The sequence below is a fragment of the Yoonia sp. TsM2_T14_4 genome, assembly GCF_049602355.1.
GTDB lineage: Bacteria > Pseudomonadota > Alphaproteobacteria > Rhodobacterales > Rhodobacteraceae > Yoonia > Yoonia vestfoldensis_A.
The window spans coordinates 2,640,609-2,696,657 of record NZ_CP187137.1 but is presented as its reverse complement, the minus strand read 5'-3'; the positions used below and the strand labels follow the sequence as shown (position 1 = coordinate 2,696,657).

At 61.4% G+C, this 56,049-nt stretch carries 53 protein-coding genes, 1 tRNA gene, 3 pseudogenes and 1 riboswitch (2 of these 58 running past the window's edge); of the genes and pseudogenes, 32 read left to right on the top strand and 25 right to left on the bottom strand.

Annotated features, from left to right (window positions below):
- The 7 genes from puhB to ACPF9B_RS13395 form a co-directional block, all read left to right on the top strand.
- Positions 1 to 319 carry the end of a photosynthetic complex putative assembly protein PuhB gene (gene puhB, locus ACPF9B_RS13425; RefSeq protein ID WP_007206354.1) on the top strand. Its footprint begins 323 nt before the window's first position, so 319 of the gene's 642 nt are visible here — the last part of the coding sequence; its start codon lies beyond the left edge, outside the window; the stop codon is at positions 317 to 319.
- Positions 320 to 324: 5 nt separating this feature from the next.
- A complete protein-coding gene (puhC, locus tag ACPF9B_RS13420) occupies positions 325 to 783 on the top strand; it encodes a photosynthetic complex assembly protein PuhC (RefSeq protein ID WP_007206355.1) in 459 nt (152 codons plus the stop codon).
- A 51-nt stretch (positions 784 to 834) separates the two neighbouring features.
- A complete protein-coding gene (locus ACPF9B_RS13415) occupies positions 835 to 1,131 on the top strand; it encodes a hypothetical protein (RefSeq protein WP_040482964.1) in 297 nt (98 codons plus the stop codon).
- Positions 1,128 to 2,246: a magnesium-protoporphyrin IX monomethyl ester (oxidative) cyclase gene (gene acsF, locus ACPF9B_RS13410; protein WP_007206357.1), complete on the top strand. Its 1,119-nt coding sequence runs from the start codon at positions 1,128 to 1,130 to the stop codon at positions 2,244 to 2,246. The genes ACPF9B_RS13415 and acsF overlap by 4 nt, the downstream gene beginning before the upstream one ends.
- An 82-nt stretch (positions 2,247 to 2,328) precedes the next feature.
- A complete protein-coding gene (gene puhE, locus ACPF9B_RS13405) occupies positions 2,329 to 3,114 on the top strand; it encodes a putative photosynthetic complex assembly protein PuhE (RefSeq protein ID WP_424177989.1) in 786 nt (261 codons plus the stop codon).
- Between the two features lie 5 nt (positions 3,115 to 3,119).
- Complete coding sequence (gene hemA / locus ACPF9B_RS13400) at positions 3,120 to 4,337, top strand: 5-aminolevulinate synthase (RefSeq protein WP_007206359.1); 1,218 nt, start codon at positions 3,120 to 3,122, stop codon at positions 4,335 to 4,337.
- A 111-nt stretch (positions 4,338 to 4,448) separates the two neighbouring features.
- Positions 4,449 to 4,892: a c-type cytochrome gene (locus ACPF9B_RS13395; RefSeq protein WP_424177987.1), complete on the top strand. Its 444-nt coding sequence runs from the start codon at positions 4,449 to 4,451 to the stop codon at positions 4,890 to 4,892.
- Positions 4,893 to 4,964: 72 nt separating this feature from the next.
- Here ACPF9B_RS13395 and bchO read toward each other — a convergent pair whose 3' ends face one another.
- The 4 genes from bchO to crtA are packed head-to-tail and all read right to left on the bottom strand — an operon-like array spanning position 4,965 to position 9,142.
- Positions 4,965 to 5,801, bottom strand: coding sequence for an alpha/beta fold hydrolase BchO (gene bchO, locus ACPF9B_RS13390; RefSeq protein WP_424177985.1), 837 nt, complete (start codon positions 5,799 to 5,801; stop codon positions 4,965 to 4,967).
- The gene (locus ACPF9B_RS13385) at positions 5,801 to 7,411 is read right to left on the bottom strand and encodes a magnesium chelatase subunit D (protein ID WP_424180436.1); all 1,611 of its coding nucleotides are present in this window, start codon (positions 7,409 to 7,411) and stop codon (positions 5,801 to 5,803) included. Before ACPF9B_RS13385 ends, bchO begins: the two co-directional genes overlap by 1 nt.
- Positions 7,412 to 7,439: 28 nt before the next feature.
- A complete protein-coding gene (bchI, locus tag ACPF9B_RS13380; RefSeq protein ID WP_424177983.1) occupies positions 7,440 to 8,444 on the bottom strand; it encodes a magnesium chelatase ATPase subunit I in 1,005 nt (334 codons plus the stop codon).
- Positions 8,441 to 9,142, bottom strand: a complete 702-nt coding sequence (gene crtA, locus ACPF9B_RS13375; protein WP_007206364.1) for a spheroidene monooxygenase — start codon at positions 9,140 to 9,142, stop codon at positions 8,441 to 8,443. Before crtA ends, bchI begins: the two co-directional genes overlap by 4 nt.
- 107 nt (positions 9,143 to 9,249) lie before the next feature.
- Here crtA and ACPF9B_RS13370 point away from each other — a divergent pair, with 107 nt between their 5' ends.
- The 7 genes from ACPF9B_RS13370 (at position 9,250) to ACPF9B_RS13340 (ending at position 17,024) form a co-directional block, all read left to right on the top strand.
- Positions 9,250 to 10,788 carry a phytoene desaturase gene (locus ACPF9B_RS13370; protein ID WP_007206365.1) on the top strand — a complete coding sequence of 513 codons (1,539 nt, stop codon included), beginning with the start codon at positions 9,250 to 9,252 and terminating at the stop codon, positions 10,786 to 10,788.
- Entirely contained in the window at positions 10,785 to 11,807 is a 1,023-nt protein-coding gene (crtB, locus tag ACPF9B_RS13365; RefSeq protein WP_007206366.1) for a 15-cis-phytoene synthase, read from the top strand. Before ACPF9B_RS13370 ends, crtB begins: the two co-directional genes overlap by 4 nt.
- Positions 11,808 to 11,836: 29 nt before the next feature.
- A complete protein-coding gene (tspO, locus tag ACPF9B_RS13360) occupies positions 11,837 to 12,316 on the top strand; it encodes a tryptophan-rich sensory protein TspO (RefSeq protein WP_424177979.1) in 480 nt (159 codons plus the stop codon).
- A 40-nt stretch (positions 12,317 to 12,356) separates the two neighbouring features.
- Positions 12,357 to 14,153 carry an adenine deaminase gene (locus ACPF9B_RS13355; RefSeq protein WP_424177977.1) on the top strand — a complete coding sequence of 599 codons (1,797 nt, stop codon included), beginning with the start codon at positions 12,357 to 12,359 and terminating at the stop codon, positions 14,151 to 14,153.
- Entirely contained in the window at positions 14,150 to 15,631 is a 1,482-nt protein-coding gene (locus ACPF9B_RS13350) for an AMP nucleosidase (protein ID WP_424177975.1), read from the top strand. The genes ACPF9B_RS13355 and ACPF9B_RS13350 overlap by 4 nt, the downstream gene beginning before the upstream one ends.
- Before the next feature lie 133 nt (positions 15,632 to 15,764).
- Positions 15,765 to 16,055: an HU family DNA-binding protein gene (locus ACPF9B_RS13345; protein WP_007206370.1), complete on the top strand. Its 291-nt coding sequence runs from the start codon at positions 15,765 to 15,767 to the stop codon at positions 16,053 to 16,055.
- Between the two features lie 75 nt (positions 16,056 to 16,130).
- Entirely contained in the window at positions 16,131 to 17,024 is an 894-nt protein-coding gene (locus tag ACPF9B_RS13340) for a DMT family transporter (RefSeq protein WP_007206371.1), read from the top strand.
- Here the strand turns inward: ACPF9B_RS13340 and aroC are convergent.
- On the bottom strand, positions 16,985 to 18,094 hold the full coding sequence (aroC, locus tag ACPF9B_RS13335) for a chorismate synthase (RefSeq protein WP_424177972.1): 1,110 nt from the start codon (positions 18,092 to 18,094) through the stop codon (positions 16,985 to 16,987). The two genes, ACPF9B_RS13340 and aroC, sit on opposite strands and share 40 nt — an antisense overlap.
- A 90-nt stretch (positions 18,095 to 18,184) precedes the next feature.
- A riboswitch (TPP riboswitch) is annotated at positions 18,185 to 18,283 on the top strand.
- A 36-nt stretch (positions 18,284 to 18,319) separates the two neighbouring features.
- Between aroC and thiB the strand changes: the two genes are divergently transcribed.
- From thiB to ACPF9B_RS13320, 3 genes are read left to right on the top strand one after another with little or no spacing between them, the layout of a single operon-like run.
- Positions 18,320 to 19,309, top strand: a complete 990-nt coding sequence (gene thiB, locus ACPF9B_RS13330; RefSeq protein WP_424177970.1) for a thiamine ABC transporter substrate binding subunit — start codon at positions 18,320 to 18,322, stop codon at positions 19,307 to 19,309.
- Positions 19,285 to 20,814: a thiamine/thiamine pyrophosphate ABC transporter permease ThiP gene (locus tag ACPF9B_RS13325; protein WP_424177968.1), complete on the top strand. Its 1,530-nt coding sequence runs from the start codon at positions 19,285 to 19,287 to the stop codon at positions 20,812 to 20,814. Before thiB ends, ACPF9B_RS13325 begins: the two co-directional genes overlap by 25 nt.
- On the top strand, positions 20,801 to 21,493 hold the full coding sequence (locus tag ACPF9B_RS13320; RefSeq protein WP_424177966.1) for an ATP-binding cassette domain-containing protein: 693 nt from the start codon (positions 20,801 to 20,803) through the stop codon (positions 21,491 to 21,493). The genes ACPF9B_RS13325 and ACPF9B_RS13320 overlap by 14 nt, the downstream gene beginning before the upstream one ends.
- Positions 21,494 to 21,546: 53 nt before the next feature.
- Here the strand turns inward: ACPF9B_RS13320 and ACPF9B_RS13315 are convergent, their stop codons facing one another.
- The 3 genes from ACPF9B_RS13315 to petA are packed head-to-tail and all read right to left on the bottom strand — an operon-like array spanning position 21,547 to position 24,336.
- Complete coding sequence (locus ACPF9B_RS13315) at positions 21,547 to 22,413, bottom strand: cytochrome c1 (protein WP_424177964.1); 867 nt, start codon at positions 22,411 to 22,413, stop codon at positions 21,547 to 21,549.
- Between the two features lie 9 nt (positions 22,414 to 22,422).
- Positions 22,423 to 23,763, bottom strand: a complete 1,341-nt coding sequence (locus ACPF9B_RS13310) for a cytochrome b (RefSeq protein WP_007206377.1) — start codon at positions 23,761 to 23,763, stop codon at positions 22,423 to 22,425.
- 12 nt (positions 23,764 to 23,775) lie between these two features.
- A complete protein-coding gene (gene petA / locus ACPF9B_RS13305) occupies positions 23,776 to 24,336 on the bottom strand; it encodes a ubiquinol-cytochrome c reductase iron-sulfur subunit (protein WP_424177962.1) in 561 nt (186 codons plus the stop codon).
- Between the two features lie 372 nt (positions 24,337 to 24,708).
- On the opposite strand from petA, the gene ACPF9B_RS13300 reads away from it, so the two are divergent.
- Complete coding sequence (locus ACPF9B_RS13300; RefSeq protein ID WP_007206379.1) at positions 24,709 to 25,356, top strand: outer membrane protein; 648 nt, start codon at positions 24,709 to 24,711, stop codon at positions 25,354 to 25,356.
- A 3-nt stretch (positions 25,357 to 25,359) separates the two neighbouring features.
- On the opposite strand, the gene ACPF9B_RS13295 is transcribed toward ACPF9B_RS13300, so the two are convergent.
- The 4 genes from ACPF9B_RS13295 to dapF all read right to left on the bottom strand — a co-directional run bounded on the left by ACPF9B_RS13295 (position 25,360) and on the right by dapF (position 28,715).
- The gene (locus ACPF9B_RS13295) at positions 25,360 to 25,959 is read right to left on the bottom strand and encodes a glutathione S-transferase (protein ID WP_007206380.1); all 600 of its coding nucleotides are present in this window, start codon (positions 25,957 to 25,959) and stop codon (positions 25,360 to 25,362) included.
- A 19-nt stretch (positions 25,960 to 25,978) separates the two neighbouring features.
- Positions 25,979 to 26,563: a glutathione S-transferase gene (locus ACPF9B_RS13290; protein WP_007206381.1), complete on the bottom strand. Its 585-nt coding sequence runs from the start codon at positions 26,561 to 26,563 to the stop codon at positions 25,979 to 25,981.
- 80 nt (positions 26,564 to 26,643) lie between these two features.
- The gene (gene mtaB / locus ACPF9B_RS13285; protein WP_424177959.1) at positions 26,644 to 27,912 is read right to left on the bottom strand and encodes a tRNA (N(6)-L-threonylcarbamoyladenosine(37)-C(2))-methylthiotransferase MtaB; all 1,269 of its coding nucleotides are present in this window, start codon (positions 27,910 to 27,912) and stop codon (positions 26,644 to 26,646) included.
- A complete protein-coding gene (gene dapF, locus ACPF9B_RS13280) occupies positions 27,900 to 28,715 on the bottom strand; it encodes a diaminopimelate epimerase (RefSeq protein ID WP_424177957.1) in 816 nt (271 codons plus the stop codon). The genes mtaB and dapF overlap by 13 nt, the downstream gene beginning before the upstream one ends.
- Positions 28,716 to 28,810: 95 nt before the next feature.
- Between dapF and ACPF9B_RS13275 the strand changes: the two genes are divergently transcribed.
- The 3 genes and pseudogenes from ACPF9B_RS13275 to ACPF9B_RS13265 form a co-directional block, all read left to right on the top strand.
- A tRNA-Lys gene (locus ACPF9B_RS13275) sits at positions 28,811 to 28,886 on the top strand.
- Between the two features lie 167 nt (positions 28,887 to 29,053).
- Positions 29,054 to 29,152: pseudogene (locus tag ACPF9B_RS13270) on the top strand (IS6 family transposase); the annotation flags it as partial.
- Positions 29,129 to 29,260, top strand: a pseudogene (locus tag ACPF9B_RS13265) (IS6 family transposase); the annotation flags it as partial. The pseudogenes ACPF9B_RS13270 and ACPF9B_RS13265, both read left to right, overlap by 24 nt.
- Positions 29,261 to 29,401: 141 nt before the next feature.
- Here ACPF9B_RS13265 and ACPF9B_RS13260 read toward each other — a convergent pair.
- The 9 genes and pseudogenes from ACPF9B_RS13260 to ACPF9B_RS13220 form a co-directional block, all read right to left on the bottom strand.
- Positions 29,402 to 30,418 carry a P1 family peptidase gene (locus ACPF9B_RS13260; protein ID WP_424177955.1) on the bottom strand — a complete coding sequence of 339 codons (1,017 nt, stop codon included), beginning with the start codon at positions 30,416 to 30,418 and terminating at the stop codon, positions 29,402 to 29,404.
- Complete coding sequence (locus ACPF9B_RS13255) at positions 30,402 to 31,139, bottom strand: SDR family oxidoreductase (protein WP_424180433.1); 738 nt, start codon at positions 31,137 to 31,139, stop codon at positions 30,402 to 30,404. Before ACPF9B_RS13255 ends, ACPF9B_RS13260 begins: the two co-directional genes overlap by 17 nt.
- Before the next feature lie 4 nt (positions 31,140 to 31,143).
- Positions 31,144 to 32,585 (bottom strand): annotated as a pseudogene (locus ACPF9B_RS13250) (aldehyde dehydrogenase family protein).
- Positions 32,566 to 34,152, bottom strand: a complete 1,587-nt coding sequence (locus ACPF9B_RS13245; RefSeq protein WP_424177953.1) for an ABC transporter ATP-binding protein — start codon at positions 34,150 to 34,152, stop codon at positions 32,566 to 32,568. Before ACPF9B_RS13245 ends, ACPF9B_RS13250 begins: the two are co-directional and overlap by 20 nt.
- Positions 34,149 to 34,964 carry an ABC transporter permease gene (locus ACPF9B_RS13240; RefSeq protein ID WP_007206389.1) on the bottom strand — a complete coding sequence of 272 codons (816 nt, stop codon included), beginning with the start codon at positions 34,962 to 34,964 and terminating at the stop codon, positions 34,149 to 34,151. Before ACPF9B_RS13240 ends, ACPF9B_RS13245 begins: the two co-directional genes overlap by 4 nt.
- Entirely contained in the window at positions 34,964 to 35,908 is a 945-nt protein-coding gene (locus tag ACPF9B_RS13235) for an ABC transporter permease (protein ID WP_424177951.1), read from the bottom strand. Before ACPF9B_RS13235 ends, ACPF9B_RS13240 begins: the two co-directional genes overlap by 1 nt.
- 6 nt (positions 35,909 to 35,914) lie before the next feature.
- Entirely contained in the window at positions 35,915 to 37,390 is a 1,476-nt protein-coding gene (locus tag ACPF9B_RS13230) for an ABC transporter substrate-binding protein (protein WP_424177949.1), read from the bottom strand.
- A gap of 71 nt (positions 37,391 to 37,461) precedes the next feature.
- The gene (locus ACPF9B_RS13225) at positions 37,462 to 38,751 is read right to left on the bottom strand and encodes an acetylornithine deacetylase/succinyl-diaminopimelate desuccinylase family protein (RefSeq protein ID WP_424177947.1); all 1,290 of its coding nucleotides are present in this window, start codon (positions 38,749 to 38,751) and stop codon (positions 37,462 to 37,464) included.
- A gap of 39 nt (positions 38,752 to 38,790) precedes the next feature.
- Positions 38,791 to 39,951, bottom strand: a complete 1,161-nt coding sequence (locus ACPF9B_RS13220; RefSeq protein ID WP_424177945.1) for a glycosyltransferase family 2 protein — start codon at positions 39,949 to 39,951, stop codon at positions 38,791 to 38,793.
- 179 nt (positions 39,952 to 40,130) lie between these two features.
- Between ACPF9B_RS13220 and ACPF9B_RS13215 the strand changes: the two genes are divergently transcribed.
- Both ACPF9B_RS13215 and ACPF9B_RS13210 read left to right on the top strand, forming a co-directional pair.
- Positions 40,131 to 41,894 carry a hypothetical protein gene (locus tag ACPF9B_RS13215; protein ID WP_424177943.1) on the top strand — a complete coding sequence of 588 codons (1,764 nt, stop codon included), beginning with the start codon at positions 40,131 to 40,133 and terminating at the stop codon, positions 41,892 to 41,894.
- Complete coding sequence (locus ACPF9B_RS13210) at positions 41,894 to 42,277, top strand: GtrA family protein (protein ID WP_424180431.1); 384 nt, start codon at positions 41,894 to 41,896, stop codon at positions 42,275 to 42,277. Before ACPF9B_RS13215 ends, ACPF9B_RS13210 begins: the two co-directional genes overlap by 1 nt.
- Here ACPF9B_RS13210 and ACPF9B_RS13205 read toward each other — a convergent pair.
- A complete protein-coding gene (locus ACPF9B_RS13205) occupies positions 42,249 to 42,863 on the bottom strand; it encodes a class I SAM-dependent methyltransferase (protein ID WP_424177941.1) in 615 nt (204 codons plus the stop codon). The two genes, ACPF9B_RS13210 and ACPF9B_RS13205, sit on opposite strands and share 29 nt — an antisense overlap.
- Positions 42,864 to 43,001: 138 nt before the next feature.
- Here ACPF9B_RS13205 and ACPF9B_RS13200 point away from each other — a divergent pair, with 138 nt between their 5' ends.
- The 5 genes from ACPF9B_RS13200 to ACPF9B_RS13180 all read left to right on the top strand — a co-directional run bounded on the left by ACPF9B_RS13200 (position 43,002) and on the right by ACPF9B_RS13180 (position 49,255).
- Positions 43,002 to 45,005, top strand: a complete 2,004-nt coding sequence (locus ACPF9B_RS13200) for a hydantoinase/oxoprolinase N-terminal domain-containing protein (protein WP_424177939.1) — start codon at positions 43,002 to 43,004, stop codon at positions 45,003 to 45,005.
- 82 nt (positions 45,006 to 45,087) lie between these two features.
- Positions 45,088 to 45,696: a CDP-alcohol phosphatidyltransferase family protein gene (locus ACPF9B_RS13195; RefSeq protein ID WP_040482966.1), complete on the top strand. Its 609-nt coding sequence runs from the start codon at positions 45,088 to 45,090 to the stop codon at positions 45,694 to 45,696.
- Positions 45,697 to 45,708: 12 nt separating this feature from the next.
- Positions 45,709 to 46,911, top strand: coding sequence for an ABC transporter substrate-binding protein (locus ACPF9B_RS13190; RefSeq protein WP_424177936.1), 1,203 nt, complete (start codon positions 45,709 to 45,711; stop codon positions 46,909 to 46,911).
- Positions 46,912 to 46,920: 9 nt separating this feature from the next.
- A complete protein-coding gene (locus tag ACPF9B_RS13185; protein ID WP_424177934.1) occupies positions 46,921 to 48,615 on the top strand; it encodes an ABC transporter permease in 1,695 nt (564 codons plus the stop codon).
- On the top strand, positions 48,608 to 49,255 hold the full coding sequence (locus tag ACPF9B_RS13180) for an ATP-binding cassette domain-containing protein (RefSeq protein ID WP_424177932.1): 648 nt from the start codon (positions 48,608 to 48,610) through the stop codon (positions 49,253 to 49,255). The genes ACPF9B_RS13185 and ACPF9B_RS13180 overlap by 8 nt, the downstream gene beginning before the upstream one ends.
- A 17-nt stretch (positions 49,256 to 49,272) precedes the next feature.
- Here the strand turns inward: ACPF9B_RS13180 and ACPF9B_RS13175 are convergent, their stop codons facing one another.
- From ACPF9B_RS13175 to crtD, 3 genes are all read right to left on the bottom strand, one after another.
- A complete protein-coding gene (locus tag ACPF9B_RS13175; protein ID WP_424177930.1) occupies positions 49,273 to 49,848 on the bottom strand; it encodes a PDC sensor domain-containing protein in 576 nt (191 codons plus the stop codon).
- 95 nt (positions 49,849 to 49,943) lie between these two features.
- Complete coding sequence (crtC, locus tag ACPF9B_RS13170; RefSeq protein ID WP_424180429.1) at positions 49,944 to 50,819, bottom strand: carotenoid 1,2-hydratase; 876 nt, start codon at positions 50,817 to 50,819, stop codon at positions 49,944 to 49,946.
- A complete protein-coding gene (crtD, locus tag ACPF9B_RS13165) occupies positions 50,774 to 52,336 on the bottom strand; it encodes a 1-hydroxycarotenoid 3,4-desaturase CrtD (protein ID WP_424177928.1) in 1,563 nt (520 codons plus the stop codon). The genes crtC and crtD overlap by 46 nt, the downstream gene beginning before the upstream one ends.
- Positions 52,337 to 52,424: 88 nt before the next feature.
- Between crtD and ACPF9B_RS13160 the strand changes: the two genes are divergently transcribed.
- The 4 genes from ACPF9B_RS13160 to ACPF9B_RS13145 form a co-directional block, all read left to right on the top strand.
- Positions 52,425 to 53,306, top strand: a complete 882-nt coding sequence (locus tag ACPF9B_RS13160) for a polyprenyl synthetase family protein (protein WP_007206405.1) — start codon at positions 52,425 to 52,427, stop codon at positions 53,304 to 53,306.
- A complete protein-coding gene (locus tag ACPF9B_RS13155) occupies positions 53,306 to 54,445 on the top strand; it encodes a methyltransferase (RefSeq protein WP_007206406.1) in 1,140 nt (379 codons plus the stop codon). Before ACPF9B_RS13160 ends, ACPF9B_RS13155 begins: the two co-directional genes overlap by 1 nt.
- Before the next feature lie 117 nt (positions 54,446 to 54,562).
- On the top strand, positions 54,563 to 55,501 hold the full coding sequence (gene bchC / locus ACPF9B_RS13150) for a chlorophyll synthesis pathway protein BchC (protein ID WP_424177925.1): 939 nt from the start codon (positions 54,563 to 54,565) through the stop codon (positions 55,499 to 55,501).
- Positions 55,498 to 56,049, top strand: the 5' portion of a protein-coding gene (locus tag ACPF9B_RS13145) for a chlorophyllide a reductase iron protein subunit X (protein ID WP_007206408.1). 453 nt of this gene lie beyond the right edge of the window; the window shows 552 of its 1,005 coding nt (coding positions 1–552); the start codon lies at positions 55,498 to 55,500; the stop codon falls past the right edge of the window. Before bchC ends, ACPF9B_RS13145 begins: the two co-directional genes overlap by 4 nt.

Sequence of the window (56,049 nt, the reverse complement as noted above, 5' to 3'; positions counted from 1 at the left end):
GATGCGGATCGGTGCGGCGCTGACGATGACGCTGAACCTGCCCTATACATGGATCGGCACGGCCAAGCTGGATCTGCGGCCCAATGGAACCGGCACGCTTGCGTTCGAGCTGATCGGTGACAGTCGCGTGTCCTATCTGATGACCTGGCCGCATGTCCGGCCCTGGTACATGACCCGCACCCAGCCTGCGCTACGCTGCATCCCCGATGCGGAAAATGTCGCGCGGCTGTTTGCCGAAGCCGCGGAAACCCGCATTTCCGCGCCGAAAGTGACCCGTGCCGCAACCAAAACCGGCGTATCTGCCGTCGCAGCGGAGTAAGTATCATGGCACATGCCCCCAACACGATGAAGCATCCTGAAACGATCCTCGTGCCGCCATTTGTCGCGCGGGCGATGTTCGCGCTGATGATCGCCGCGGTCGGTCTGGTCGCTTATGCCAAGATCACCGACAAACCGCTGGTGGCGGTTGTCGCGCAGACACCGGTCGCGCAAAGCCTGGATGTCATCATCACCGGCGACAAAAGCGGGATTTATACCGTCACCAGCCTTGATGGTGCGCTGCTGGCACGGTCGTCGGATGAATTGGCCGGATTTTTGGGTGTCATGGGGCGCGTGATTGACCGTGAACGCCTTGTGGCGGGTGTGATGGGCACGCCGCCGTTGCAGATCGTGCAGCGCCAGAACGGGAATGTCGCTATTCTTGATCCAAGTACCGGTATGACGACCGAACTGATTGGCTATGGCCGAGATAACGTGGCAGCCTTTGCCAAGCTGCTGGATTGAAACTGTGCGCAGGCTAGCCCCCTGCACGCGATGATGTGAAAGGGAACTCACATGGGACTATTTTTAAGAGAGACGGAAACCGCGCCTTGCACGGTGACCATTTCCCACCGGTTCGAGGAACTGTCGGCACATGTCCGGTTGGACAATGGTGCTGTGATCTATCCGGGGGACACCGTGCAGGTGCAGGGGCCGGAAATCATGGCTGCCTTTGGTGAATTGATCGAGGAAAAGCGCACCGCCGTCATCACACGAGCGTCCAAGCTCGAACAGCTCTGGACCCGCGCAACGGGTGATTTCGAATTCATGGAACTGTGCGAATTTTCCTTTAGTGACGAGGTGCTGTCATGAACATGCATTCATCCAATGCCGCCACCGCCGAAGAAGCCATCGCCGCGCAAGAGGCCCTGCCGCCGCTCACGAATGAAGAAGCGACCAAGGTCGCGATGTCGAACACGTTGCTGACGCCGCGGTTCTATACCACCGATTTTGCCGAAATGGATGCGATTGATGTCACACCAGTGCGCAAGGATTGGGATGTGCTGATCGCGCAGATGAAGGCCGACCCCAACAAGGGTCATTTTCGCAAGAACGCAGACTGGGACCATGTCGATTGGGACGGGATGGAACCCAAGCTGAAGGCAGAGTTCATTGATTTCCTGATCTCAAGCTGTACTGCCGAATTTTCGGGCTGTGTGCTGTATAAGGAAATGAAACGTCGCGGATCGAACAAGGACATCACCGAATTGTTCCAGCTGATGGCCCGCGACGAGGCCCGCCATGCCGGTTTCATCAACGATGCGCTGCGCGAAGCGGGCATTGCCGTGAACCTTGGGTTCTTGACGCAGGCCAAGAAATACACCTATTTCCGGCCGAAATTCATCTATTACGCGACCTATCTGTCGGAAAAAATCGGCTATGCGCGGTATATCACGATCTACCGTCATCTGGAAGAAAACCCCGAATACCGGTTCCACCCGATTTTCAAATGGTTCCGCGAATGGTGCAATGACGAGTTTTCGCATGGCGAGGCGTTTGCCCTGCTGTTGAAAACCGATGCCAAGCTGACTGAAAGCCGCACCAACAAGTTGTGGATCAAGTTTTTCCTGACAGCGGTGTTTTCCACGATGTGGGTGCGCGATCACCAGCGGCCCGAATTCCACAAGGCGCTGGGCGTTGATCCCGCATGGTATGGCCAGGAAGTGTTCCGCAAAACATCGGACATTTCGCGGCAGGTGTTCCCCATGGTGCTGGATATCGACCATCCGCGCTGGCAACCCGCGCTGAACCGGATACAGGATGCCAATGTGCAGATCGCATTGGGACGCAAGCAGGGCGGTTTTGGCGGCTGGGTGAAACGCATGACTGGATCGGCACGGGCCGCAACGTCATTCGTGTCCTTGCTGATGATCCCAGTCGTGAAAAGCGATGTTCCTGAAAGCCCGCTGATGGCGCCGGCCTATTGATGGCGCGGGCGGTTTTCATCTTGAAAACCGGTGGAGGCGCTGCCTCCACACCTCCGAGGTATTTGTGCTCGGAAGATGAAACATGACCGGCGCGGTGACAGCCATCATCGCGGCGATATTTCTGTGGTGGTTTTCCACAGGGGTGATTTTGCTGGCTGTGCGCCGCGCGGATCGCAGTGGGCGCCATCAGGCGGTCGTTCTGGCAGGTCTGCCGTTGCTGATGGTCGGTGTCTGGGCTGTCGCCGCGTCGCTGATACGGGTCGATGTGGCGGGGGTTTATCTGGGGTTTCTCGGCGCGCTGGCGATTTGGGGCTGGATCGAGCTTGCGTTTCTGGCTGGTGTCGTCGCCGGCCCGATGCGCGACGATTGCTTGCCCGGCCTATCTGGAAAAGCGCGGTTCTTTCGCGCCTTTGCCACCGTTTCTCATCATGAACTTTTGCTGACGGCTGGTCTTTTGGGGCTGGTTCTGGCCTCTGGCGGGGTTGAAAACCAGATGGCGGTGGCGACTTATCTGATCCTGTATCTGGCGCGTATCTTTGCCAAGCTGAACCTGTTTTTCGGCGTGCCGCGGATCAATATGGAATTTGTGCCGCTGCGCCTGATCCATCTGAAAAGCTATTTCCGGCGCGGCCCTGTCACGCTTGCCTTTCCTGCGGCGATCACCGTCCTGACCGCCTTGCTTGCGCTGTGCACCGAACGGTTGTGGTTCGCCGGGTCTGGCGCGGCGGTTGCGGGGTATGGCCTGCTGACGGCGCTTGCGGCGCTTGCCCTTCTCGAACATTGGCTGATGGTCATTCCGTTGCCGGATGCGAAACTCTGGCGCTGGATGTTGCCCGCGCCCAAAACGATGCCCAAAGAAGAAAGATAAGACCGATGGATTTTGACGCCCTTTTCAATGCGCAGCTGGATCAACTGAAGGCCGATGGCAATTACCGCTATTTCGCGGAACTGGAACGCCAATGCGGCAAGTTTCCCCGCGCGGCCAGCCATGCTGTGGACGGTGCTGTGCGCGATGTGACGGTGTGGTGTTCCAATGATTACCTTGGCATGGGTCAGCATCCCGCTGTCATCGGCGCCATGTGTGAGGCTGTCCAGCGCACCGGCACCGGATCGGGCGGCACCCGCAACATCAGTGGCACCAACCATGATCACCTGCTGCTGGAACGCGAACTGGCTGATCTGCATGGCAAGGAATCGGCGCTGCTGTTCACATCCGGCTATGTGTCGAACTGGGCCGCGCTGTCGACCTTGGGTAGCCGGTTGGAAAACTGCGTGATCCTGTCGGATGCGGGCAATCACGCCTCGATGATCGAGGGCATCCGCCATTCGCGCGCGCAAAAGGTAATCTGGAAGCACAACGATTATCGCGATCTGGAGATGAAGCTGCGCGCCCTGCCCGCCGACGTCCCCAAGATTGTCGCTTTTGAAAGCGTCTATTCCATGGATGGCGATATCGCGCCCATCCGCCAGATCGTCGAAGTCTGCGAAAAATACGGTGCCATGACCTATCTGGACGAGGTCCATGCCGTCGGCATGTATGGCCCGCGCGGTGGCGGTGTGAGCGAACGCGAAGGGCTGGCCGACCGGATTACCCTGATCGAAGGGACGCTTGGCAAGGCGTTTGGCGTTGTTGGCGGCTATATCACCGGATCGGCGGCGCTGTGCGATTTCATCCGCAGTTTTGCCTCGGGGTTCATTTTTACAACCGCCTTGCCACCCGCGATCGCTGCTGCTGCGCGCACATCGATCGCCTATCTCAAGCAGTCCGAGATGGAACGCGCCCGCCAGCGGCGTCAGGTCGCGCGCCTGCGCGCCGCTCTCGACCGCGAAGGCATTCCGCATATGCATAACGATAGCCATATCGTGCCGGTCTTGATCAAGGACCCGGTCAAAACCCGGATGCTTGCGGATTACCTGATGCGCGAATGGGACATCTATGTGCAGCCGATCAATTATCCCACGGTGCCCAAAGGCACGGAACGGCTGCGTTTTACCCCATCGCCGCTGCATTCGGATGAAGATATTGACCATCTGGTCACGGCGCTGCGCGTTTTGTGGAAACAATGCGCATTGGCGCATGCTGTTGCCTGAATGCTAGGCCACTTCTTTTCCTGCGTGGGGGTGGACCGCCGCACAGGATGCTCTACAGTAATAAATGACTGGGGCAACGGTCACTTAATCAGGTCGAAAAGGAATACGATCATGAAAAATTTTACAATCGCTGCGGCGCTGGCCATTCTGGCAGCACCAGCATTTGCACAAGACCTTACACCGACACTCGGCGATGCCGCGAACGGTGAAGAACAGTTCAACCGTCAGTGTGTGGCGTGCCATATGGTGGCAGACGCTGATGGCAACGTTCTGGCAGGCCGTAATGCGCGCACAGGCCCGAACCAATATGGTCTGATCGGCCGTGTGCTGGGGTCAGATGAAGATTTCAAGTATAGCGACGGCCTTGTCGCACTTGGCGAAGCAGGCGAAGTCTGGAACGAAGCGAACTTCGTGGGATACGTTCAGGACCCAACCGGCTGGATCCGCGAAAAACTGGAAGATCGCCGCGCACGCGGCAAGATGGCCTATCAGGTGCGCGCCGAACAGGACGCCTATGACCTTTATGCCTATCTGGCGACTTTCTCTGACATGTAAGAAATGGGCGGCGCGCGAACGCGCCGTTTCGCTATGATCGAAGGGCTGTCAGGGAAACCTGTCAGCCCTTTTTTATTGGCCAGTGATCAGCCCTGCGATCAGGGCTGCATTTTCTTCATGCGCCAGATGGCCCAGCTGTGCCAATTCGGTCAGGCGTGCCTGTGGCAGGCGGGTGGCGGCGTCACGGCTGACAGATGGCGGCACGGCCCTGTCATTCAATCCGCTGATCAGATGCACAGGGGCGGTGACCTGAGGCAAGCGCGATAGCAACCCATCCAGCGACCATTGCGCCATCATCGACAAGGTGCCGTCGATATGAGATCGGTCGCCCAGCAAGCGATAATAAAGGTCGATCCCGTCATCATCCAGCACCGAACCTGTCCCCTTGATCAGGTTGCGGATCGTATTGCGGCTGCTGGTCACGGTCACGATGCTGGCGCTGAACGGTGTTGCGGCCAGCGCCTTGGCCATGACCGGAAACAAAAGCCCTGCGACACCTTTGAAATTGCTGAGCGCCGCATTGATCAGGACGATTTCCGCAGGGCGCAACCCCAGTTCCCACAATCGCAGCGCAATCGCGCCACCGGCTGAATGGCCAAGGATGATGGCGGGGTTCCAGCCCTGCGCGCGGCACAGCGATACGATATCCTCGGCCATGTGATCCAGCCCGCAGCGTTGCCGCGCGCCCATCTGGGTGAACCCCTGGCCGGGCAGGTCGATGGCCACGACATGATGGGTCTGGATCAGAATCGGGAACAGGTGCCGGAAACTTTGTGTGGCCCCACCAGCGCCGTGGATCAGCAGGATCAGCGGGCCGGTCCCGGCCTCTTGCACATGCCAGCGGTGCGGGCGGTGCAGGATCTGGCGGGAATGGTCTGACAGCGGCCAGTCGCGCGGCGGCCAGCGCATCAATCACCCAAGGCGGTGGCAACGCTGGCCGACAGGCGCGCCGCATCCGCGCGGGGCAGGGGCAGATAAATTGCGCCCAAGGTCTGCGCCAGCGCCGCCAACGCAGGTTCTGGCCGGTTGCCGGTATCGATGATCAATGCGTCGATCCTTTGGGCGCGTACCGCCTGCGCCATGCGTTGGGCGTCGGCGGCAGCTTGCGCGCGGTTTCCCGCGCCATCCAGCGCGACATTTGCGCGGCCATCTGTCAGGATGATAATCGTCGGCGTCAGCCCTTTGCGCGTGGCGGTGATCGCCTGTTCCAAGGCCGTAATGATCCCGGCAGCCAGCGGCGTGCCACCGCCACCGGGCAAGGCGGCAAGGCGGCGTTTGGTCTGCACCAGCGACCGTGTGGGCGGCAAAAGTACCTCGGCCCCGGTCCCGCGAAACGACACCAGCGCCACATGGTCTCGCCGTGCATAGGCCTGCGCCAGCAACAGCTCGATCGCGCCTTTCGCCTCGGCCAGTCGGGACAGGGCGGATGACCCAGATGCATCGACGGTGAATACCAGCAGGCGGTCGGATTTTTCCTCGAACCGTTTGACGCGGATGTCATCACTGCGCACTTGCACGCTGTTGCGCCCTGTCGCCTGCTTGCGGATCGTCTGCCAAGGTGCGGCGGCCCGCAAGGTTCCGACAATATCAATCCGGGCGCCGTCACCCAGCCGCCCCGCGCGTGACGGCATCGGTCTGCCGCGCCGGTTGCCCTTGCGCGCAGCGCCGCTGCCGCTGCCTTTGCCTTGGCGCGCTTTTTGCGCGGCGATCCGGTCCAGTAGGTTGTCAGGCAGCAGGGCCTTGATCGCCTCTAGCAGCAATTCGTCCGGCAGATTGAGCGTATCGGTCTGATCCTGATCGTCGCGGTCGGTCTGGTCGGGTTCGGGGGCTTCGGCTTCTTCATCGCTGCCCGGCATCTGCGTGGCGCGGTGCGCCAGCACCAGCAAGCAGGCAATTTCCACATCATTGGCATCGACTGTCATCTTGCCGCGCAAGGCAGCATGCGCCTTGGCCGCGCGCAAGGCGAACAGTGGCGCGCGCAGGCTGTCGATCCCAAATTGTGCCGCGATACGCGTTATTTGTTCGGCGATGTCGTTCGGGACAGCGACCTGGTGCAGATGCGTGATCGCGGCGGATGGATCAAAAGGGTCGGGTGCGATGGCTTCGCTGATGGTGACATCCGACAGATCGGCGGCAAAGGCCAGCCGTTCAGCCAGTTTCGGGTTCAGTGCCTCGTCAGGTTCAGCGCCTTCATCCAGCGCGATCAGCCGGTGGGTGGTGCCTGCATCCAGCACCATCGCCAGCCGCGCGGCCAGCTGTGTTGCCGCCCGTTCCGCCATCGTCAGGATCACCGTGCCGGGGCGTGATAACAGACCCTGTTCCTGCACAAATTGTCCACGGGCCAGCGTTGCCGACAGGTCCAGCCCGCCAAACAGCGCCTCGTCCGAAATCGCGGGATGGATGCGTTGCTGTGGTTGCGGCAACCAGTCGAGCAGGCCAACCAGCCTGTCGCGCACTGGCCCTGACCTTGCGCGCAAAGCCATGCCGCCCAAGGCAGGATCAATCGCCAGCAATTGCATCGCCAGAACAGCGCGGTGCCAGACGGCCTCAGCCAAGGGTTTCTTCCACGATCCGCGCAACCCGCGTGCCGCTGCCCGCTTCGTCCAGCGGATCGCGGCGCAGGCGATGGCGCAGGGCCATTGGCGCCATATCCTTGACATGCGCTCGGGTTAGCGCAGTGTCATTGCGCCACGCAGCATAGGCGCGGGCGGCTTTTAGCAGGGTCAGTTCCCCGCGCAAACCATCGGACCCCAGCGCAAGGCACAGTTCAGCGACGTCATGCAGGGTCTTTTCCGGCGTTTTCAGCCGTGCCAGTGCGTTGCGCGCGGTTATGATCCGGTCACGGATCGCCGCATCCTCGGCCTGCCAGCGCAGCATGAAGGCCGTGTTGTCGTTGTCGAACGCATCGCGGCGTTTGATGACCTCAACCCGTGTTGCAATGTCCTTGGGGGATGCCACCTCGACCGACAGGCCGAAGCGGTCCAGCAATTGGGGGCGCAATTCGCCTTCTTCAGGGTTGCCGGACCCGACCAGTACGAATCGCGCTGCGTGGCGAATCGACAGCCCCTCGCGCTCCACCACGTTTTCACCCGATTGCGCCACGTCGAGCAGCAGATCGACGATGTGGTCCTCCAGCAGGTTCACCTCGTCGATATAAAGGTATCCCCGATTGGCGCGCGCCAGCAGGCCGGGCTGAAACGCCTTTTCGCCCTTGGTCAGCGCCTTTTCGATATCAAGCGCGCCGGTCACACGATCCTCTGTCGCGCCCAGCGGCAAATCGACAACGGGGGTGGGCATTTCCACCAACGTTTTCGTCGCTAACGCGGCCCAATCAGGGACATCACCGGCCTTGGCGCTGTTCACGGGGCAGCCCTGCACCGCCATGATCGGTGGCAGCAAGGCGGCCAGCGCGCGCACGGCGGTCGATTTGCCGGTGCCACGGTCGCCGAACACCAGAACGCCGCCGATTGACGGGTCAATGGCTGTCAGGATCATGGCCTGTTTCATCTCGTCCTGACCGACGATGGCGGAAAAGGGGAAGGGCTGTTTCATGCGGCCTCTGGTCTGGCAAGGGGGGAGGTACCGTTCCATGTGCCGGCATCGGAATGCACTGCGAAACGGGCGTAAAGTTCTTCGGCAAACCAGCCTTCGTCACGCACGGCGCGGATCGCCTCGGCATGCGGGCCAGTGCGGGCGAAAGCGGCCATCGCGGCCTCGGACGGCCAGATCGAGAACGTGACCTGATGCAGCATCGGCACCTCGCCAATGCCGATCTTGAACATCACATTGCTGTCGGCACCGATCTTGGCGGAAATATTCGGCACCCGCCCCCAGAACCGGGCAAGGATGCGTGGCTTGATCGTCGCGCGCGTCAGGGCTGCCAGGGGACCGGGCGTCGTGGTTGCATCGGGCGCGAAAGGTGCTTTGCCAGACCATTGCCCGCGGACGGATTGGGTTTGTAAAAAGACAGTCCAGTGTTCGGCCGCCCGCGCCATGTAACGGGCGAAAACGCCGGTGCTGGTGCGCGCCTTGGCAGTCGCGATGTCGGGCCATGTGGCAAGGATTGCATAGACGGCGGTATTAGGAACAGGCGTGAATCCTTCGCCGCTGCCCGACCCGCAAAGTTTCCAGAAACCGATGTCGGGTGTGCGCGACAATGGCAGGCGCGCGCCGCCCATCATCGTCAGCGCCCAAGCGCGCGCCAATGGCCCGGCAAAGCGGAAAAACGACAATGTCACGATCTGGGTCAATGGTTTGCCTACGCTAGTGTCAACTTAGTCTGACATAGCACCCGTCTTTTGAAAAGGGAGTGCGAATAATATTTGTCAACTTTGGTTTACACATCTACTGTGGGCTTATGTTGACACATGAGCACACCGATTCAAATGCAGCCATCGTGATTGGCGCGGGGCTTGGCGGCCTTGCCGCCGCGATGCGACTGGGCGCCAAAGGCTATGCCGTCACCGTTCTGGACCGGCTCGACCTGCCCGGTGGGCGGGGGTCGTCCGTCACGCAGGACGGGCACCGCTTTGATCTGGGCCCGACGATCATCACCGTGCCGCAGGTCTATGAAAACCTCTGGCGCGCCTGCGGGCGGGATTTCCACAAGGATATCAGCCTGCGCCCGATGGACCCGTTCTACGAGGTGCGCTGGCCTGACGGATCAACGTTCACCGCGCGTCAGGATACCGACGCCATGCTGGCGGAGGTTGCCCGCCTCAGCCCTGCGGACGTGGCAGGCTACAAGCGGTTCCTGAAGGATAGCGAGGCCTGCTATAAGGTCGGTTTCGAAGGCATGGTCGCCCAGCCGATGAACAAGATCTGGGAAACGATCAAGGTGCTGCCTGAATTCGTGCGCCTGCGTGCAGACCGGTCGATCCTTGGTCTGGCCAAGGCGCGGGTCAAGGATGCCCGCCTGCGCATGGCGCTGTCGTTCCATCCGTTGTTCATCGGGGGTGATCCGCGCAAGGTGACGTCGATCTATTCGCTCGTCGCTTATCTCGAAAAAACCTATGGCGTGCATTATGCAATGGGCGGGGTGCAGGCGATTGCCAATGCGATGGTCAAGGTGATCAAGGGGCAGGGCGGCACAGTGGTGCAGAATGCCGAAGTTGACGAGGTACTGATCGAAAACGGGGCCGCCAAGGGCGTGCGCCTGACCGACGGCACCGTGATCCATGCGCCGTTGGTCGTCAGCAATGCCGACGCGGGCCATACCTATCAGCGCCTGTTGCGCAACCATCCGCGCAAGCGCTGGACCGATGCCAAGCTGAAATCGCGCCGTTGGTCGATGGGCCTGTTTGTTTGGTATTTTGGCACCAAAGGCACGGCGCAGATGTGGCCCGACGTGGGCCATCACACGATCACCAACGCCCCCCGCTATGAAGGTTTGCTGCGCGACATTTTCATCAAGGGCAAATTGTCCGATGACATGAGCCTATATATCCACCGCCCCAGCGTCACCGACCCCGGCGTCGCGCCAAAGGGTGATGATACGTTCTATGTCCTGTCGCCGGTGCCGCATCTGGGGTTCGACAATCCTGTCGATTGGGCCAATGAATCTGCGATCTACAAGGCCAAGGTCATGGCCGAGGTTGAAAAAACCATCCCCGGTTTCGCAGAGCGCATCAGCACCGAAATGATCCTGACCCCCGAAGATTTCCGCGACAGATATCTGTCGCCCAACGGGTCGGGGTTTTCCATCGAACCGCGCATCCTGCAATCGGCCTGGTTCCGCCCCCATAACATCAGCGAAGAGGCTAGGGGCCTGTTTCTGGTCGGCGCGGGCACCCACCCCGGCGCCGGTGTGCCTGGTGTGATTTCCAGCGCCGAGGTGTTGGCCAAACTGGTCCCTGACGCCGCCGCGCGCGTGACAATGAAAGTGGCGGCAGAATGATCCGGCCCGACGATCTGGCGCATTGCGAAAATGCGATCCGGCATGGGTCATTGTCGTTTCACGCCGCGTCACGCCTGTTGCCATCCTCGGTCCGCGATCCGGCGCTTGCGCTTTACGCCTTTTGCCGTCTGGCCGATGACGAGGTGGACGAAGGCACGCAGCAGGCTGGTGCCGTGCTGCGCTTGCAGGACAGGTTGGACCTTGCCTATGCCGGCCGGCCGCGCAACGCGCCCGAAGACCGCGCCTTTGCCGCGATTATCGACGCGTTCGAGATGCCGCGCGCCCTACCCGATGCCCTGCTGGAAGGGCTGGCATGGGACGCGGCCGAATACCGCTATGATACCTTGTCCGGCGTGCGCGCCTATTCCGCGCGCGTGGCCAGCGCCGTGGGTGCGATGATGTGCGTGCTGATGCGGGTGCGCGATCCCGACGCATTGGCGCGCGCCTGCGATCTGGGTGTTGCGATGCAGCTGACCAATATCGCGCGCGATGTGGGCGAAGATGCGCGGATGGGGCGGATCTATCTGCCGCTGGATTGGCTGGCAGAGGCGGGGATCGACCCGCTGAACTTTACCCGCGACCCGCTGCCTGATGCTGCCTTGCGTGGCATGGTCAAACGGCTGCTGGCCGAGGCCGACAGGCTGTACCTGCGATCCGAATCCGGCATCAACGCCCTGCCCGTCAAGGCGCGCACTGGCATTTGGGCTGCACGGCTGATCTATGCGGGCATTGGCAGACAGGTTCGGCAGAACGGATATGACAGTATCACGATGCGCGCGCGCACATCCGTGTCACAGAAACTGGGCTGGGTCGGGCAATCTGCACTGCGCACCGCCTTTTCTGTCATCACGCCAAGATCACCCATCATCTATGCGCGTCCTTTGGACGAGGTGGCCTTTCTGGTGGATGCCGCCAGCCGCAGCAAACCCAGCCAAAGCCGGTCCTTGGCCGTGCTGGATGTGCTGGCCGAATTGCGTAACCGCGAAGCAGGGGTTGGAAATACCGGCCATCGCGCTTAGGTATCTGGTGTACCGCGAAAGGGCACCTGATGGACTATCTGCTGTTCTTCTTGTTTTTGGCCGCGACCTTTGCCGCCGGATCGACGGGTGCGCTGTTTCCAACAGGCGCGTGGTACAAAAGCCTGAAAAAGCCGACATGGGTACCGCGCGACTGGATGTTTCCGGTCGCATGGACATCAATCTACTTGCTGATTTCCTTCGCAGGCGCACGGGTCGCAGGCATCGACGGCAACGGCTATGCAATGGCATTCTGGGCGATCCAGATCGCATTCAACGCATTGTGGACCCCGGTATTTTTTGGCCTGCGCCGCCTGAAAGGGTCGCTGCCCATCATTGGTGGTCTGTGGCTGGCCGTACTGGGCTGCACGGTCACGCATTTCCAGCTGGATTTCTGGGCGGGTCTGGCCTTTGTGCCCTATCTGGTCTGGGTGACGATCGCCACCGCGCTCAGTATCGCGATGCTGCGGCTGAACCCGAATGAAAAACCACTCGACCTGAGCGCGATCTGACCCCCCTTGAACACCGCCTGAATCGGTGTCAATTTTGGGGATGGAAAATCACATCAAATCTTGGGCGGAGGTTGCTCCGCAATTGGTGGCAGTCGCGGCGGGGCGGATGCCTGCGGATTGCGTCATTCGTGGCGGCAAGCTGGTCAATGTCCAGACGCGCGAGGTGCTGGACTGGCAAGTCGCCATCGCTGCAGGGCGTTTCGCCTATATCGGCCCTGACGCCAGCCATTGCATCGGCCCCGATACCGAAGTGATCGAGGCGGCTGGCCGTTACCTGATCCCCGGCCTTTGCGATGGGCATATGCATATCGAAAGCGGGATGCTGACCCCTGCCGAATTCGCCGCCGCCGTGATCCCGCATGGCACGACCACCATGTTCACCGACCCGCATGAGATTGCCAATGTCCTTGGCCTGCGCGGTGTGCGGATGATGCATGACGAAGCACTGATGCAGCCCGTTAACATCTTTACGCAGATGCCGTCCTGCGCGCCGTCTGCGCCGGGGCTTGAGACGACAGGGTTCGAGATTTCGGCAGATGACGTGGCCGAGGCGATGGCATGGCCCGGCATCATCGGGCTGGGCGAGATGATGAACTTTCCCGGCGTCGTGAACGGCGATCCGCAGATGCTGGCCGAAATGGCCGCCACAATGCGCGCGGGCAAGACCGTGGGCGGCCATTACGCCAGCCCTGACAAGGGCGTGGCTTTCAGCGCCTATGTCGCAGGCGGGGCCGCCGACGACCACGAAGGCACGGCAGAGGCGGACGCCATCGCGCGCGTACGCAACGGGATGCGGTCGATGATGCGGCTGGGGTCGGCATGGTATGACGTCGAAAGCCAGATCACCGCCGTGACGCAAAAGGGGCTGGACCCGCGCAATTTCATCCTGTGTACCGATGATTGCCATTCCGGCACGCTGGTCAACGACGGCCATATGAACCGCGTTGTCCGCCATGCCATCGCCTGCGGCTGCGACCCGCTGGTTGCGCTGCAGATGGCGACGATCAACACCGCCACCCATTTCGGGCTGGAACGTGAACTTGGGTCAATCACGCCGGGACGCCGCGCCGATGTGATCCTGACATCCGATCTGGTGACGCTGCCGATCGAGCATGTGATCGCGCGCGGCAAGACCGTGGCGCTAAATGGCAAGATCACGGTCGATTGCCCGCATTATGACTGGCCCGATGACGCGCGTCAGACGGTGCGCATGGGCAAGGTGCTTGATCATGCCGATTTCGCCGTTCATGCGCCCAAAGGGGCCAACAGCGTCGTGGCCAAGGTGATCGGCGTCGTCGAAAACCAAGCCCCGACCGAGGCGTTGACGGCGGAACTGCCCGTCGTCGATGGCGTCGCCTGCGGGCAAGGCGATACCTACCAGATCGCGCTGGTCGAACGGCACCGCGCGACAGGTAAGGTTGTGAACGGTTTTGTTTCCGGTTTCGGCTATACGGGGCGAATGGCGATTGCGTCGACCGTGGGGCATGACAGCCACCATATGATCGTTGTCGGCACCGACCGCGCGCTGATGGCCAAGGCCGCGAACCGGCTGGGGCAGGTTGGCGGTGGCGTGACCGTCTGGAAAGACGATGCCGAACTGGCGCTGGTCGAACTGCCCATCGCGGGCCTGATGTCCGACAGCCCCGCCGCCGAGGTCGCGGCCAAAGCCGACGCCATGGTCGCCGCGATGGCTGCCTGCGGTTGCACGCTCAACAATGCCTATATGCAGCATTCATTGCTGGCGCTGGTTGTCATACCTGCGTTGCGGATTTCTGATCTGGGCTTGGTCGATGTGACAAGATTCGAAATTACCGATCTGTTCGAGGAAAATACATGAACGCTCCCCACAAGGTTGTCATCCGGACACCTGACCTGCCGCCGCACGAGGCCTTTACCGATCCAAAAAAGGCCGTGGTGCGCCTGAACGAACTTTATGCCGCGTCTGTGCGGTTTTTGTCGGAAAATTTTGTCGCCGCCCTGCGCGATGGCCAACCAGACGGGCGTTTTCGTGCGTTTTATCCCGAAATCCGGCTGACGACGACGACCCATGCCAAGATGGATAGCCGCCTGTCGTTTGGCCATGTCGCCGAACCTGGCATCTATGCGACGACCGTGACCCGGCCTGACCTGTTCCAAAGCTATCTGGAACAGCAGATCGACCTTTTGCTGAAAAGCCACGGTGTGCCTGTGGTGATCGGTACATCGGATACTGTGATCCCCGTGCATTTCGCGGTCGCCAACGATGCCGGTGTCACCGTGCCGCAAGACGGGTCGATGGAATTCAACCTGCGTGATAATTTCGACGTGCCGGACCTGAGCACGACACATGATGCCATCGTGAACGGGGCTGGTTTCACCTATCCTGACGGCGCGCGCCCGCTGGCGCCGTTTACCGCACAGCGGATCGACTATTCGTTGGCGCGGCTATCACATTACACCGCCACCGCACCTGAACATTTCCAGAACCATGTTCTGTTCACCAACTACCAGTTCTATGTCGAGGAATTCGAGGCTTTCGCCCGCAAGATGCTGGCCGATCCTGCCAGCGGCTACACCAGTTTCGTCAGTACCGGCAATGTCGAGATTACGGCCCATGACGGACCGCTGCCGGTACCAGCAAAACTGCCGCAGATGCCGACCTATCACCTGAAACGTCCGGGGGGTGCGGGGATCACGCTGGTCAATATTGGCGTTGGCCCGTCGAATGCGAAGACTGCGACCGACCATATTGCCGTGCTGCGCCCGCATGCGTGGTTGATGGTCGGCCATTGCGCCGGTTTGCGAAATTCGCAGCGGCTGGGCGATTTTGTGTTGGCGCATGCCTATCTGCGCGAAGATCACGTGCTGGATGATGATCTGCCCGTCTGGGTGCCAATCCCCGCGCTGGCGGAAATCCAGATCGCGCTGCAGACGGCGGTGGCGGATGTGACACAGCTGGAAGGGTATGACCTGAAACAGATCATGCGCACCGGCACCGTGGCGACGATCGACAACCGGAACTGGGAATTGCGCGAACAGGCAGGGCCGGTGCAGCGCCTGTCGCAATCGCGGGCGATCGCGCTGGATATGGAAAGCGCCACGATCGCCGCAAATGGATTCCGGTTTCGCGTACCATACGGCACCTTGTTGTGCGTGTCGGACAAACCATTGTATGGTGAATTGAAATTGCCTGGAATGGCGTCGGAATTCTATAAAACACAAGTCGCCGCACATCTGATGATTGGCATCCGCGCGATGGAATTGCTGCGCGAAATGCCGCTAGAACGCATCCACAGCCGCAAATTGCGTAGTTTTGAGGAGACGGCATTCCTCTGAACATATAAAAAACGGCGGAAAGGTGCGTTTTTGCCTTGTCAGGAGCCACTATTCGTAGTGGTGTGCCACAACATACCGTTATACAGGCGGGGAATAGGCCCTATAGATGGGGCGAATGAGGGAGACCAGTAACATGGCGACGAAACCAATGACAAAAGCGCAGCTGGTTGCTGCAATTGCCGATCAGACCGGCATGGACAAAAAAGCAGCCGGCGCTGCGCTGGATGCTGTGACCGGCATCATCACATCCGAAGTAGCTGGCGGCGGTGCTGTTACTCTGCCAGGCGTCGGCAAGATCTATTGCCGCGAACGCCCAGAGCGGATGGTGCGCAACCCTGCCACCGGCGAGCAGATCAAAAAAGAAGCTGACAAGGTCGTCAAAGTCACGATCGCCAAGGCTCTGAAAGACAGCGTCAACGGCTAAGCTATCGGGCCTTGTGCCGGATACGAAATCAGGAAAGGGTCGCCCCAACAGGCGGCCCTTTTTGCGTGAGGTGACATGGATATCAAAGCGGTTCTGATGGGCCTTGCCTTCGCGTTCATGTGGTCCTCGGCCTTTACATCGGCGCGGGTGATCGTGGAATATGCGCCGCCCCTGTCGGCGCTGGCGCTGCGGTTCCTGATCTCTGGCCTGATCGGTGTGGGCATCGCGTGGATGCTGGGCCAGTCCGCGCGGCTGACACGGCGGCAATGGACGGGCGTGCTGGTCTTCGGGCTGTGCCAGAATGCCCTGTATCTGGGCCTGAATTTCGTGGCGATGCAGACGATTCCCGCATCCTTGGCGGCGATCATCGCGTCGAGCATGCCGTTATTGGTGGCGCTGGTCGGCTGGGGCGTGTTCGGCACGCGCGTCCGGCCCTTGGGGATCATCGGGTTGCTGGCGGGGCTGTTGGGTGTTGTCCTGATCATGGGTGCGCGGTTGCAGGGTGGCATAGATTTGTTCGGCTTGGTCCTATGCGTGATTGGCGTGATGTCCCTGACGGTTGCCACGCTTGCCGTGATGGGCGCGTCTTCGGGTGGCAATGTGCTGATGATCGTCGGGTTGCAGATGCTGGTCGGCAGTGCGCTGTTGTTCATTCCTGCCATGGCGCTGGAAACGCTGGTCGTCACATGGAACTGGCAGCTGATCGTTGCCTTTGCCTATACCGTGCTGGTGCCGGGGCTGGCGGCGACATTGGTCTGGTTCCTGCTGGTGGGTCGGATCGGCGCAGTCAAGGCGTCAACCTTTCACTTTCTTAATCCATTTCTGGGCGTCACCGTGGCGGCGATCCTGCTTGACGAACAAATTGGCCCGCTTGACGTGGTTGGCGTGATCATCATCGCGCTGGGCATTCTGGCGGTGCAATTGTCGCGTCAGGCAGCCCCGATCACGCCGCGCACGCCGCCGGTCTGACCGCGATCCAGCAACAGGTGGTCGAGGATCACGCAGGCCATCATCGCCTCGCCCACCGGCACGGCGCGGATGCCGACGCAGGGGTCGTGGCGGCCTTTGGTGATCACCTCGGTGGGGCTGCCGTCCATCATGATCGACTTGCGCGGTGACAGGATTGACGAGGTCGGCTTCACCGCAAAGCGCACGACGATATCCTGCCCCGTGCTGATCCCGCCAAGAATACCGCCCGCATGGTTGGACGAATATTCCGGCCCGTTCGGACCCATGAAAATCTCGTCCGCATTGTCGCGCCCTGTCAGCGCGGCGGCGGCCATGCCTTCGCCAATCTCGACACCTTTGACCGCATTGATCGACATCATTGCAGCCGCCAGATCAGTATCCAGTTTTGCGTAAACCGGCGCGCCGATGCCCGCAGGCACGCCGCGCGCCACCACCTCGATGATCGCACCGACGGAATTGTGATCATTCTTGCGCAGCCATGTCAGATAGTCGTTCCATTCTTCGGCCGCCTGCGCATCGGGGCAGAAAAAATCGTTCTGGTCGATCTGGCTCCAATCCATCCGCGCGCGGTCGATCTGTTTGGTCCCCATCTGGGTCATGTAGCCCTTGATCTGGACGTTGGGCGCAATCAGCTTGATCGCCTCGCGCGCCACACCGCCTGCGGCAACGCGCGACGCTGTTTCACGCGCCGAAGACCGCCCGCCGCCGCGCGGATCGCGCAGCCCGTATTTCTGGTGATAGGTGATATCGGCATGACCGGGGCGGAACGTGTTCAGGATATCGCCGTAATCCTTTGACCGCTGATCGGTGTTGCGGATCATCAACTGGATCGGCGTACCGGTCGTGCGCCCCTCATAGACGCCCGACAGGATTTCGACCGCATCCGGTTCATTCCGCTGGGTCGTGTTCTTGTTCAATCCGGGGCGGCGTTTGTCCAGCCATTGCTGGATCATCGCAGGTTCCAGCGGCACATTTGGCGGGCAGCCATCGACCGTGGCACCAAGGGCTGGCCCGTGGCTTTCGCCCCATGTGGTGAACCGGAACAAATGACCGAAACTGTTGATGGACATGGCAAACCCCCGTTTGACAACGGTCTAGCGGGCGGGGGGGACAGGCTCAAGAGGTTTCCCTTGCGCCTGCCTGCGTTCCACCCTAGCTTTTGCCCCACCTCGGGGTGCCTTTACTGGCTGAGATGCGCGAGCAGACCCGTTGAACCTGAACCGGTTAGGACCGGCGGAGGGAAGGTATGGCAATTCCGCTATCCCCCAATCCGCCCGACGCATTTGGAGGATAGAATGCAAGAATCCATTTATCTGCCACTTGTTGCGGGATTTGCGCTTTGTGCCAGCGGCACATCTGCGCAGACCCCCGTGCTGCAAGTGATGACATACGACAGTTTCGTCAGCGAATGGGGCCCCGGCCCCGCCATCGCGGCCGCGTTCGAGCAAACTTGCGGATGTGATCTGCAATTCATCGGCACGGGTGACGGTGCTGCCCTGCTCGCGCGTTTGCAATTGGAAGGGCCACGGACCGAGGCTGATATCGTGCTTGGCCTTGATACCAACCTGATCGCCGCCGCGCGGGAAACTGGCCTGTTCGCGCCGCATGGGGTGACCGCCGATCTTGATCTGCCGATCACGTGGGACGATCCCGATTTCCTGCCGTTTGATTGGGGCTATTTCGCTTTTGTCGGCAATGCCGGTGCCGAAGCGCCCATATCACTGCGCACCTTGGCCGATAGCGACATCCGGATCGTCATTCAGGACCCGCGGTCATCCACCCCGGGTCTGGGGCTGCTGATGTGGGTCAAGACGGCCTATCCTGACACCGCCGCCGAGCTGTGGGCCGATCTTGCCGATAATATCGTTACTGTGACGCCGGGCTGGTCCGAAGCTTACGGGTTGTTCCTTGAGGGCGAGGCGGATGCCGTCCTGTCTTACACGACATCCCCTGCCTATCATCTGATCGCGGAAGAGGATGACAGCAAGGTCGCATGGGCGTTTGACGAAGGGCATTACATGCAGGTCGAAGTCGCGGCAAAAGTCGCAGGGACCGACCAGCCTGAACTGGCAGATCAATTCCTTGCCTTCATGGTGTCGGATGCTTTTCAGTCCATCATTCCTGAAACCAACTGGATGTATCCTGCCGTGGTCCCCGAGGGTGGCCTGCCCGCAGGGTTCGAGACGCTGATCACGCCTGCAACCGCCCTACTGCTGTCGCCCGAGGAGGCCGCAGCGATCCGTGACGTGGCGTTGGACGAATGGCGCAACGCGCTGTCGCAATAGCCCCGCGCTGGCCCGGTGCCGCTGCGGCGGCGCTGGTGCTGGTGCTGACCATCGGCACGCTGGCTGCTGTCGGCTGGCGTGCTGCATGGCAGGGCGGGTTGACGCCGGCTGATTGGGCCGCGGTGCGTTTCACCGCGATCCAAGCGCTTGTGTCGGCAGGGCTGAGCGTGCTGCTGGCGATCCCTGTTGCGCGCGCCCTTGCGCGCCGGCAGTTTCGTGGCCGTGCGGCGTTGATCACGCTGATGGGCGCGCCGTTCCTGCTGCCAGTGGTCGTTGCGGTGATCGGCTTGCTGGCCGTGTTCGGACGCGCAGGCGTGATCAACAGCGCCTTGGCATGGCTGGGCCTGCCTGCGATCAGTATCTTTGGCTTTCACGGCGTGGTGCTGGCCCATGTGTTTTTCAACGTGCCGCTGGCAATCCGATTGATCTTGCAAGGGTGGCTGTCGATCCCTGCGGAAAGGTTCCGTCTTGCGGCATCGCTGAACGCGCCCGTCGGGCGGTTGCTGGAATGGCCGATGCTGCGCGCCGTCGTGCCGGGAGTTTTTCTTGTGATCTTTCTGATCTGCCTGACCAGTTTCGCCGTCGCGCTGACGCTGGGTGGCGGGCCGCGTGCCACGACGGTCGAGCTTGCGATCTATCAGGCGTTGCGGTTCGATTTCGATCTGGGCCGTGCGGCGTTGCTTGCTTGCGTGCAATTCGGGCTGTGTGTCATGGCGGCGGCGATTGTCTGGCGGATGTCGTTGGTCGATGCAATGGGCGCGGGGCTGGACCGCACCGTGCAGCGCTGGGACCTACGCTGGCCAGTGCTCGATTACCTGATGATCGCAGTGGTCGCTGTTTTCCTGTTCACCCCGCTGGGCATGGTTGTCTGGCGCGGTGTGCCGGGGTTGGCGTTGTTGCCGGCCGAGGTCTGGGCGGCGGCGGGACGGTCGGTGATCGTGGCTTTGGCCTCTGCCCTGCTTTGCACATCTATGGCGCTGGCGCTCGCTTTGCGCGGCGGGCGTATGGTTGCCATCACCGGCGTGCTGCCCTTGGCTGCATCCGGTCTGGTGGTCGGTACCGGAGCCTTTTTGCTGGTTTATCCTCTCATCAACCCCGCGCGTCTGGCGCTGCCGGTCACAGTTCTGGTGAACGCAGTGCTGGCGCTACCATTCGCGCTGCGTGCCATCGGGCAGGCGGTCGCAGGCGTCGAGCGTGATTTCGCACGCCTCGGAGCCAGCCTAGGCTTGTCGCGCTGGGGCTGGGTGCGCATCGTCGTGTTGCCACGCATCCGCCGCCCCTTGGGGTTTGGCGCGGGTCTTGCGGCGGCCTTGTCGATGGGCGACCTTGGGGTCATCACCCTGTTCGCCGGCGAGGCGCAGCAGACCTTGCCGCTGGCCATGTATCGCCTGATGGGCGCTTACCGGATGGAGGCGGCGGCGGGCGCCGCGCTGGTGTTGCTGGCGCTTAGCCTTGCGGCATTCTGGATCTGTGACCAAGGAGGGCGCGGCAATGCTGATCTGTGAGGCTCTGGTCATTGAGCAGGACGATTTTCGCCTGACCGCCGACGTGACGTTCGACAAAGGCAAGATAATCGCACTGATCGGGCCGTCGGGTGCTGGCAAATCGACCTTGCTTGCGGCATTGGCGGGGTTTCTGGCCCCGGCATCGGGGCGGGTGCTGTGGCGCGATATGGACCTGACACCTGTACCGCCGGGTGCGCGGCCGATCAGCGCAATCTTTCAGGACAACAACCTGTTTCCACATCTGACCATCGCGCAGAATGTGGGTCTTGGGCTGCGCCCGACGTGGCACCTGACTGCGGACGAACGTGGCTGTGTTGAGCGCGCTTTGTCTTCGGTCGGGCTCGCGGGGCTGGGGGCGCGCAAACCGGCGGCCCTGTCAGGTGGTCAGCAAAGCCGTGCCGCATTGGCGCGGGTGTTGCTGGCGGACCGGCCCGTGGTGTTACTGGACGAACCTTTCGCGGCCCTTGGGCCGGGCCTGAAAGACGAAATGCTGGATCTGGTGCAATCGACGCTGGGCGTTGCCGGGCGGACGGTGCTGATGGTCACGCATGACCCCGATGATGCACGGCGCATCGCGGATCAAGCATCCTTGGTCGCTGCTGGCACTGTGTCCGCACCGGTTGAAACGCGGATATTTTTCGAGGCTCCGTCTCCGGCGCTGTCGGCCTATCTGGGCTGAACGAAAAAGGCCCGCCAGGATGGCGGGCCTTTTCATGTTGGATCAAACTGGCTTTATGCCTTTTTGTTCTTGTAAGGCGCCCAAAGCCGCTTGTTGGTCAGATACAGCAGCACCGACAGCAAGGTCAGGAAAATGACGCCGGTCAGACCGGCCTGTTTGCGTGCCATCATCTTTGGCTCGGCGGTCCACATCAGGAAGGCTGCGACATCCATGGCGACTGCTTCCAGCTCGGTCGAGCTGCCATCTTCGAAAGTGACATCATCGCCATAAAGCGGGGGTGACATCGCAATCCAGCTTCCGGGAACAAGATGTTCGCCGTGGTCGCCCTTGCAGCTATCTGGGAACCCACCAGCGGCAAAGGCGATGTTGTAATAGCCATCCATCGGCTCGCCTTCCAGCGCGCATTCTGGCTCATCAACATAGCCGGTCATCAAAGAAGCGATGTATTCCGCGCCCCCCATACCCTGGAACAGCTGTGCCATGCCCGTCCCGTATGGTCCGGAAAAGCCCGCACGCGCCTTGGCCATCAGCGTCAGGTCTGGCGCGTTGGACAGGTTTGATATCGGAAATTTGTCGGCTGGCGTGGCGGGGCGGAAATCGCCTTCGCCGTCAAACAGGGACTGATCGAAGATTTCGTAGAATTCGGCATAGGCGAAAACCTGATCTTCCGGCAGGTGAGGCCCACCTTCGTCACCAAGGTTGCGGAAAGACAGGTATTTCAGGCCGTGGCAGGCGGCGCAGATTTCGGTGTAAACCTGCAGACCGCGCTGCAATTGCATCTGGTCGAACTGGCCGAACGGCCCTTCGAACGGGAAGGCGAAGTCGGTCACTTTGATTTCTGCGCCCGCAGCGGATGCTTGCCCTGATGTCAGGGCAAGCGCTGCTGCTGCGGCGAGTGTGGCGTTACGGAGCATATTCATTGGTCTTCCTCACTCGGCCGGATTGACGACAGGTGCGCTGTCGCTTTTCGGCGCGTAATGCGCGTTGTAGTCATCCTCGATCGTAGCTGGCGGTGTCAGCGGCTTTTCGATGACGCCAAGCAGTGGCAGGATCACGAGGAAATAGGCGAACCAATAGGTCGACGCGACCAAAGAGATCATGTCGTAAGGCGATTCCGCTGGGCGGGCGCCAACCCACATCAGAACGAAGAAATCGACCACCAGCAGCCAGAACCACCACTTGAACATTGGCCGGTACCGGCCAGACCGCACGCTGGATGTGTCCAGCCATGGTGCCAGCGCCATCACTGCGATTGCGCCGAACATCGCCAGAACCCCAAAGAATTTGGCGTCGATGATGCCAAAGCTCAGGAACTGGACGATCTGTACGACCCATACGTCTGCGGTAAAGGCTCGCAGGATCGCGTAGAACGGCAGGAAATACCATTCAGGCACGATATGCGCGGGTGTCGCCAGCGCGTTCGCAGGGATGTAGTTGTCGGGGTGGCCCAGATAGTTTGGCATGAACCCGACGATGGCCACGAACACGGCCAGGATGATCGCCAATGCGAACAGATCCTTGATCACGAAATAAGGCCAGAATGGCAGGGTGTCTTTTGCAGCATCTTCTTTGGATGTGCGGCGGACTTCGACTCCGGTCGGGTTGTTGTTCCCCGTGGTGTGGAACGCCCAGATATGCACGATCGTCAGGCCCAGCAGGATAAACGGCATCAGGTAATGCAGCGAAAAGAAGCGGTTCAGCGCAGGCTGGCCCACAGCGGACGCGCCCAGAAGCCAAGTCTGCACGCCTTCACCGATGAACGGAATAGCGCCGAACAGGCCGGTGATAACGGCAGTACCGTGGAACGACATCTGGCCCCATGGCAGCACATAGCCCATGAACGCAGTGCCCATCATCAGCAGATACATCAACATGCCGATGATCCATGTCACTTCGCGCGGGGCTTTGTATGACCCGTAATACAGCGACCGGAAGATGTGGGCGTAAACAGCAACAAAGAACAAAGATGCGCCGTTCTGGTGGAAATAGCGGATCATATGCCCGCCGTTCACGTCACGCATGATATGTTCGACCGATGCAAAGGCCATGTCGACATGCGGAACATAATGCATCACCAGCACGATCCCGGTGATGATTTGCAGCACCAGCGTGAACACCAGCACGATTCCCCATATCCACATCCAGTTCAGGTTGCGGGGGGTCGGCAGCATCAGCGTGTCATAAAGAAGCCCGACAATTGGGAGCCGGGAATAAAGCCACTTTTCGCCGTTGGACTTTGGTTCGTAATGGTCGTGGGGGATACCAGCCATGGATCGCTCTCCTTAACCGAGTTGAATGGTTGTCTCGTCCACGAAGGACGCGACGGGAATATCGAGGTTGCGTGGCGCAGGTCCGCGACGGATGCGCCCTGCTGTGTCGTAATGCGACCCGTGACATGGGCAGAACCAACCACCGAAATCACCTTGCTCACCCAGCGGCACACAACCGAGGTGGGTGCAGACACCCATCTGGACCAGCCAGACGCCATCTTCGGACAGGGCACGGTTCGCGTCGCTTGCATCCGCTGCCGGATCAAGGTTGGCGTTCTGTGACAGACCATCAGGCAGTGTCGAAAGATCCACGGCATTCGCTTCGGCGATCTCTTCTTCGGTACGCGCGCGAATGAAGACGGGTTTGCCTTGCCAAAGAACCGTCAACTGCGTGCCGGGGTCTACGGCGCTGATATCCACACGGATCGACGCCAGCGCGAGCACGTCCGCAGAGGGGTTCATCTGATTAACTAGCGGCCAGACCGCGGCACCCGTCACGACAACGCCGGCACCGGCGGTGGCATAATAAAGGAAGTCGCGGCGTGTTCCCTGATGTTCTTCAACTTGTGACACTGGGTGCATCTCCGGTTCGTTGGCGGGCAGTCTGCCCATAAATAAAATAGGCCGATGTCGCCATCAGTCCAATTTGCCGCTGTTTAGCCCCGTTCACCACAGGCGTCCAGCGGACATTCGGGCGCAGGGGCAGCCGCGACTAAGCGACTGTGCAAGTAGCGACACAGATGTTCCTGCAGGCAAGCGCGTGGGACAGATAAGTTGAATAACCAACCAGTCTGTAATCAATGCGCATTTTTCCTGCCGATATGCTGAATTTGTGGCCAAGTAGGCACATAATAACAAGATAGACCATATCACTTAATGTTTTATTGCGCGTCTTTCTGGCAGTCTTTAGGGGTACACTCCGACCGACACGCTGGAGATTCGATAATGTTGCGCACCTTTGCACTTTGCTGCGGCCTTCTGGCTTTGCCCACCTTGGCGTCTGCCGAGGTTGAGCTGAGCTTTTATGGCGGCGCGCAATCGGCGCCGGCGTCCGACGTGGTGATTCGCGATGACAGCGTAATACCGGATTCGAATTTCTCGCAAAGCTGGGAAGGCCGGTCCGCCAGCGCGCCAATCTATTATGGTATCCGCGTGACCCGGTGGCAGTCCCCGGTGTTCGGTTTTGGTCTCGATTTAGCCCATAACAAGATTTATCCCAAAGATGATGTCTTGCCGACAGGGTTCAGCGTGCTGGAATTCACCGACGGTTTGAATACGCTCACAGTCAACGCCTATCGTCGCTGGCCCAACATGCTGGGCGATGTCACGCCTTACGTTGGTGGTGGGCTTGGTCTGGCGATCCCGCATGTCGAAGTGACGCACGGCGCCTCTGAAACCTTTGGCTACCAGCTTACCGGTCCTGCGGCGACATGGATTGCGGGTGCAAGATATCCGATCAGCGACCAATGGTCCGTCTTCGGAGAATATAAGGGCACATTCACGTCCAACGTGGGTGAGCTGGATACCGGTGGCAAAATAGAAACCGATGTGTTCACCAATGCGGTGAACCTTGGCGTCAGCTTCAATTTCTAAATATCAGACGGCTGTGGCGGCCATGCTGGCGCGCGTGGTAAAATCCGCGTGCCATTTCGCCAACGCGTCATTGCCCTGCCGCCAGCCACGCGCATCGTGGCGCAGGTCCACATAAGATAGCGCGCAAGCGATCCCGATATGGCCGATGTCCAGCGGGCCTTGCAGATGGCTCATCCAGCGGGTGTTGACATCGGCAATAGTGCGGCTGGCCTTACTCCATTGCGCTTCGACCCAGTCGGATGATTGCTGTGCCTCGGGACGCAGCCGTACTTCGTAGGTCATCAGAACGGCGGCTTCCATGATGGCATCCGCCGTTGCCTCGAGCGTCAGCACCTCCCAGATCCGCGCCTGCGGATACAGCGATCCAGCTGCAAGGTCGTTCAGGAACCGTGTGATCACGCGGCTGTCATAGATGGCAGGGCCGGTGTCGCGCATCAGCGCTGGGATCTTGCCGGTCGGGTTCGCCGCAACGACCGCCGGGTCTGAGGCAAGCGGTGTTGTCGTCACGCTCATTTCTTCTACCTGGTCAACCAGATCAAGCTCGCGCAACGCAACACGGACCTTGCGCACGAAGGGAGAGGCGGGGGACATCAGCAGTTTCATTGCGGTACCTATTTGACAATCACCCAAACAAGACCTGATCCTGCCCGCTTTGCCAAGGTGGATATTTCCGCATCACGCCAGCAAAGCGCACGGAGCTTTTGAAATCTGCGAGCCAGCGCGCCAGATCCGGCATGCCTTGGGTGGCAAACCACGCGAAGTCGATATGCGCGAACTGGCGCACGAAGGGCAGGATCGCCATATCGGCCATGCGCGCTTGCGGTCCGAACAGGTATTCCGACCCACGCAACCGCGCGTCCAGATCGTGCAGAAAATCCAGCGCCTTGCCACGTTCTGTTTGCATGTCCAGATCGGGATAGCGCACGGCATATTTGGTGTGATCAAGGGCTGTCTTGAACGGCCCATCACAATAGGCGATCAGGTCATGCCCGTCCTGTGGCATGGCAAGCCAGTCTTCTGGGTCGTGCTGGCCTAGCGCCCACAGCATGATGTCGCGGCTTTGCGCGATCACGCGGTTGCCGGTGTCGATGACCGGCACGGTGCCTTTGGGGGATGTCTCCAGAAACGCCGCCGGTTTGTCGCGCAGCAGGATTTCACGCAGCTCGACCTGCACGCCGCTGGCATGGATCGCCAGCCTTGCGCGCATGGCGAAAGGACAGCGGCGGAAGGTCCAGAGGATGGGGCGGGATTGCAAAGATTCTATGCCTCAGACCTGATTCAACGATGTCAAATGGTCAGGCGATTGTCGGCAGAACCGGTGATTGTCGCCGTGACGATCCGGCTTTCGGGTTGGTCGGTGGTAAAGGTCACTTCGGTGAATTGTTCGGTCCGGCCCATGCGCGGACTTTCCATCAGGATGTGATGGGTGCGCCCGATCTGGGCAGCCAGATGGCTGCTGACCTGCGCATCGCCTGCGGCCCGCAGGCGGGCGGCGCGGTCCTTGATCGCGGCACCATTCACGGCGGGCATGCGCGCGGCGGGCGTGCCGGGGCGCGCGGAATAGGGAAAGACATGCAGCCATGTCAGGTCGCATTCCCGCACAAGCGCCAGCGAACTGGCGAACATGTCTTCGGTTTCGGTTGGAAAGCCTGCAATGATGTCGGCGCCAAACGTCATGTCAGGGCGCAGGCGGCGCGCGGTTTCACAGAACCGGATCGCATCATCGCGCAGATGGCGTCGTTTCATCCGTTTCAAGATCAGATCGTCACCATGTTGCAGCGACAGGTGCAGATGCGGCATCAGGCGTGGCTCGGTCGCGATGGCGGCCAGCAGGTTGTCGTCTACCTCGATCGAATCAATGGAACTGATCCGCAGGCGTGGCAGGTCTGGCACCAGCTTCAGGATGCGCATCACCAGATCGCCCAGTTTCGGGGCAGAGGGCAGGTCTGCGCCCCAGCTGGTTAGGTCGACACCGGTCAGCACAACCTCGGCATAGCCGCGATCCACCAGCCGTTTGATCTGGTCCACCACCACGCCAGCGGGGACAGAGCGCGAATTGCCCCGCCCGAAGGGAATGATGCAGAACGTGCAGCGATGGTCGCAGCCGTTTTGCACCTGCACATAGGCGCGGCTGCGGGTGCCGAAACCGTCGATCAGATGGCCCGCCGTTTCGGTCACTGACATGATGTCATCGACCTGCACGGGCTCGGTCTGGCCGATCAGGTCGGGCGTCAGGCGCGCCCATGTGGCGGGGTCCATCTTTTCGGTATTGCCGATCACCAGATCGACCTCGGCCATTTTTGCGAAAGTGTCCGGTTCGGTCTGGGCGGCGCAGCCTGTCACGATGATGCGCGCACCCGGATGGTCGCGGCGCAGCTTGCGGATATCCTGCCGCGCCTTGCGCACAGCCTCGGCCGTGACGGCGCAGGTGTTTACGATCACGGCGTCCTGCACGCCTGCCGCTGCGGCAAGCTCTTTCATCGCCTCAGTTTCATAGGCGTTCAGACGACAGCCATGATTCGAAAAGATCGGTGCCTTGGTCATCACAGCCGCCATTGCCCGTCGAACACATAGGCCGTGGTCCCTGTCATCCAGACCCCGTCATCGCGCCAGTCGATTGCAAGATCGCCACCGTCGAGCGTGATTGTCACTTTGCGCCCGGTCAGTCCGCGCCGTGCGGCCGCCACCGCCGTGGCACAAGAGGACGAACCAGAGGCCAGCGTGACCCCGACACCCCGTTCCCAGACACGCATCCGCAGATGGTCGGGCCCGATCAGGCTGGCGAACTGGACATTGGTTCGTTGCGGGAACAGCGGGTGATGTTCGATCAGCGCGCCGCGCATGGCCAGATCAACCGCCTCGGCATCATCGACGAAAAACGTACAATGCGGGTTGCCCATGCCGGTGGCTGTGGGTGATCCGTCGATGGGCAGCTGCAGCGTATCTATTTGTTCGGCCAACGGAATTTCGTGCCAGTCAAGCTGCGGCTGGCCCATGTTGACCGATGTCAGGCCGTGCCCCGCGTCGATAGCCTTCAGCGTGCCACGTTCGGTGGTGATCGTCAGATCGCGCTGTCCGGTCTGGTCCATGACCAGCCGCGCGATGCAGCGCGTCGCATTGCCGCAGGCGGCCGCGGTCGTGCCATCACTGTTCCAGAAGGTCAGATGCAGGTCCGCATCGGGCGTGTCAGAGATCACCGCCAGCTGGTCAAACCCGACGCCCCTGTGCCTGTCGGCAATGGCGCGGGCAAGGGCTGCCGTGACGCGCGGCGTTGTCCCGCGTTCGTCCATGACGACAAAGTCGTTGCCAAGCCCGTGCATCTTGCGAAAGGGCAGAAAGGTCTGATCGGTTTGTGCCATCGTCACGATATAAACAAAGCCCTGACACATATCCAGCCATGAAGGCATTTGGGGGTTGACCGCGATGCAGCAGCTTTCTAAGTAGCGCCCTGTGTGGGCCGGTAGCTCAGTTGGTAGAGCAACTGACTTTTAATCAGTAGGTCTCGGGTTCGGATCCCGACCGGCTCACCAAAATAAAAAGGCCCAGGCAATGCTGCCTGGGCCTTTTGTTTGGTTGTCTTGCAGACTTTTGACGTATTTCGTTTGTCTTCCGATTTTGCGACTTGGTTGTCAAACAAGCAAGCAGCAGAATCTTGACGGTGTTGGATAATTTCAAGGAAACCAATTATCCCTAAAGCGTGATCCTGTACGCAGTGTTTTTCTACGTGCGATATGGCGTTTCCTATCGTGACTTGGAAGAGATCATGGAGGAGCTTGGCTTCAAGGCTTTCCATTCCGCCGACGTAACATTGGCTGGGATCGAGACAGCACATATGATCCGTAAGGGGCAATTCGACATCAACGGGCCCAACACATTCCAGCAGTTCGCGGCGCTCGCAGCATAAATGTGTCCACAGAACGCCGGCCCGCAATCGTTAAAAACTTTGCGACAGAACCTTTTGTTTTTGTCGTGCTGCTCTCGTGCCGGTCGAGATCCACAGCGGGATGATGATCTAGACGACAGATGGCCTGGCGCGGCGGGCCGGTCAGCCTTGGCGATAGGTTGGCAGGATATCCCCCTGTGCCGCCGTCGCCTCATGGACAGCGCGCGCGATGGCGCGGCTGAGGCAGATCGCACCAGCCGCCGCGATGCTGCGAAAGGCGGTTGCATCGACCAACCCATCGCCGCCGGTGGCGACCCCGAACACAAGATCACCATCCAGCGGCGTATGCGCCGGTACAATCGCACGCGCCATGCCGTCATGCGCGGTCACGGCCAGCCGGTGGCATTGCACCTTGCTGAGGGGCGCATCAGTGGCGACGATGGCAATGGTTGTATTTGACCCGCCCGTGGCCTGCATCTGCATCGCCTGTTCTTTCAGGCTGGGCTCAGGGCTGACCAGCCCGCCGCGCGGGTCAGGGCCAGCGCCGCCAAATTCGCCGCCAATCTCGAAGGGTGCCGCCCAGAAATGCCGCCCGCCCGGTGTGGTCACGCTGCCCAGCGCATTGACGACGACCAGCGCGCCGACCGTCGTGCCATCGGGCAGCACCAAGGACGCCGACCCAAGCCCGCCTTTTTGCATCGCCGCCAGCGCGCCTGTGCCAGCGCCTGCCGTGCCAAGCGCGAAATCGGTGCTTGCCGCTTCCAACGCTGCTCGGCCCAGTGCGCGATAGGGGTTTTCATCCCAATCCTTGGCTCCGCCGTTGATCAGATCGAAAATGATCGCGCCCGGTACGATGGGTATCCGCATCGGCCCAATGGCAAAGCCGCGCCCCATCGCGCGCAGCCCGTCCATGACGCCGGAACAGGCATCAAGGCCGAAGGCTGACCCACCCGACAACACCAGCGCGTCGATCTGTTGGACGGTCTTGTCAGGTGCAAGCAGGTCGGTTTCCTTGGTTCCTGGTGCGCCGCCCATCACATGCACGCTGGCGGTGAATGGCGTATCTGCAACCAAAACTGTCGTGCCTGTCTTGATGTGATTGTCTTGCGCATTGCCCACGCGCAGCCCCGCCACATCGGTGATCAGGTTTCTTGGTCCGGGTCTATATGCACCGCCCACCGTCGACCTCCATCGCGATACCTGTGATCATGCTGGCTTCGTCCGAGCACAAAAAACAAGCGGCATTGCCCATATCCTCGGGGGTAGAAAAGCGGCCCAAGGGGATCGTTGCCAGAAACTTGGCGCGGATTTCCGGCGTATCCTCGCCCATGAAGGATTTCAGCAGCGGCGTTTCCCCCGCCACCGGATTGATCGCATTCGCTCGGATGCCAAAGGGCGCAAGTTCCACCGCCATCGTTTTCGTCGCCGTAATCATCCAACCTTTGGAGGCGTTATACCAGTTCAGCCGTGGACGCGGCGACACGCCAGCGGTGGATGCCACGTTCAGGATTGCCCCCGTCCCTCGTTCCTTGAAATGCGGGACAAAGGCGCGGGCGGTCAGATAGACCGATTTCATGTTCACGCGGAACACGCGGTCAAAATCATCCTCTGTCACATCCTCCATCGCCTGCGGCAGATGCGTGATGCCGGCGTTGTTGACCAGAATGTCCAGTGGTCCGGCGGACAGCACGATTTGCGCCATTTCAGACACTGACCCCGCATTCCCCACATCGCAAGTGATCGCTGTGCCGCCCAGTTCCGCCGCGATCTGTTCTGCCGCCGCACCGTTGATATCGGCGCACCAGACCCGTGCGCCTTCGGCTGCGAATTTGCGCGCGATGCCAGCGCCGAACCCTGATCCGGACCCTGTCACCAAAGCTGTCTTGCCTGCCAGTCTCATCCCGTCACCCATGCCATGCGGCCACTGTTTTCAGGGTTGAAAAGCCATAGAGCGCTTCGAACCCCTTTTCGCGGCCATGCCCCGATTTACCGACGCCGCCAAAGGGCAGTTCTACCCCGCCGCCCGCGCCGTAATTGTTGATAAACACCTGCCCTGCATGCAGCGCCTTTGCCAGCCGCATCTGGCGGCCACCATCGCGGGTCCAGATTGATGCGACCAGCCCGAAGGCAGTACCATTGGCGATGGCTAACGCCTCGGCCTCGTCGTCAAACGGGATCAGCACCTGCACGGGGCCGAATATTTCATCCTGCGCCAGCACATGATCGCGCGGCACGTCGGCGAATAACACGGGGGCTATGTAATGGCCCGCCGCATCCGTCACGATCTGGCCCTGCGCCGCGATGGTCAGATCTTCCCCTGCGCGATGAACCCCGTCACGATGTCTTTTTGTCGGGCAGATATCAGCGGGCCAAGGTTCAGGTCATCCAGCGCAGGCCCAACCTTGAGCGCAAGATAAGCCGCAACCATGCGGTCGCGGACCTGATCGTAAACCCCGCGCTGCACCAAAATCCTGCTTGATGCCGAACAGGTCTGGCCCGCGTTCTGGATGCCGGCATTCACCAGAAACGGCAGCGCACGGTCCAGATCTGCATCGTCGAACACGATCTGGGGCGATTTACCGCCCAGCTCCAGCGTGACGGGGATCACGTTTTTCGCTGCGGCCGTCTGTATCGCTGCACCCGTGCGGACGGACCCGGTAAAGGACATGTGCTGCACGCTGGGATGGCTGGCCAGTGCCGCCCCCGCCTCTGCCCCCAGCCCTGTCACAACGTTCAGCGCGCCCGCTGGCAGGCCCGCCGCTTGTGCGATGGCGGCGAATGCCAGTGCGCTCAGGCAGGCATCCTCGGCGGGTTTCAGCACGCAGGCATTGCCCATCGCAAGTGCTGCCCCAACAGACCGCCCGATGATCTGCATCGGATAGTTCCAAGGAATGATATGGCCAGTCACGCCATGCGGCTCACGCAGGGTATAGACGGTGTAGCCGTCCAGATAGGGAATCGTTTCGCCCATGATCTTGTCGGCGGCACCGCCATAGAATTCCATATAGCGGGCCAAAGCCACAGCATCGGCGCGCGCCTGTGTCAGCGGTTTTCCGACATCGCGCGCTTCGAGTTCCGCCAGTGCATCGGTCTGCGCCAGCACGGCTTGCCCGATGCGGGTCAGGATACGACCACGCTCAGTCGCTGTCATCCTTCCCCAGTCTCCGGCGCGGGCGGCATGGGCGGCAGCGACAGCCGCGTCGATATCTGCCGCCGTGCCGCGCGCGATTTGCGTCAGGTTCTGACCTGTCGATGGGTCTGTAATCTGGATCGTGGCTGCGCCACGAATCCAGGACCCACCGATCAGGTGGCTGGCAGGCGGGATATCAAAGGGCGTCAGCGGCATGGGCTAGCTCCGGCAATTGGGGGGCGGCGGCGATGAGGGATTGGGTATAGGGATGTTGTGGATCGGCAAAAACAGTCTCTGTTAAACCCGATTCAACGATTTTTCCGGCCTGCATCACCAGCACGCGGTCAGTGATGCTGCGCACGACGCTCAGGTCATGGCTGATGAACAGATAGGCCAGCGGGCGCTTGCGGCAGATGTCTGCGATCAGATCCAGGACTTGGGCGCGTACCGATACATCGAGCGCTGACACCGCCTCGTCAAAGATAATGAGATCAGGTTCCACGATCAATGCGCGCGCAATGGCAAGGCGCTGGCGCTGCCCGCCGGAAAACTCATGAATGTACCTGTCCGCGGCATCAGTTGGCAGCCCCACATCGGTCAGCGCTTTCGCGATGGCCTTATCGCGCGCTGCCCCTTTGGGCGGGCTTTGCAGCAGATGGAACGGTTCGGTGATCAACCGGTCCACGCGATGACGCGGATTGAAACTGCCGTAGGGGTCCTGAAACACCACCTGCATCTTTCTCCGCAAGGCAAGGTCGCCTTGCAATACTGGCGCACCGTCAAGCGTGATCTGCCCACCTTGAACGGGCTCTAACCCCAAAATCGCCCGTGTCAGTGTCGATTTTCCGCAACCGCTTTCGCCGACAAGCCCCACACGTTCAGCGCGGTTTACGGTCAGCGACACGTTGTCGAGCGCGCGGAAGGTCGGGCGCGGCCCCAACAGGGACACCCGCTTGGTCGGGTAATCGCGCACCACATTGCGTACCGCCAGCAAGGGCGCGTCTTGCTGCACCGCAGGCAGGTCAACCGCATGCGTCGAAGCGGCGAACAATGCGCGCGTATAGGGGTGGCGCATAACGCGCAGCAGGTCGCTGGTCGGGCCTTGCTCTACGATGCGGCCATGCTGCATCACGGCGATCCGGTCGGCGACATCGGCCACCACAGCCAAATCATGGGTGATCAGCAGCAGGCCCATGCCAAATTCATCCACCAGCCCTTGCAGCAGGTCCAGGATGCGCGCTTGCGTCGTGACATCCAGCGCGGTGGTCGGTTCATCTGCGATCAACAGCTTTGGGCGCATCGCAATCGCCATCGCGATCACGACACGCTGCCGCTGTCCGCCGGACAATTCATGCGGATAGCGTGTGGGCGCCACCTTCAGCCCGACACGGTCGAGCATGGTGGCGGCGCGGGCGTGAGCCTCGGCCTTGGTTACTTGTTCATGGACCCTGATCGTTTCGGCCACCTGCGCCCCAATCGTCTGTACGGGGTTCAGCGCCGTCATCGGTTCCTGAAACACCATGCCCATCGCATTGCCGCGCATCCGGCACAGGTCGGGTTCGGGGGTTTGCACGATATCGGTGCCATCCAGCAGGATTTGTCCCTGCAGCTCTGCCCCCTGCGGCAACAGCCCCATAATCGCCAGCGCGGTCATCGACTTGCCCGACCCGCTTTCGCCGGTGATCGCGGTGATCTGGCCCTGTGCCATGTCCAAGTCGATGCCCTGAAGCACAGGCGTGCCGCCAATCTGCAGCGACAGGGTCTTGAGTGACAAAAGGCTCATGTCCGTACCACGCGGATGCGCGGATCAAGCCAGTCGCGCAGCCCGTCACCGAGCAGGTTCAGCCCCAGCACCGTCAACAGGATTGCAAAACCGGGGATCAGGGCCACATGCGGCGCGATACTGACTAAGGTCTGCGCATCGGCCAGCATCCGCCCCCAACTGGCCGTGGGTGGCTGCGCGCCAAGGCCGATATAGGAAAGCGCCGCCTCGGCCAATATCCCAAGGCTGAACTGTATCGTCCCCTGCACGACCATCAGGTTGGCGATATTCGGCAGGATATGTTCCGCTGATATGCGTGCTGCCCCCTTGCCGCTGACGCGGGCGGCAAGGATGAAATCACGCTCCCACAGCGGCAGCGCCGCGCTGCGGGTCAGGCGCGCGAAAACGGGGATGTTGAAAATACCGATGGCGATGATTGCATTGCCTGCAGAGGGGCCGAACACGGCGGTAATCAGGATCGCGATCACCAGCGACGGAAAGGCAAACACCAGATCATTGCCGCGCATGATCACATCATCCAAAAGCGACCCCCGCCGCGCCGCCGCCCACAGCCCCAGCGGCACACCAAGGCCCATCCCGATACCCACCGCGACCAGCGCGACAGCAATCGACGTGCGCGCACCCATCATCACCATCGACAGGATATCGCGGCCAAAATGGTCGGTGCCCAGCAGATGCACGCCACCGGGGGTCAGCAGGCGGTTGGGGATGTCCAGCACCTCGATATCGTAAGGCGTCCAAAGAAACGACAGCGCCGCCAGCCCGGTGAAAAAAGCGGTCAGGCCCGCCCCGATGATCAGGTTGCGCGACATCAGGCGCGCGCCCGCAGGCGGGGATCGACGGCGGCATAGGTCAGATCGACGATGAAATTCACCATGATGACGGTGAAAACCAGCAGCATCACCACGCTTTCCACGACGATCAGATCACGTGCGCTGATCGCCTGAAAGATCAGCCGCCCCAACCCTGGAAGAAAGAACACCTGTTCGATGATAATGGCCCCCGCGAGCAGGAACGAAAACTGCAACCCGATGATCGTCAGCACCGGGATCAGCGCATTGCGCAGCGCGTGCCGCCACAGCGCCTGCCGACGGGTCAGCCCCTTGGCCCGTGCCGTGCGCATGAAATCCTCGCCCAACATATCCAAAAGCGACGACCGCATAACCCGCGTAAGGATCGCCGCCTGCGGCAGGGCCAGCGCGATGGCCGGCAGGGTCAGCGCCTTGATCGCGGCGAACGGATCGGCCCAGCCCGGAAAGCCGCCTGCCGAAAACCAGCGCAGGTTGATGGCAAAGATCAGCACAAGGATCATGGCGAACCAGAAATTCGGAATCGCCACACCCAGTTGCGTCGCCCCCATGATCGCGGTGTCGCCTGCGCCACCCCTGCGGCTGGCGGCATAGATGCCTGCCGGAAAGGCCACCAGCGTGGACAGGGCTAGCGCATAGATGGCCAGCGGCAGCGACACCCAGATCCGGTCCGCAACCAGTGTCGCGACGGGCGTTTTATAGGTCCATGACATTCCGAAATCACCCTGCACCATGCCACCGACCCACGCGGCGTAGCGGGTGACCATCGGCTCATCCAGCCCCATTTCTGCGCGCAAGGCAGCGATCGTGTCAGGCCGCGCGTTCACCCCCAGCATAAAGGCCGCGGGATCGCCGGGAATCACCTCGACCACCGCGAAGATCACGATGGAGGCGACAATCAGGCTGGCTGTCAGCGACGCAAGCCGCCCGAGGGCAAAGCGAATCATGCCCGCTCAATTGCCCCAGGACACGCCCGTCAGATCGACCGCAGCGGTCGGCTGGTTGACCCAAAGCCCTGTGATCTCGGCCCTCGCGACGGTCGCAACACCCAGCTGGAACAGATAGGCGTTAACGTAATCTTCGGAAATGATCGTCTGCGCCTGCGCCAGCAAGGCTGACCGCCCCGCAGGGTCTGTCGTCGCGTTCAATTCGTCCAGCACAGCGCGGAAATCGGCGTTATCGTATTGGAAATAGTAGCCGGGGTTGGCGTAGATGTTGATGTCCATCGGTTCGGTATGGCTGACGATGCTCAGGCCGAAATCCTTGTTGGTGAAGACTTCTTCAATCCACTGCGCCCATTCGAGGTTCGTGATCTCGGTTTCGATCCCCACTGCACGCAGCTGGCTGGCGATGATTTCACCCCCACGACGGGCATAGGACGGCGGCGGCAGTTTCAGCGTCGTGGTGAAACCGTCGGCCAAACCAGCCTCGGCCAGCAGGCTGCGCGACAATTCGGGGTCGAATTGCGAATTGGCCAGCAGGTCGACGTAATCGGGGTTATGCGGTGCGAAATGCGTGCCGATGGGCGTGCCTTGCCCGAACATCGCGCCGTCGATGATCGCCTGACGGTCAATGGCATGGGTGACAGCGCGGCGCACCAGCGGGTTGTCGAAAGGTTCGCGCTGGTTGTTCATGGCAAGGATGGTTTCGCCTTCGGTATTGCCGTTCAGCACCTGAAAGCGCGGGTCAGCCGCGAATTGCGGCAGGTTTTCAGGGGCAGGGAAGCCCACGAAGACATCCACATCCTCGGCCATCATCGCAGCAAAGGCAGCGGTCGGGTCCGAAATAAAGCGGAAGGTCGCGGTTTCCAGCGCGGGGGCGGCCCCCCAATAGCTGTCGTTGCGCGCCAGTTCCAGCCTGTCACCCTGCACCCAATTGGCAAAGGCGAAAGGCCCGGTGCCGATAGGGTTGGTTGCAATCGTGTCGATGCTTTCAGGCGCTACGATCACCGCATCACCCCAGGCCATGTTGAACAGGAACATGCCGTTGGGCTTTGACAGCGTGACCTGCAGTTTCAGCGGGTCGATCACAGTGACATCCGCGATATCCGCGAACAGCGCCTTTTGCGCATTGGTGCTATCCTCGGCCCGCGCGCGGTCAAGGCTGAATTTCACATCCTCGGCGTCCATCGTCGTGCCGTCGTGAAAAGTCACGCCAGCGGCAAGGTTGAACGTATAGGTCAGCCCGTCCTGGGAAATGTCCCAGCTTTGCGCCAGACCGCGAATGATCGCGCCATCAGCATCGAAACGGGTCAACCCCTCGAACACATTGGCATAAAGGACGCTGTCAATCGCCTGCGCCGCCCCGCTGGTCGGGTCAAGGTTTGGCGGCTCCAGCTGGATTGCGACAGTGATGCTGTCCTGCGCCAGCGCACCGGAGGCGCAAAGCACGACGGCGGTGGATGCGGCAAGGCGTTTGAAATGATGCATGATGGCCCCCTGTTTGTTGCTGATAGTGTTCACTGAACCGGGGCGGCAATTCAAGCCCCGGTGGTCGGGGTTCACCCCGACATTCCCCCCAAGATCACAGCCAGCCCACCTGCCATGACCTGCGCGCTGTCGATCATGTCATCGACCCCGATATATTCATCCGGTTTATGGGCCAGTTCCAGCAGACCGGGACCATAGGCGATGCAATTCTTCAGCTTGCCGATCCGGTCGATATGTTTCTGGTCATAAGTGCCGGGGCTGGCCACGAATTGGGCGGGCCTGCCCAGCACTTTTTCAATCTCATCCGCAATCACCTGCACGACGGGCGCTTCGCGGTCAGTCATGCTTGGCAGGACCATATTAATCTCGCGCAGGTCATAGCGGAATTTGTCGCGCTGCGTTTTGAGGTCTTCAAGAAGGGCTGTCACCTCGCCGCGCACATCGTCGATGTTTTCCTCGGCCAGAAAGCGGCGGTCGATCACGATGCGGCAGCTGTCCGGCACGCAATGGGCGGGCAGGCTGGTGTCACCCGTGGCGAATTCAGGCTGGCCGCCGTGGATGGAATTGATGTTCATCGTGGACGACCGCGCGCCATCGGGGACCACTGGCATATCGGTGCGCCGCGCCGCCATGGCGGGGTAAAGCGTGGTCTCGAACGCGGCCAGCACCGCCCCCATGTGCCGCACGGCGCAATCGCCCAGAAACGGCATTGACCCATGGGCGATTTCGCCATGAGTCTCGATCTCGGCCCACCAGCCGCCGCGATGGCCCAGACAAACGCGGTCCTTGTGCAGGGGTTCGGGGATGATCACATGCTGCACGCGGGAAGGATCAAAAAACCCCTGTTCGGCCAGATAGGCAACACCGCCATAACCGCCCGATTCTTCGTCTGCGGTGCCGGAAATCTCGATCGCGCCGGCAAAATCGGGGTGGGTCGCGATGAACGCCTCGGCCGCGATGATGGACGCGGCCAGCCCGCCTTTCATGTCGCAGGCGCCACGACCGTAGATCTTGCCGTCGATCAACGCGCCGCCGAAAGGGTCCTGTGTCCAGCCATGCCCGACCTCGACCACGTCGATATGGCTGTTGAAATGCACACATTCACCCAGCCGTGTACCGTCGCGCCGCGCGACGATGTTCCAGCGGGGGTATGCGTTGCTGTCGCCCGGCGTGCCATGCGCGCGGATCAGTTGCGTCGCGAACCCTGACTTGCGCAGTCGTCGGTCCAGATAGTCGCAGATGTCACGGTACAATGCGCCGGGCGGGTTCAGCGTGGGGATGCGGATCAGGTCTTGGGTCAGCGCGATCAGATCCTCGCGCCGGTCAGTGATGGCATCCATCAGGGGAATGTGGTCGGTCATGTGTAAACTATCCGTCAAGCCCTGCGCGCGCGCAAGAGGTCAGATGATCTGCCGTGGGTTGATTTGTTGTTGTAGCATCGCCGCCAGAAACCCTGTGGTGATAATCTGCACACCCAGCGATGCGGCGACCACGGCAAGGGCTGCAGGCCGCACGATGCGGCGCGCGTCCAGATCACCAAAACCTGTCGCCCCCCAGCTGAACACGCCCGACAGGGTCGCGATGACCGCGACCAGCAACAAAACGCCGCCCGCAATACAGGCGTTGTCAACGGACAGGCGGGATTTGAACCGCTCAAACCGATCCGAACTGGGCAAAAGCGCGAAACGCACGGCAAAAATCCGCGACAGCGCGTAAAAGCAGATCATCTGAAAGCCCGTCAGGATCAGCGCGGCGGTCAGGATGAGCGTTGCCACATCGAAACTGACGGCCCCGATGATCACAGGGCCGAACAGTAGCGCCAGAAAACCGGCACCACCCAGCCCGAACAGGATCAGACCCGGGTAATAGAATAGCCAATAGGGCGCGAAGGTCATCAGCAGCTTCAGATGCAGCCAGCCATCGCGCCAGCTGCGCAGATGCGGCGGGCGCGACCGACCATCGGGTTGCAGCGTCGTTGGCACCTCGCGGATGTCCAGACCCGACAAGGTGGCCTTGATCACCATTTCAGACGCGAATTCCATGCCGGGCGTGTTCAGATGCAGGCCAAGGATAGCGTCACGGTTGAACCCGCGCAGCCCGCAATGGAAATCGCCGACCGGTGTGCGGTAAAAGATCCGCCCCAAAGTGGACAGCACCGGGTTGCCAAGATAGCGGTGCAGGGGCGGCATGGCCTTGGGCGCGATCCCGCCGCGAAAACGGTTGCCCATCACCAGATCGGCCCCGTCGCGCAATTGCGCGACGAAAGGATCAAGATTGGCAAAATCATAGCTGTCGTCGCTGTCGCCCATGATCACGAACCGGCCCTTGGCGTCCGCAATGCCCGCGATCAGCGCCGCACCATACCCTTTGACAGGCACAGCGATGACGCGCGCGCCAAGGCGGCGGGCGATGTCCTGACTGCCATCATTTGACCCGTTATCCGCAATCAGGACCTCGCCAGCGATGCCCGCGCGGTCAAGATAGCCTTTGGCCTTGCGAATGCAGGTTTCCAGCGTTTCCGCTTCGTTCAGGCAGGGCATCAGAATGGTCAGCTCGGTCATCAAGGCGCCCCGGTCCTGCGGCATCATCTGGCCGGTTTGCCCGGTCCTCTCCAGCGGTACGACAACCAGTGGCTGTTAGGCAACAACCATGACGTGCAAAAATGTTTGCGCTGGCGGGCTATGTTGCCAAATGGTCACCTGTGCTAGCCACCCTGGATCATTGAAGAAAGACAGGACCGATGCGCGACACGCATGCCCTGACCCCTGTTCGGGTCGATCGCTTTGCTGCGACGCTGGTGGCTGCGATCGTTCTGGTCGTGCTGCGCGCCGTGCTGGACGGGCGCGCCATGCATGACAATTTCGCGACCATGGATAATGACGACATCCTGCGGCTCGTGATGGTGCGCGATTTCATCGCGGGGCAGGGCTGGTTCGACATGACGCAATACCGGATGTTGCCACCCCAAGGCGTGGTAATGCATTGGTCGCGCTATATTGACGCCGGTATCGCCGCGATCATCGTGCCGCTGTCATGGCTGCTGCCGATGGCGATGGCCGAGCAGTTGGCGGTAACGATCTGGCCGACCGCGATCCTTGGTCTGACGGTGCTGGTCATCGGCTATGGCACGCGGCGTGTTTTTGGGGCCTCGTCTGCCTGTTTCGCACTGGCGATCACGGTCATCTGGCCCACGACGGGGCAATTGCATGCAGGTGCCGGCAATATCGACCACCACAATGTCCAGATGCTGATGATGACAATTGTCGCCTTTGCGCTGATCTGGCCTGCGCGTCCCGTGATCGCGGGCTTGATTGGGGGCGTTGCTGCCGCTTTTTCACTGGCGGTCGGGCTAGAGGCCCTGCCTTTTATCGTTGTCGCAGGCACGGTGGCACTAGGCCGTCATCTGCTGGACATGTCATCTGAAAGCCGGGCCTTTCTGGTAGCATTCTGTCTGGCGCTGGCCGTAGCGGCCCTGCTGTTCTGGCTGGGTCAGACCGCCGCTGACCTGCGCGCCATCGGCCATTGCGACAGGCTGAGCCTGCCTGCCTTGGCGCTGATCGCCATCTGCGTCATCGCAAGCCTGCTGGCGGCTTGGATCACCCGCTTTGGCGCCTTGGCGGGTGTTGGTGGTGCGGTGTTGGTCACTGTCGCGGGCTGCATGCTGATCTGGCCGGTTCTGGCTCCTTGTCTGGACGGACCTTATGGCACTTTGCCCGACGAACTGCAGGTTTTCATCGCAACCCGCATCAACGAGGCTTTGCCTCTGCACCTTTTTATCCGTGACAGCCCTGCGGGTTTTGTCGTTTTCACCTTGCCGATCATCGTGGTTGCGGGCGCTGGCGGGGTCATGCTGTGGCGCGGGGCTGCGCCGCGCATGGCTTTGACGGTGCTTTGGGTGCTGTGTCTGTTGGGGCTGGTCATGCTGTTCTATCAGATGCGCACGGTGGTGATGGCCGCCGCTGTCGTCCCTATGCTGGGCGGTGTAGTGATCGCGCGCGCGCTGGATGTCTATCTGCAAACGCGCGCGCCCAAGGCGGCCGCGATCTGGCTGGCGCTGGCCACGACGATCATCGCGCCCACGCTGATTGCGCAACAGGTCACAGCGCTGACGCCGAACGATGACGCGCCCGGTTCTGCGCTGACAGCGGCCTGTCGGGGGTATGATGCCTTGGTTGGTTTGAACGCCCTGCCGCCAGCGGTGTTTATCACGCCGATGAACCTTGGCCCTGCGCTGCTGTGGGCCACGCATCATGATGTGGTGTCGGCGGGGTATCATGTTGATCCGGTGATCCTGATGAATGCGATCCGGCCCTATCACCTGCCCGAAAATGACATGGCGGCGTTTCTGCGCCAGTCCGGCGCCTCACTGGTCCTGATCTGCAGGGGTGCGACCTATTACAGCGATTTTGCCACAGAGTTGGCAGCCGGTGCGCAGGTGGACTGGCTGCGCCCGGTGCCGGTGCCTGCCGAAGCACTGCTGGTGTTCGAGATTTTGCCGCAATGATGGCCTTTGTGCGATTCTTACTGGTTGGTGCCAGTTTCAGCCTTGGCTATGCGGTGATCACTGCCGGATTGATCAGGTTCGCGGCAGCACCGCCGCTGCCGACCTCTGTCGTCGTTTATCTGTTGTGCATTCCCGCTGCATTCTGGGCGCAACGCGACATCGCGTTTCGCGCGAAACGTCAGGCCAAGGGCGCGATCTGGATTTATAGCGCCACGCAGATTTGTAGTCTGGCGGTCGTATCCGCTATCACCACGCGTTTTGTCACGCGGGTGTTTTGGCAGGATATACTGTTGTTTTTGACAACAGCGAGCGTGGCGGCGGTGGCAAGTTTTCTGATCTGTCGCTACATCGTGTTCAGGACGCAGGCACCAGACGGGCGATGAAATGCAGCTGGCGGCCAAAGACCCAGGACGCGGGGGCCGGATAAAGCGGGACCGCGCTGTCAAAGACATCGGTGGCAAGCCCCGCCTGCGCAAACCAGCGGTCCCAATCGGCGCGCGACGCATAATTATAGGGCAGCACAACGCCATGCGGCGCGTTGCCGACCCAATCCATCAGTCGCAAGGTGGCGTGGTCGAACGCGTTTTCGCTTAGATGATCCTTGATGATGACAGCACGCCGCGCGACGCGGGCGGCCTGCGAAATCAGGTGTTGCGGGTCATCGGTATGGTGCAGCACATCGACAAAGGTCACGACATCGACGCTGTTGTCGTCGAACGGGATTGTGGTGCCATCGAATAGCGTGACGGGGATATGGGTCTTGTCGCGCAGCATGATGTCGATGCCCTGCACCTGCGTGCCTGCCTGTTCTTCGCCGATCATCCGGGCGATTTGCCCGTCGCCGGTGCCGACATCCAGCATCTGTGCGCCTGCGGGAACCAACGCGCCAATCTGATCCACCAACACCCGCACGCGACGGTTGAAAACCAGTCTTTCGTGGGCCTGACCCAAAGTCTTTTTGAACATCATTCGAATATATCCCACAGGTTGTGTGAACATTGGGTCAGATTCGTGCCGCCGTAAAGATTGCGCCTTGAAACGCATAATCCGCGTTGCAATTTCGCCCATTCCTTCGTTTACCGGATGCAGGGTTCGCAGAGGTACCAAATGGCCTATCTACTCGGTGTCGATACTGGCGGCACATATACCGATGCTGTCGTGCTGGATGACACAAAACAACGGGTCGTTGCCTCTGCAAAAGCCCTGACATCGCGCCCTGATCTGGCGCTGGGCGTGGGGGCAGCGATTGATGCGGCGCTGACCAAGGCCGGTGTGGCCGCGCGCGATATCGCCATGGTGTCCTTGTCCACAACGCTGGCGACCAATGCGCTGGTCGAAGGGCAGGGCGGGCGGATTGCCCTTGTGTTCATCGGGTTTGACGCCGCCGAACTGACCCGCGCAGGTTTGCAAGACGCGTTGCGCGGCGATCCGGTCATCGCGCTGGCAGGCGGGCATAGCCATGCCGGGGTCGAGGCTGCGGCGCTCGATCTGGCCGGTTTGCAGGTGGCATTGGCGGCGTTGGACGCGGGCATCACCGGTTTTGCTGTGGCCGCCAGTTTCGCCACCCGCAACCCCGCGCATGAAATCGCGGTGCGTGACATGATCCGTGATCTGACCGGCCTGCCCGTAACCTGTTCGCATGAATTATCCTCGGCGCTTGGCGGGCCGAAACGGGCGCTGACGGCTGTGCTGAATGCCCGCCTGATCGGCATGATCGACGGGCTGATCACCGCCTGCGAAACCCATCTGGCGACCTGCGGGGTCACCGCCCGCCTGATGGTCGTGCGCGGCGACGGGGCGCTGGTTTCAGCGGCTGTCGCGCGCGAAAAGCCGATTGAAACAATCCTGAGCGGGCCTGCCGCATCCATCGCGGGGGCCAGCTGGCTGACCAAGCAGACCGACGCACTTGTCAGCGATATTGGCGGCACCACCACCGACGTCTGCCTGTTGCGCGATGGCCGCCCGATGATCGACCCCGCAGGCGCACGCGTCGGCCCGTTCCGCACCATGGTCGAGGCGGTGGCGATGCGCACCACCGGCCTGGGTGGCGACAGCGAGGTCCATGTGACAGAAGGTCTGACCGCTGCTCTGCGGCTTGGGCCGCGGCGGTTGATGCCGATCGCGCTGGCCGCAACGCAATTTCCCGATCTTGTGCATCAGGCGCTGGACCGCGCGCTGGCCAGCGGTGTGCCTGCGTCCGATGGCGGGCAGTTCGTGCTGCCGTTGTGGCGGGTGCTGCCGCAGGGGCTCGATGCGCGCGAACAGGCGGTCGCGCAGCGGCTGGTCGATGGTCCGTTGCGGCTGGGCCAGGCGGTGCAGACGCGGATGGAAAACCCCGCGCTTGGCCGGTTGATCGGGCGCGGGCTGGTGATGTTGGCGGGGGTGACACCATCGGATGCGTCGCATGTGCAGGGGATGCAGGATGTCTGGGACAGCGATGCCGCGACCAAGGCGCTGACGCTATTCGCGCGCAGGCGCACCGGTGGTGGCCAGCAGATCGCGCCGGATGCACAGACACTTGCGCGGATGATCATCGACCAGTTGACCGCGCAGACCGTCGATTGCCTGCTACAGGCCGCCTTTGCCGAGGATGGGCGCGACTGGCCCGACCCCGCCGCCATGGCGCAGCACCCGTTGGCGCAGGCGGGGTTGGACCGGCACCGGGGGATCGTGCGGATAGACATGGCGCTGGCCTTGCCGGTGATCGGGCTGGGCGCATCGGCGCGCGCCTATTACGGGGCGGTAGGCACGCGGCTTGGCACGGAAATGCTGGTGCCGGATCATGCCGATGTCGCTAATGCCATCGGCGCTGTCGTTGGGCAGGTGCAGATGCAGGCCTCCGGCACCGTGACCAGCCCGGGCGCAGGCGCGTTCAAGGTACATCTGGCAGGCGATGTGCAAAGCTATTCCAGCCGTGACGCCGCCTTGTCCGCGATCCGCGATGCGCTGACAGCACAGGCCACGGCTGCCGCGCGTGGCGCGGGCGTCGAAGATATCAGCCTGCATGTTGCCCAAGACATCACCGAGGTCGATGTTGAAGGCCAGCCCATGTTCATCGAGGCCAAGATCAGGGTCACCGCGCAGGGCAGGCCGCGCATCGCGGCGGGGTGATTGCGGCTGGTCACTTTCTTGTCAGTCCGATTGCGCGGCTGCGCATGATGAAGGACAACGTCGCGATATTCAGGACCATATCATGCTAGACCGCTATCTTCGCCCAATGATCGACCCGCCGCTGAACCGGATCGGGCGCCGTATGGCAGCGCGCGGGATTTCGGCGGATCGTGTCACGTTGGTCGGGTTGGTGCTGGGGCTGGTGGCCGCGCTTGTGATCGCGCTTGGCGCGCCAATGCTGGCATTGGTGCCTTTGCTGGCCAGCCGTGTGGCAGACGGGCTGGACGGGGCGGTGGCGCGGGCCACGCGCCAGACCGATTTTGGCGGCTATCTGGATATCGCTGCGGATTTCCTGTTTTACGCAATGATCCCGCTGGCCTTCGTGCTGATCGATCCGGCTGGCAACGGGGCTGCGGGTGCGTTTTTGCTCGCATCGTTCTATGTCAACGGCACCAGCTTTCTGGGCTTTGCCATACTGGCTGAAAAGCATGGCCACAGGACAACCGCGCAAGGCCAAAAATCGCTGTATTATTCCAACGGTATCCTTGAAGGGACCGAAACGATCCTGTTCTTCGTGCTGCTTTGCCTGTTCGCACCTTATTTTGCGCCGCTGGCGTGGGTCTTTGGCGCTTTGTGCTTTCTGACTGCCGCACTGCGGGTCAGGGCGGCCTATCGTATCTATGTTAACTAAAGGACATCTTTGATGAAACACCTTGCCGTTCTTGCCGCCTTGCTGGCGCCTTTGCCTGCGATGGCGGATGTTGATCCCGCCGATTGGGAGGCGGTGACAGCACAGGCCGAAGGCCAGACCGTCTATTGGAATGCCTGGGGCGGATCGACGACGACGAATGATTTCATCGCTTGGGTCGGATCGCGTGTCGCGCAGGACTATGGCGTGACCCTGAACCATGTCAAACTGACCGATACCGCCGATGCGGTCACCCGCGTGCTGTCGGAAAAGCAGGCAGGCCAGAACGAAAACGGCGCGATTGACATGATCTGGATCAACGGCGCGAATTTCGCTGCGATGAAAGAGGCCGATCTTCTGTTTGGCCCCTATGCCGAACAGCTGCCCAATTGGGCGCTGGCCGATTTTGAAAACAAACCTGCCCTGCAGACCGATTTCACTGTGCCGGTCGACGGATATGAGAGCCCTTGGGCAATGGCGCAGGTCGTGTTCGTGCATGATACCGCACGGATGCCCGACCGTCTGGGGTCGATGGATGCGCTGCTGGGCTGGGCGCAGGCCAATCCGGGGCGGTTCAGCTATCCGCAGCCGCCGGATTTTCTGGGAACAACTTTCCTGAAACAGGTGCTGATCGACATTCTGCCTGATCCATCAGTGCTGGCCGAACCTGCAACAGATGCCAATTATGATGCGGTGACAGCGCCTTTGTGGGCCTATCTTGACGCGCTGACGCCGCATCTGTGGCGCGAAGGCCGCGCCTATCCGGCAAGCGGTCCTGCGCAGTTGCAGTTGATCGCCGATGCCGAAGTCGATCTGGCGATTTCCTTTAGCCCCGGTGAAGCGACTGCCGCGATCGCCAATAACCAGTTGCCCGATACGGTGCGGACCTTTGTGCTGGACAAGGGCACGATCGGTAACGCCTCTTTCGTGGCGATCCCCTATAATTCAGGGGCCAAGGCAGGGGCGATGGTTGTCGCCAATTTCCTGCTGTCACCCGAGGCGCAGGCCCGCGCCCAAGACCCCGCGATACTTGGCTATGGCACGGTACTTGCGATGGACAAGCTGTCGGATGCCGACCGCGCGCTGTTCGAGACATTGGACCTTGGCATCGCGACGCTGACACCGGCGGAACTGGGGGTCGTGCAGGATGAACCGCATCCGACATGGATGACCCGCATCAGCGACGATTGGGTCGCGCGCTACGGCGTCGCGCAGTAAACGCCGCCCATGTCCCGCCGCCGCCTGTTACCGTTGTTACCGGCGCTGACCATGCTTGCATTGCTGGGGCCGGTGCTGGCGGGGCTGTGGGGGACGGTGTTGCCGGCCTTTGGACATCTGCCTGCGGCGGGGCTGACCGGGCCGTCGCTAGACCCGTTCCGCGACCTGTTGGGTTGGGCCGGGTTGCCGCGCGCGGTGATGCTGTCGGTGGGGACCGGCGTTCTGGCGACGGTGATGTCGTTGGCTATCGTCATGCTTGTGACGGCCGGCTGGTCTGGCACGCGGGTGTTTGGGGTATTGGAACGGCTTTTGTCGCCATTGCTGGCGGTGCCACATGCTGCGGCGGCGTTCGGGCTGGCGTTCTTGATCGCGCCATCGGGCTGGCTGGCGCGGCTGACCTCGCCGGAGCTGACAGGCTGGGACCGGCCACCAGACCTTTTGATCGTGCAGGACAGCTGGGGCCTTGCAATGACCGCTGGGCTGATCGTGAAAGAAGTGCCGTTTTTGCTGTTGATCACCTTGGCTGCCTTGGGTCAGGCGGATGCCCAGCGCAGCGTGCGCGTGGCGCGGGCGCTAGGCTATGGGCGGCTGACTGGCTGGCTCAAGACCGTGTTTCCGCGGGTCTATGCGCAGATCAGGCCGCCGGTCTATGTCGTGCTGGCCTATGCGATGTCGGTCGTGGATGTCGCTGTCATTCTGGGTCCAAACACGCCGCCGTCCTTGTCGGTGCAGATCGTCAAGCTGATGGCGCATCCCGACCTGAGCCATCGGCTGGAGGCTGCGGCGGGGGCCGTGTTGCAACTGCTGCTGGTGATTGGCGCGCTTTTGGTCTGGCGTCTGGGCGAGGGTGCCGTGGCAGCCCTTGGGCGGCGGTGGATCGCAGCGGGCGCGCGCGGCAAGGCCGACCCGGTCATCGCGGGTCTGGCGCTGGTGGCCGGGGCGGTTTCGGCGCTGGCGGTTTTTCTGGGGTTGGTCGTTCTTGGGGTCTGGTCAGTCGCGGGATTCTGGGGGTTTCCCGATGCATTGCCGGACAAGATCACGATGGCGAATTGGCTGCGTTTCGGCCCTGGCACATTGCAGGCGCTGTGCGAGACAGCCTTCATCGCGGTGGTCGCGGCGCTGGTGGCACTGGTGCTCACCATCGGCTGTCTGGAGGCTGAATATCGCCATAAACTCCGCGTCAGCCAGCGTGCGCTCTGGGTGTTGTACATACCGCTTTTGGTCCCGCAAACGGCCTTTCTGCCGGGGTTGCAGACGCTGATGTTGAACCTTGGGGCCGAAGTGGGCCGGGGGCCTGTGATACTGGCGCATGTGGTTTTTGTGCTGCCATATGTTTTCTTGTCGCTGGCGGATCCGTTCCGTGCCTGGGATGCGCGGATGGGCGTGATCGCCGCAGCACTGCGCGCCAGCCCCGACGGCATTTTGTGGCGCGTGCGGCTGCCCATGTTGCTGCGTCCGGTGCTGACAGCCTTTGCCGTCGGGCTGGCAGTATCCGTCGGGCAATACCTGGCGACCTTGCTGATCGGTGGCGGGCGCGTCGCGACCCTGACGACCGAGGCGGTGGCGCTGGCCTCGGGTGGCGACAGGCGCGCGATCGGTGTTTATGGGCTGATGCAAACGGGGGCGGCGCTGGTGCCCTTCGCGCTGGCCTTGCTTATTCCGGCGCTGGTCTGGCGCAACAGGAAAGGATTGCGGCATGGATAAGGGATTATCGCTGCGCAATGTGACGATTTTCAAAGACCGATCAGCGCTGATCAGGGTGCATCAAGATGTGGCCCCGGGTGATGTCTTGACGATCATGGGGCCGTCGGGTGTGGGCAAATCCACATTGCTGGCCTTTATCACCGGCACCTTGCCCAGCGATTTCACCGCCACTGGCAGGGTATTGCTGGACGGGCATGACATCACCCATGCTGCGGCGCATCAACGGCGCGTCGGCATCCTGTTTCAGGATGACCTGCTGTTTCCGCATCTGTCGGTCGGGGCGAACCTTGCCTTTGGCTTGCCGCCGGGTGGGTCGCGGCACAACAGGCAGGCCCGGATCGACGCCGCCTTGGCCGAGGTCGGGCTTGACGGTTTTGCGCAGCGTGATCCTGCCACTTTGTCGGGCGGACAAAAGGCGCGTGTCGCGTTGATGCGGATGCTTTTGTCCGAACCCTGCGCCCTGCTGTTGGATGAACCCTTTGCGCGGCTGGATGCGGCCTTGCGCGCGCAGGTCCGCGACATGGTGTTTGACAGGGCGCGCAGCCGCGCCTTGCCGGTATTGATGGTCACCCATGATGCCGAAGATGCGCAGGCCGCAGGCGGTGTGATCATCACGCTGGGTAATGAAACTGGCCGCTGAAAACCCGCGCAACCGGATCACATCAGTGACGCAAGGTTGATCCCCACGGTCATGGCACCAACGACAGCACCCGTGGTGTCCACAATGGACATTGATACCTGTGCTTGCACTTCACCGGATGATCCATCCAGTTCAACCTCGCCAAAATGGATGGCATTCGGGCCTTTGGGGAAGGTTTCGGAAAACTTTTCCTCGTCCCCTTGCCAGTAATCCGATGTCGCTTCGGCTGCAGCGACGTTCAGGCCACGGGCATCCATCACGAAGATTTCAGCAATGGTTCCGCCAGCTGTCGCGATGCGTTGCCGCAGAAAATCAGAGGTGGGGTTTTGCAATACGTCATCGATCAGCGGAATACCCGCCATTCCGGACTGCGCCATCCACAGCGTATCAAGTTCGTTGATCTTGGCCTGATCATAGCTGCCAGAGATTGCATTCTGCGCAATGATCGCATCCACGATGATCGGGTCGGTTGCCCAATCCATAACGTGTTCAGTAACGAATTGCGCCATCTTGGGCTGCATATCCTGTGCTGCCCCAGCTGTCGCGGTCGTGGTGGCCAGCGTCATCGCGAGCCAGAAAGTCTGTTTTTTCATTTATGATCCTCCTATGCATAGCCGGATACGGAGGATTCATTTCCAGCCGGTTAAACAACGCACAGAAGTATGAACAGTTTGAATTAACCGTCAGCTTAATCGCCCTGTTGCCAACCGGCGCGTCGCGGCACGCGAAAGGCCAGCATCGGCTTGATCAGCGGTGACGCATAGCGGTCCAGATCCAGTGCTTCATGGACGCCGGTGACGGTTTCGCCGTCCAGCACCGTTTGGACGGCGGAGCGTGAATAGAACGGCGCGTCCAGCATGCCCAGCACCTGCCGGGGTGCGATGCCGGGGTCGGCGCGGGTTTCGCGCCTGATCCGCCAGCCCGACGATTTAAACGGCACGCGCGGTGGCGCGCTGACCTGTCGGGCCGTGCCGTCATGCTCAAAGGCGATGGCGGTTTCCAGCATGGACCCGTCCCGCCGCGTCGCGTCATAGATGCAGGTCGCGCCCGCCTTGGTCGGATACCGGCCCCATGTCCAGAATTTGAAGTCGTCCTCTAGCGGTCTGGTGCCGAAATTGGCGTCGAAATACCCATGCCCCGACCATTGCCAGCCCTTTGCCGCCAGATCGACCGTGATGTCCGACGATGGCGCAAATGGCCGCCAGACATGCGCTCCATCGGGCGTCAGCGGCAGTTCGACGGATGTTACCGCGCGCGGCGTGATCGTGATCTGCCCTTGCACGCGGCTGATGACGGGCGGGCCGCTGATCTCGTTGATGTCGATCACCAAGGCTTTGCCGTTCCAATGCATCGACGATGGGCCGACCTGCAATGTGTCGGTGCTGGTGCGCAGCGCCTGTCGCCCGCGGTCGGTCATGGTGAACCGCCCGCCTGGGCCGTAGGTCGCCACATTGATGCAGCAATGATTGGCCGGATCACCGCGCCCCGACCATGCATACCATGGCGAAAAGACGGACCCTATGAACCCGATGACGCTGACGGCTTTGGTGCCGCAGGCGCTGATGCCGTCGATGTACCACCAAGCATAACCCCCCGGCGGGACGTCGAGCGCAAAGCAAGGTCGCTCAAGATCGCCGCGGCCGCGTGCTGGGCGCAGAGCGTCGCCATTGGCACCCCCGCCCCCGGATGCACCCCGCCCCCCGCCAGATACAGCCCCGGCATCGCCGTTCTGATCGTCGGGCGCTTGAAGGCCGCCGTCAGACCGTGCGGGCTGCGCCCGTACAGTGAACCGAGGCTCGCGGGGAACAGATCCGCGAACCCCTGCGGCGTGGTCAGGCTGTCCGGCCCGGGTGTCGGGCTGAAGGTCAGTCCGAACTGGCGGAAACGGGCGAAAATCTGTGTCTGACATTGGGCTTTTTCCTGTTCGGGGTCGCGCAGAACGGGGGCTGCGTTCATGATGATTTCGAAACGTTGCAAGGCGTCTGGGGCTGCCGTGCCATGATCCTGCGCGCACAGGTACAATGATGCATCGCGCGGCATTTCATTGCGGGCGAGTGCGCTAAATTCCGCCTTGGGGTCATGGCCGAAAAACACAGTATGATGCGCAAGATCTATGCCGTGCGGCACAGCTGCGAAGGCATGGACATAGGCCGACAGGCTGCGCGGTGCGATACCGTCGCGTTTGACAATCCCTGCAAAACTGTCGCCCACTAATCCGGTCGCCAGCGCACGTGGGTCGCCATTGAACACGACGGTGGCGGCGGCGAAATGGCCTTTGGTCGTCTCGACCCCGCTGATCTGCCCACCTTGGCGGGTGATCCGCAGGGCGCGGGTGTCGTAATGAAACTGCACGCCGTGCCGTTCTGCCAGCCCTGCGATAGCCTGCGCGAGCTTTTGCATCCCGCCTGCGACGGTCCAGACGCCCTGCGCCTCGGCCTGCCAGATGAGCGACAGGATCGCGGGCGACTGGTAGGGTGAGCCGCCGACATAGGTCGCATAACGCCCGAACAGCTGCGCCAAGCGCGGATCGCTGAAGCTGGATTTCAGCAGCCCCGCCAGCGTGCGGTGCGGTGCCATATCGGCGATCAGGTGGGGCTGGGCCAGCACCTTGCGCGCCACGGCGATCTGGTCGGGCATGGCGGTGCGCATCATTGGCGCGTCGAAGGCATCAAACAGCCGCTTTGCGCGGGCCGAGAAACTAGCAAATTCCGCCGCTGCCACTGCGCCAAAGGCATCGCGGACATTGGCAAGGCTGGCCTGCGCATCGGCCATCAGGTCCAGCTGCGTGCCGTCGTCCCAGTAATGCCGCGCCAACGTTGCCAGCGGCGTCAGCGTGACATGATCGGCCAGATTATCACCGACATCCGCGAACAGCGTGTCAAACACATGGCGCATCGTCAGCACGGTGGGGCCGGCATCGACCGGACCCGCTGCCGATGGAATGGCGCGCATTTTACCGCCCGGTGCAGCGTGCATATCCACGACCGACACATCGTATCCCGCATGGCCCAAGCGCAAGGCAGTGGCCAATCCGGCGATTCCCGCGCCGATGATCACGATCTTTTCCGCGGATGTGGTCATTTCGCACGGGCCTCTAGTGTATCGTTTGATTTACATTGACATATGTAAACTAAAATAGACAGTATGGAAGTGAGATAGGACACATGCCATGAAAATCGCCGACCGGATCGAAGCTACAATGACCGCTGCCATCGCGCAGGGACAGGGCGGCGTGGCGCCTCCCAAACTGGCGGCGGCGTTGAATTATGCCGTCACTCCGGGTGGTGCGCGGATCAGGCCAACGATTCTGATGAGCGTGGCAATGGCCTGTGGTGATGACCGTCCGGCGCTCACGAATGCGGCGGCGGCGGCGCTGGAGCTGGTGCATTGCGCCAGCCTTGTGCATGACGATCTGCCCTGTTTCGACGATGCCGATATGCGCCGTGGCAAGCCCGCGCTGCACCGCGCGTTTTCCGAACCTTTGGCCGTGCTGGCGGGCGATAGCCTGATTATTATGGGATTTCATTTGCTTGCGCGCGCGGCGGGCGACGCGCCTGCGCGTGCGATCACGTTGCTTGATATCCTTGGCACGCGGACCGGCATGCCCTTTGGCATTTGTGCTGGGCAAGGCTGGGAAAGCGAAAGCCAGATTGATTTATCCGCCTATCATCAGGCGAAAACCGGGGCCTTGTTCATTGCCGCGACCCAGATGGGGGCCGTGGCCGCAGGGCAAGAGGCCGAACCCTGGGCCGAACTTGGCGCGCGGATCGGAGAAGCGTTTCAAGTCGCCGACGATTTGCGTGACGCGCTCTGCGATGATGCGACACTGGGTAAGCCCGCAGGTCAGGACGATCTGCACGGGCGGCCCAATGCGGTGGCCGCTTACGGCGTACAGGGCGCGGTCAAACGGTTTGACGATATCCTTGGTGGTGCGATTTCATCGATTCCCGCTTGCCCCGGCGAGGCGGCGCTGGCCCAGATGGTGCGCGCCTATGCCGATAGATTGGTGCCTGCGGGCGCGCGTGACCGGCGCACCGTGCCGGGCGAATAATGACGGATGCGGCTGTGACAATGCCGGTATCCGGGCCTGACCTTGACCGCCAAAGCGCGTCGCGTTTCACACGTCTGGTGGCCTCGCCTGCCTTTCAGAAATGGGCTGCCCGCTTTCCCCTGACACGTCGCCTGGTCCGGTCCGAAGGCCATGCGATGTTCGATCTTGTCGCCGGTTTCTGTCACTCGCAGGTGCTTTATACGCTGGTAGCGTTGGATATCCCCAAGCTGTTGTTGGTCCATGAACTGCCCTTGTCCACCTTGGCGGTGCAAGGGCGGATGCCGCCCGACCGTATGGCGGTGCTGCTGTCCGCGGCCGGGGCGCTGGGCCTGCTGAAACAGCGCAAATCGGGCCTTTATGCGCTGACAACGCGGGGTGCCGCGCTTGCTGGGGTGCCCGGTCTGGCGGGGATGATCGCGCATCATGACGTGCTTTATCGTGATCTGTCGGACCCCGTTGCGTTTTTTCGCGGTGAAGTGGACACGGAACTGGCCGATTTCTGGCCCTATGTGTTCGGCGCTGGGGCTGCGACCAACCCGGACAGTGCCGCCAAATATTCGCGCCTGATGGCCGATAGCCAGCTTTTGGTCGCCGATGACACGCTGGCAGCGGTCGATTTTCGCGGTGTCACCCGCTTGATGGATGTGGGTGGTGGGACAGGTGCATTCCTTGCGGCGGTGGGTGCGGCCTACCCGAAACTGGCGATGACATTGTTCGATCTGCCCGCCGTCGTTCCTGCCGCGCAGGACAGGTTCGGCGCAGCGGACATGACGAATCGGGTGCAGATCGTGCCAGGATCGTTCCGCGACCAGCCGCTGCCGCAGGGGGCCGATATGATCAGCCTTGTGCGCGTGCTTTACGATCACAGCGATGAAACTGTGGCTGATTTGCTGGCTGCCGCCTATGCCGCGCTGCCCACCGGCGGGCGGATCGTGATTTCCGAACCGATGACAGGCGGCGCTGCCCCGCATCGCGCGGGTGATGCCTATTTCGCGATCTATTGCATGGCAATGCGCACCGGGCGCGCGCGGTCGGCCGACAGGATTGCGGCGCTTTTGCAACAGGCCGGATTCTCCAGCCTGCGTCTGCCAAAGGCCGCGCGCCCCTTCATCACCTCGGTTGTTGAAGGTGTAAGGTAAAGTTTACACACCATGTGTCTAAAAGAATTGACACTGCCCATCAAAAAGATAAACTCAATCCAAGAGGAGGCGCTGCTGTCAGGCCAGAATGGCCCCAAGCACCGCAGGAGAGATTAATTGGAAACAAGGGCCGTCATATTATCAGCACCCCGCAAGCTGGGGCTTGATACGGTGGGAATCACACCCCCGGCGCGTGACGATATTGTTGTCCAGATCCGCCATTCCGGCATTTCCACAGGCACCGAAAAACTGTTCTGGTCCGGTGATATGCCGCCATTTCCCGGCATGGGTTATCCGCTGATCCCCGGCTACGAGGCCGCGGGCGAAGTGGTCGAGGCTGGCCTGGACAGCGGGTATCGCGTGGGGGAACATGTCTTTGTCCCCGGTGCCAATTGCTATGAAGGCGCGTTTGGCCTGTTCGGGGCTGCTGCACAGACCATCGTGACCAAGGCGTCCCGTGTGACACGGATCGACCGTGGCCTTGGGGCGGGTGGCGCATTGCTCGCACTGGCTGCCACCGCGCGGCACGCGATGGCGGGGCCGAACAAATCTGTGCCTGATCTGATCATTGGTCACGGTGTTCTGGGCCGCCTTTTGGCGCGGCTGACCATCGCGGCGGGCGCACCTGCGCCGACCGTCTGGGAAGTGGACCCTATCCGCATGGCGGGTGCCAAGGGATATCAGGTGATGACACCCGAAACCGACACGCGCCGCGATTATACATCCATCTATGATGCCTCCGGCCGTGGTGATCTGCTGAACGAGTGGATCGGGCGCATCGCCAAGGGCGGCGAGATTGTTCTGGCGGGTTTTTATACCGCGCCACTGCAATTCGCCTTTCCGCCCGCCTTTATGAAAGAGGCCCGTTTGCGCATCAGCGCGGAATGGAAAGCTGACGATATGACAGCCACACGCGCGCTGGTCGAAAACGGCACTTTGCGCTTGGGCGATCTGATCACACACGAACAAGCCGCCGAAACCGCGACCGCTGCCTATGAAACGGCGTTCAGCGATCCGGCCTGCCTGAAAATGATTTTGAACTGGGGAACCGCATGAAAGATGAAATACCGAACCTGAAGGATTTCGATCAGCGTCTGCGCGATGAAGCCCACGAGGAACCTTCGCTCGAAGTGCCAAGCGGGCCGCCCACATCAAAAACCCAGATCATTGCGATTTATGGCAAGGGCGGGATCGGCAAGTCGTTCACGCTGGCCAACCTGTCCCACATGATGGCCGAAATGGGCAAGCGCGTACTGCTGATCGGCTGCGATCCTAAATCGGATACCACCAGCCTGTTGTTCGGCGGCAAGGCCTGCCCGACGATTATTGAGACATCCGCCAAGAAAAAACTGGCGGGCGAAGAGGTCGCCATCGGCGATGTCTGTTTCAAACGTGGTGGCGTGTTCGCGATGGAACTGGGCGGGCCAGAGGTTGGCCGCGGTTGCGGCGGGCGCGGTATTATTCACGGGTTCGAATTGCTCGAAAAGCTGGGGTTCCATGATTGGGACTTTGACTATGTCCTGCTCGATTTCCTGGGCGACGTGGTCTGCGGCGGTTTCGGCCTGCCGATTGCGCGCGACATGGCGCAAAAGGTGATCCTGGTC

Excerpts from the sequence above, each read along its gene's own strand:
- puhC (WP_007206355.1), top strand. The coding sequence starts at position 325 with ATGGCACATGCCCCCAACACGATGAAGCATCCTGAAACGATCCTCGTG.
- ACPF9B_RS13415 (WP_040482964.1), top strand. The coding sequence starts at position 835 with ATGGGACTATTTTTAAGAGAGACGGAAACCGCGCCTTGCACGGTGACC.
- acsF (WP_007206357.1), top strand. The coding sequence starts at position 1,128 with ATGAACATGCATTCATCCAATGCCGCCACCGCCGAAGAAGCCATCGCC.
- puhE (WP_424177989.1), top strand. The coding sequence starts at position 2,329 with ATGACCGGCGCGGTGACAGCCATCATCGCGGCGATATTTCTGTGGTGG.
- hemA (WP_007206359.1), top strand. The coding sequence starts at position 3,120 with ATGGATTTTGACGCCCTTTTCAATGCGCAGCTGGATCAACTGAAGGCC.
- ACPF9B_RS13395 (WP_424177987.1), top strand. The coding sequence starts at position 4,449 with ATGAAAAATTTTACAATCGCTGCGGCGCTGGCCATTCTGGCAGCACCA.
- bchO (WP_424177985.1), bottom strand. The coding sequence starts at position 5,801 with ATGCGCTGGCCGCCGCGCGACTGGCCGCTGTCAGACCATTCCCGCCAG.
- ACPF9B_RS13385 (WP_424180436.1), bottom strand. The coding sequence starts at position 7,411 with ATGCAATTGCTGGCGATTGATCCTGCCTTGGGCGGCATGGCTTTGCGC.
- bchI (WP_424177983.1), bottom strand. The coding sequence starts at position 8,444 with ATGAAACAGCCCTTCCCCTTTTCCGCCATCGTCGGTCAGGACGAGATG.
- ACPF9B_RS13370 (WP_007206365.1), top strand. The coding sequence starts at position 9,250 with ATGTTGACACATGAGCACACCGATTCAAATGCAGCCATCGTGATTGGC.
- crtB (WP_007206366.1), top strand. The coding sequence starts at position 10,785 with ATGATCCGGCCCGACGATCTGGCGCATTGCGAAAATGCGATCCGGCAT.
- tspO (WP_424177979.1), top strand. The coding sequence starts at position 11,837 with ATGGACTATCTGCTGTTCTTCTTGTTTTTGGCCGCGACCTTTGCCGCC.
- ACPF9B_RS13355 (WP_424177977.1), top strand. The coding sequence starts at position 12,357 with ATGGAAAATCACATCAAATCTTGGGCGGAGGTTGCTCCGCAATTGGTG.
- ACPF9B_RS13350 (WP_424177975.1), top strand. The coding sequence starts at position 14,150 with ATGAACGCTCCCCACAAGGTTGTCATCCGGACACCTGACCTGCCGCCG.
- ACPF9B_RS13345 (WP_007206370.1), top strand. The coding sequence starts at position 15,765 with ATGGCGACGAAACCAATGACAAAAGCGCAGCTGGTTGCTGCAATTGCC.
- ACPF9B_RS13340 (WP_007206371.1), top strand. The coding sequence starts at position 16,131 with ATGGATATCAAAGCGGTTCTGATGGGCCTTGCCTTCGCGTTCATGTGG.
- aroC (WP_424177972.1), bottom strand. The coding sequence starts at position 18,094 with ATGTCCATCAACAGTTTCGGTCATTTGTTCCGGTTCACCACATGGGGC.
- thiB (WP_424177970.1), top strand. The coding sequence starts at position 18,320 with ATGCAAGAATCCATTTATCTGCCACTTGTTGCGGGATTTGCGCTTTGT.
- ACPF9B_RS13325 (WP_424177968.1), top strand. The coding sequence starts at position 19,285 with ATGGCGCAACGCGCTGTCGCAATAGCCCCGCGCTGGCCCGGTGCCGCT.
- ACPF9B_RS13320 (WP_424177966.1), top strand. The coding sequence starts at position 20,801 with ATGCTGATCTGTGAGGCTCTGGTCATTGAGCAGGACGATTTTCGCCTG.
- ACPF9B_RS13315 (WP_424177964.1), bottom strand. The coding sequence starts at position 22,413 with ATGAATATGCTCCGTAACGCCACACTCGCCGCAGCAGCAGCGCTTGCC.
- ACPF9B_RS13310 (WP_007206377.1), bottom strand. The coding sequence starts at position 23,763 with ATGGCTGGTATCCCCCACGACCATTACGAACCAAAGTCCAACGGCGAA.
- ACPF9B_RS13300 (WP_007206379.1), top strand. The coding sequence starts at position 24,709 with ATGTTGCGCACCTTTGCACTTTGCTGCGGCCTTCTGGCTTTGCCCACC.
- ACPF9B_RS13295 (WP_007206380.1), bottom strand. The coding sequence starts at position 25,959 with ATGAAACTGCTGATGTCCCCCGCCTCTCCCTTCGTGCGCAAGGTCCGT.
- ACPF9B_RS13290 (WP_007206381.1), bottom strand. The coding sequence starts at position 26,563 with ATGCGCGCAAGGCTGGCGATCCATGCCAGCGGCGTGCAGGTCGAGCTG.
- mtaB (WP_424177959.1), bottom strand. The coding sequence starts at position 27,912 with ATGGCGGCTGTGATGACCAAGGCACCGATCTTTTCGAATCATGGCTGT.
- dapF (WP_424177957.1), bottom strand. The coding sequence starts at position 28,715 with ATGGCACAAACCGATCAGACCTTTCTGCCCTTTCGCAAGATGCACGGG.
- ACPF9B_RS13255 (WP_424180433.1), bottom strand. The coding sequence starts at position 31,139 with ATGAGACTGGCAGGCAAGACAGCTTTGGTGACAGGGTCCGGATCAGGG.
- ACPF9B_RS13245 (WP_424177953.1), bottom strand. The coding sequence starts at position 34,152 with ATGAGCCTTTTGTCACTCAAGACCCTGTCGCTGCAGATTGGCGGCACG.
- ACPF9B_RS13240 (WP_007206389.1), bottom strand. The coding sequence starts at position 34,964 with ATGTCGCGCAACCTGATCATCGGGGCGGGCCTGACCGCTTTTTTCACC.
- ACPF9B_RS13235 (WP_424177951.1), bottom strand. The coding sequence starts at position 35,908 with ATGATTCGCTTTGCCCTCGGGCGGCTTGCGTCGCTGACAGCCAGCCTG.
- ACPF9B_RS13230 (WP_424177949.1), bottom strand. The coding sequence starts at position 37,390 with ATGCATCATTTCAAACGCCTTGCCGCATCCACCGCCGTCGTGCTTTGC.
- ACPF9B_RS13225 (WP_424177947.1), bottom strand. The coding sequence starts at position 38,751 with ATGACCGACCACATTCCCCTGATGGATGCCATCACTGACCGGCGCGAG.
- ACPF9B_RS13220 (WP_424177945.1), bottom strand. The coding sequence starts at position 39,951 with ATGACCGAGCTGACCATTCTGATGCCCTGCCTGAACGAAGCGGAAACG.
- ACPF9B_RS13215 (WP_424177943.1), top strand. The coding sequence starts at position 40,131 with ATGCGCGACACGCATGCCCTGACCCCTGTTCGGGTCGATCGCTTTGCT.
- ACPF9B_RS13210 (WP_424180431.1), top strand. The coding sequence starts at position 41,894 with ATGGCCTTTGTGCGATTCTTACTGGTTGGTGCCAGTTTCAGCCTTGGC.
- ACPF9B_RS13205 (WP_424177941.1), bottom strand. The coding sequence starts at position 42,863 with ATGATGTTCAAAAAGACTTTGGGTCAGGCCCACGAAAGACTGGTTTTC.
- ACPF9B_RS13200 (WP_424177939.1), top strand. The coding sequence starts at position 43,002 with ATGGCCTATCTACTCGGTGTCGATACTGGCGGCACATATACCGATGCT.
- ACPF9B_RS13195 (WP_040482966.1), top strand. The coding sequence starts at position 45,088 with ATGCTAGACCGCTATCTTCGCCCAATGATCGACCCGCCGCTGAACCGG.
- ACPF9B_RS13190 (WP_424177936.1), top strand. The coding sequence starts at position 45,709 with ATGAAACACCTTGCCGTTCTTGCCGCCTTGCTGGCGCCTTTGCCTGCG.
- ACPF9B_RS13185 (WP_424177934.1), top strand. The coding sequence starts at position 46,921 with ATGTCCCGCCGCCGCCTGTTACCGTTGTTACCGGCGCTGACCATGCTT.
- ACPF9B_RS13180 (WP_424177932.1), top strand. The coding sequence starts at position 48,608 with ATGGATAAGGGATTATCGCTGCGCAATGTGACGATTTTCAAAGACCGA.
- ACPF9B_RS13175 (WP_424177930.1), bottom strand. The coding sequence starts at position 49,848 with ATGAAAAAACAGACTTTCTGGCTCGCGATGACGCTGGCCACCACGACC.
- crtD (WP_424177928.1), bottom strand. The coding sequence starts at position 52,336 with ATGACCACATCCGCGGAAAAGATCGTGATCATCGGCGCGGGAATCGCC.
- ACPF9B_RS13160 (WP_007206405.1), top strand. The coding sequence starts at position 52,425 with ATGAAAATCGCCGACCGGATCGAAGCTACAATGACCGCTGCCATCGCG.
- ACPF9B_RS13155 (WP_007206406.1), top strand. The coding sequence starts at position 53,306 with ATGACGGATGCGGCTGTGACAATGCCGGTATCCGGGCCTGACCTTGAC.